Genomic DNA, 57,671 nt, shown 5'->3' with positions numbered 1-57,671 from the left:
TTGAATCAATTTCGTCTGCAAATTATGAGCAATGGTCATCTCTGCTTCTGCCTGTTGCATACACATTACCGATTGCTCATGATTGTCTGCTTCTGCTGCATCCAACGCTTCAAAAAGCATTCCTCGCGCATTGCCACTATGAACGATTAATTCAAAAATCACTGCTTCGATATTTTCCATGATATCACCTACTTCATTTAAAATCATTTTTTTCATGGTTAGAACTGATAAATAAACAACTCGCAAATAAGGAACATTGCTGCAAAGGTTACAATCGAAAAATAAGCATATCGTTTTATGGTAAATTTTTCTTTTCGGTCAACATATAACGCAATCGCTGGAAAGATAAGACTGATAGAAACCAAATTCCCTATAAATAAAAACGTCTCAGACTGTACATATGAATTGATTGCAATCAACAGGATGTTCACGCTAAAAACAGTTCCTAAATAAAATAATGCACCTTTGAACTGCATTCTTGTTTTTCTCATGCTTCGCCTTCCATTTCTTGCATTAATTGTTTATTGTCATAAATCTTGAAGAAGGGATAATAAACGACCGTAGCGATCAATATGTTAACAATGACCAATAGAATAGCTCGCCAATCTCCTCCGGTAGCCAAATACGCGCCGATTGGTGCCGGTAAAGTCCATGGTGGCTGCACAAACATCAAGTGCACCCAACCAGCTTTAAATACCAGCCAAGTAACCGTTGTCATCAAAATCGGTGCTAACACAAAAGGAACAAAGAATATCGGATTTAGCATGATTGGAAATCCAAAAATCACTGGCTCATTGATATTGAAGATGCTTGGAATCAGACAAGCTCGACTAATGGACTTGGTATACTTGGCTTTTCCAAAAAGAATCGCGCAAATAATCAAGCCAATTGTCGCGCCAGATCCTCCAATCCAAATGAACCATTGAAAGAATGTTTCTGGAGCAATATGGGTAGGGGTTTGATGGTTTGCAACTTTTTCGGCATTCTCAGTAAAAAATTGAAGCCAAATCGGACGTGCCACTGAGCCAACGATCGAGTCACCATGAATCCCAAAAAGCCAGAAAAAAGTAACCAAGAAAACTGGAACTAGGACCCCTAAGAAAGTGTCTCCTGCTTTTACTAAAGGTGAAAAAAGAGTTTGGATCACTTGTTCAATATTCACTTTAAAGACAACATTAATCGTTCCAATCACTATGATAATAATTGCTGCTGGAATTACGGCCTCAAAGGAGCGTGCGACAGAGCTAGGAACTTGTTCCGGCATTTTAAACATAATCTTTTTGGTTTTACAAAATCGTAAAACTTCAACCGCAAAAATGGCTAAAACCATACACGGGAAAATCCCCACTGATCCGAGTGATTCCATTGGCAACATCAATCCTTGATCGAACTGTACCGGCATAATACTTAATAGAAAAGCTGCCACCGATAATTGTGCTCCGGTCAAAGGATCTAACTGATAACTTTTCGCTAAATTGTATCCGATTCCAAAACAAATATACAGAGACATAATCCAAAATGTCATCCGATAGGGAATTAGAATTTCCGTAATGTGATCTGTTGCCCATTGGTGAATTGCCCAGTTTTCTGGAACAGGTGGAAAAGCAATGATCAGAAAGAAACTACCAACAATAATAAACGGAATCGCCGAAACAACCCCATCACGAAGCGCTCGAAGATGTCGTTGCTCAGAGATCTTCGACATTGGTAACGCAACCTTGTCCTCTAGCATTTCAAAGAAATGATTCATTTTTATCCTCCTTTTCTCAACTCAAACTTTCAATAATTTTCAAGAGATTCTTGCCACCTAACGGACTGTAATCTGTGGGTTTGATCAATTCAATAGGAATATGTGCTTCATCTGCGGACTGTTTAAACAAGCTAAAGCGATGCTTTACTTGTGGGGCTACAAAAATAATGTCCCAATCTTTTTCTTGGATAACTGAATCCGCCTCACCACTTCCTACTGCAGAACTTGTTAGAGCAATTCCTTTTTTTTCGGCTTCTTTGTCTAGCGCTTTTTCTACAATTGCACTAGACATCCCACCAGAACAGATAAATAGAACTTTTTTCATTTGATTTACTCTCCCTTCTTATTCTTTTCAATAAAAGAACGATACCAATAAAAGCTATCTTTCTTGTATCTACGATAATCTCCATTCCCCTCATTATCAGCATCAACATAAATGACACCATAGCGTTTATCCATCTCACAGCTGCCTGCGGATACAATATCAATGATCCCCCAAGCAATATACGCAATAACGTTGACCTGATCGATATCTCTAGCTTTAACTATTTCAGCAAAGTGCTCTTTGAAATAATCAATTCTGTAGGAATCATGAATTGTGCCATCTGCCTCGAGTTGATCTTTCGCACCGAAGCCATTTTCAGCGATTATAACTGGTTTTCTATAGCGGTCATAAACTTTATTTAATGTTGTTCGCATACCGATAGGATCAATTTGCCATCCCCAATCACTTGCTTTTAAGTAAGGATTTTTCGTTGTAACTACTAAATTCCCTGCAGTTTTTTCTGCTTCCTCGGTCGTTACCACACTGGAAGAATAATAAGAAAAAGAAACAAAGTCGCAAGTATATTCCTTCAGAATCTGGCGATCTTCTGCGGTTATATCTAGATCAACAGAATTTTTCTCAAAAAAAGAATGCATATAATAGGGGTATTCCCCTTGCATAAGCACATCACTGCAAAACCACTGATTAATCTGTTCCTCTTTCACTAATTTCAAATTATCTTCTGGTTTTGGTGTCAACGGATAATAGCAGAAACACGACACCATGGAACCAAAGATTCCAGGAATATCCATTTTTCGTGCCAGCTGAATCGTTTTTGCATTTGCAACAAATTGATAATGTAGTGCTTGAAATACATCTTGATAGATATAGTCACCATTGCTTGGTTTGATTAATCCTGTACCGTTATAGGGACTAAAAAAGCCGGCATTAATTTCATTAAATGGCAACCAAAAATCCACTTGATTTCCCCATCGAGACAAAACAAACTCTGCAAAAGAGAGGTAATGGTCAATCATTTCACGATTCTTCCACCCACCGATGCTTTCCACCAAATAAAGTGGCACCGCATAATGATTCATTGTCAAAAAAATTTTGATTCCTTTCTTCTTTAATTCCCGAAAAATCGAATCATAATATGCCACACCTTGTTCATTTGGTTGCTCTTCATTCCCCAGTGGAAATAATCGTGACCAGCTAATCGAGAAACGATATAAATCAATCCCTAACTCGCTTAGCAGCTGTAGATCTTCCTCCCAGTTTTCGTATCCTTTCGTCCCTTTTCTAAACGGATAAAATTGGGTAGTTTCTGATTCTTTTGCTTCATTGATCACCTCTTGAGTCAACAATCGCGTTTGGATTGTTGCATTATTACTTCGAGGAAGATAGGGACGGCAATCTTGTGTATCTATCCCTTTCCCATCCTTATATCCACCTTCATATTGACTAGCTGCGGTTGCACCGCCCCAGTAAAACGTTCTCAATAGTATTCACTGCCTTTCTCTTTGTGACAGCTTCATTATAGACCTTCTGATTATTTTTTTCAATATTTTATTAAATATTTTGATTATTTTTTTCAAAAAGAGATTTTTCATATGAAAGAAACATTCAAAATTAAAAAAAAACCGCTTCGCAAAAAGCGAAGCGATTTGACTAGTTGATTAATTTTCTACTTCTATCAGAACTTCTGTGCGACTATCTTTGATCAAAAATAATCCCGTGAACAATAGCAGTCCCGAAGCGACGGTCATGACTAAAAACGAAACATTCATGCCGTGGAGCAAAGCGGCGGAGCCAGTCAATGTATGACTGTTGCGGGCGACCGTATTCATGATCCCAACAAAAACAGCTGTGCCGATGGCGCCGGCGACCGTCCGCAGCGATGTCAGTAATGCGGTACCATGAGCAGTCAATTCTGGCGGGATATTTTTATTGCCCCAGGTAACAAATGGCATCAATAAACAGCCCGTGGCGGCACAGCGTAAAATATTCAGGCAGACCGCCATCCAAATTCCTGTGTGTATATGAATAAAAAACATACCGATATTACTTAAAACTAACGAACTGCCGCCAATGATCGTTATGATGCGGATACCGACTTTGTCATAGATACGGCCAGCGATAGGACTCAAAAAGGCAGAAACTAACGAACCTGGAAATACCACCAACCCTGAGATTGTTGCAGATTTTCCAAGAATGGATTGTACATACAAGGGCATCAGCATTGAAGAGCCCATTAAAACAAGATAGAGTAAAATACTCCCAAACACACTTAGCGCATACTCTTTCGTTTTGAGGACCCGCAGATCCAAGAAGGGCACTGCCGCTTTCATTTGGCGGTGGGCAAATAAGATGCCGCCAATCAAACCTACGAGCAATGCACCCAAGACAGGGAGACTGGCAAAGCCATAGGTTCCTAGATTCCCGAATCCTAATGTGAAGCCGCCAAAAGTCACAGCGCTGAGTAAAAAGGAGAGCAGATCAAATTTTTTCTTCGTTACATCCAAGACATCTTCAAAGACATTCAACGCCCAAATCAACGAAACAAAAACAATGGCACCGACAATATAAAAAATGGCATGCCAGTTCAATTTATCAACGATCATTCCAGCTAATGTAGGGGCGATCACTGGTGCGGCAGTGATCGATAACCCATACCAACCCATGATTGCACCAATTCGATCCATTGGATAGATCGTCAATAGAATCACTTGAGCCATTGAGATCAAAATACCATTACCAATGGCTTGGAGGATACGAGACATCATCATAATGGGGAAATTCGGTGCTAACGCACATAGAACCATCCCAATAAGAGCGATTACCAATGCGGAAAGATATAATTTTTTGGTAGGTACCCGATTCATCAAAAAAGCGGTCAACGGCATGACGATAGCCATGGCGAGGGAATAGCCGCTGGTCAGCCACTGTCCAGTGGTCACAGAAATTTGCAAGTCGGCCACGATGGCCGGTAATGCGGTGGTCAATGCGGTGGATAACATCGTTAGTGCGATACAAGTAAGAATCAGATTAATAAAAATAAAGGTTCTTTTACGGTTTGTCAGATTACTCGGTTGGTTCAATAGATTCCGCCTCCATGCGTTGGTAATAAGCTTCAATTTTTTCTAACCCGCGACCAAAGGCTTGTTTTTCTTCTTCTGTTAGATCGGTCAGCATATCTTGGTGTGCTTTGCTGCGTTTTTGTTTCATCGCAGCAGCTTCAGCTTTTCCTTCTTTCGTTAATGAGATCAACTGGATTCGTTTATCTTGCGGAGATGTTTCTTTTTTGATCCAGCCTTTTTTCTCCATTTTTTTTAAGAGCTCCCCTGCTGATGTTGAGCGGATCGCCAAATAGGCGGCTAAGTCTTTCTGATTCAGTGTGCCGCGCTCGTCCAAAACTAACAAACAGTTGAACTGACCCCGCCCAGGCATGAAGGGACCATATTTTCTTTCAGAATAACGACGATTCAATTTATACACTTCAAAAAACCGTTCAACGATCTTTTGCTCTGAGTAAGACATATGTATTGCTCCTTTTTTGTTCATTAAAACCAATTAAATAGGTACCTACTTAACAGACTGCTCTCTATTTTACATAGGTACCTATCTATTGTCAAGGTTACTTCTACATACAAAAAAAAGCATTTCTCTCCTTGGAGAGAAATGCTCAGTTATTTGTGCTCTTCAGCAGCATCAGATACTTCTTCAGACAATGTTCCCGCAGCTTTATTAGCATGAAACTCTGCTAGAAGTCTGCGAACTTCATCCGTCGACTTAGTCGTCATCAATTGTGCGCGCAAATCGCTCGCCCCAGGAAATCCTTTGACATAAATCTTAAAGAAGCGATGCAATCCGGCAATGGATCGGGGAACCATCGTAGCATAATGGTCTTGCAGGTCTAGCTGCAATTGCAGCAACCCTAATAATTCCTCCGATGAGTGTTCTTTTGGTTCTTTCTCAAAGGCATAGGGATTTTTGAAAATGCCCCGTCCAATCATGATTCCGTCTACGCCATACTGTTGGGCTAACGCTAGTCCTGCTTGACGATCTGGAATATCGCCATTGATAGTGATCAATGTTTGAGGTGCCACTCGATCACGAATCGCTAGAACTTCTGGGATCAGATCCCAATGGGCAGGGACTTTACTCATCTCTTTGCGGGTCCGCAAATGAACAGAAAGATTGGCAATGTCTTGCTGCAACAAGTGAGTGATCCAAGCTTCCATCTCAGCCATTTCTGTGTAGCCGATCCGTGTTTTGACGCTGACTGGCAACCCACCTGCTTTTGCCGCTTCAATCAACTCAGCCGCCACATCGGGACGCAAGATCAAGCCGCTGCCTTTGCCGCGACCGGCAACATTTGGGACAGGACAACCCATATTGATATCGATCCCTTTAAATCCCATTTCCGCCATTCCAATACTCATTTGCCGGAAAAATTCCGGCTTGTCTCCCCAAATATGGGCGACGATCGGTTGCTCGTCTTCTGTGAATGTCAGTCGACCACGAACACTCTCGATCCCATCTGGATGGCAGTAACTATCTGAATTGGTAAATTCCGTAAAGAAGACATCTGGCGCCCCTGCTGTCTGCACAACATGGCGGAACACTACATCTGTCACATCTTCCATTGGTGCTAAAATAAAAAAAGGCTTCGGTAACTCCGCCCAAAAATTTGTTGTCATGCTTTCCGCTCCATTTCTTAGTGACCGGATCACTTCTTTGATCCAACTTACAAAAACATAGTCATTATACTAGGAATAAGCAAAAGAAGCAAAAAGCGAGACCATCCGCACTCATGGTCTCGCTTCTTGTTTCATTACTCGATAGACGCCTAATGCACCGATTTCGCACAAAAAGATCAGTAACGCTAGTGGAAGATAGGTATGACTGCCCATGATACCTACTAGCGGCGTACAGATGATCCCGATGCTGTACATGCCGATCCCTAAGATCGAGGAAGCGACCCCAGCGTGTTCACCTTGCCGATCCATCGCTAATGTAGTTACCACCGAATTGACGATCCCTAATGTCGCCACGACCAGAAATAGCCCAATGATCGCTAATGCAATAGAATTTCTGATGCCACTCAGCATCACCAGTACACTGCCAATAAAACCGATCACCAATCCGCTGCCTAATTGCTGGACTAGGGACAATCGCCGCGATAAAATCCCCGAAAGCTCCGCAGTCACAATGATACCGATCCCGTTGATACCGTACAAGAGGCTATACATTTGATCACTGAGCCCATAGACATTTTGGAACATGAAAGAGGATCCTGAAATATAACTAAACAATGCACCATAAATAAATCCTTGGATAAGCACCAGTAACACAAAGATGCGATCAGACAATACTGCCCGCCAGCCAGATTCCATCTGATGGATGTGTTCTTGCGGCTGTAATGTTTCTTGATAGCCAAAGAGAATACCAAGCAATAGCAGGATGCCTAAACCACCCAAAAAAAGAAAAATCGTTTGCCAAGAAGCCACTGCCAAAATCGCACTGCCTAGCAGTGGGGAAATGATCGGGAAAATACCGTTCACTGCAATCAGCATCGCAAAAAACTTCGTCAGCCGTTCGCCGGTAAATAAATCTTTCGCAATCGCACGGGTCAAAACGATCCCTGCGGAACTGGCGATTCCTTGCAAGAGACGCAAAGCTAGGAATAACCAGATATTTCGCACGAAGGGAACAAGTAAACAGCAAAGAATCGCTACGGTTATCCCTATAGCAAGAGGTTTCTTGCGCCCAATCCGGTCACTAAGTGTTCCGATTGCTAATGGACCTAATGCTAAACCAATCAGACACATGGTCAAACTCATTTGTGTGAGAGAAGCACTGATTCCTAATTCTTCTTGAATGACTGGAAAAGCCGGTAAATAAGCATCCATTAGTAAAGGGCCATAGGCGCTCAATGTGCCAAGCAATAAGGACAGCCAAATGATCCTACCTTTTGATAACTCCATTTTTCCTTCTCCTTTCCTATCTAAAAAACCTGCCTCTAGAATACTAGCTGATTCCGTGGTGATTTTCAATGAGAATTTTTCTTAATTTCAGATATTTTTAAACAACTAAAACAATTCGATTGGATATGGCTTTTTTTTTGGTTCTAAGAAGCTTTAAAGACAATAGGGCGTTTCACCCTTCAATTCCTAACAGATCTCGAAAAAAGCTTATTGCCTTCTCCCTACCAAAAAACTAGTAGTAAGAAAACAATAAGCATTTCACATGAAGATAATTATTGAGTGATTTGAGCGATGAAAAGCCAGTGGCAGTATTTCAGCGATCATTTTTACTTACTCATCGTGTTGAATCTGGTACACTAACTGATCGAGCAATGGACCATAATCTACTTGCTGATAATCCGTCACATCAAATTCATAGAGCGTTCCCAAAGCAAATTCAGCGTACTTTCGTTCATTGATGATTCGTCGGAATTCTTCCTTTGTAATATGATTGGTTCCTAATGAACGGTCTTCTAAACTATCGCCATAATGATAGTGATCCATGATATAGCTCAAATGCCGTTCCGGCTCCCGATCTCGCTGGTAACGCCGTTCCCACAACACTTCGAAATCAGCCGTTAAGCGAATCGTGATTACTTCATAAGCATAAGTATCAGCAAGGTCTCGCAAGCGTCCTTTTTGCTTATCGCTAAATGGATACTCCGAAACAATGACTTTTTTCCCCGCTTCCATATATAACTCTAATGCGCGATAAAAGAACGGATAGACTTTCGTTCTTTCTTGCTCGGCCCGTTGAGATAAATCATCAAATCCCACAGAATCCGCATAATATTCTTTGATTTCGTCAATGGTGATCGTATACATGTCGGGCAACCGTTGCTTCAGTAGCTGCAGGAGATATGTCTTGCCAGTTCCTGGGCTGCCAGCTAAAAGAATAAGATACTTTTTCATTTTACTTTTCTCAATGACGTTGGGCTTTCCACATTCATGAACAAGCCGATTTTATGTTTCACTGTTTCTTTGATGGCTTCGTTTGCCGGAATGACATTGTGTCTTAAAGACTTGTTGATTTCTGTTTCACCAAAGGTCGTTTTAGCAGCTTTCGTCCACTGTACCAACAGCTCGGTCCCAACATTGAATTTGCGGATGCCATTGTTGATCAATGCCGGATAATCTTCTTCTTTGACTCCGGTTCCCCCATGGATCACTAGTGGAACATCTACTCGTGCATCAATTTCTTTTAGCAAGGGAATATTGACTTCCGTTTTTGATTTGAATTGTCCATGGTTCGTCCCAATAGCAATTGCTAATGCATCCACTCCGGTCTCTTTGACAAAGACCAACGCATCTTCTGGTTTTGTATAAACTTTGTCATCTTCAGCCACATGGATCCCTTCTTCTGTCCCACCAATCGTTCCCAACTCGCCTTCTACCGAGACGCCATGCGCATGGGCATATTCCACCACCGCTTTTGTCTTCAAAATGTTTTCTTTGAAGGGTAAATGAGAACCGTCATACATCACAGAGGTATAGCCGCTGTCGATCGCTTCTTTGATATCATCAAAATCCCGTGCATGATCCAAATGCAAGACCGCATCGACCATTTCCTCCTCCGCGATAGCTTTCATCACATGGACCAATACATTCATCCCAATGTATTTAGCAGTATCGACACTCGTCTGAATAATGATTGGTGCTCCCATTTCTTTGGCCGCGCGCAGCATCGCAGGAAGCATCTCTAAATTGTGGGTATTAAAAGCCCCCACCGTAAAATTCAATTCTTCCGCTGTTTTCGTGACTTCTTTTAACGTTGTGTACATAATCAAATCCACCTTATCTTATTATTTATTACCGGTAATCGTGACTTGTTTCGCGATTTGCCGCATCTCATCCATTTTCCCCATATAATAATCGATCCCTTGATCATCACCGGCTCGGGCTGCTTCGGCTCGTTTCTTATTGTACAAATGCATCAATTTCTTATACCCATCGCCAATACTTTTTTGATTCGCTAAACTCTGCTCTAAAAGTTGGATCGCTTGATCGCATTCATTCAAAGCTGCATAGTTAAGACCAGCTTGTTCTAAAAGTGCTGCTAATTTTCGTGAGTCTTGGCTCACGGCTATTTCTTGATTCAATTGATCGATCTCTCTTTGAAGCTGCTCCACTGTCTCAGGTGCTAATTCAGTTATTTCTTTTGCTTCCTTCTTCTTGTTAAAAAAACCAAACATCACGTTTCCCTACTTTCCGATTAAAAGGCTTTTAGGATTGGGCTTAAAATCCAGGCATACAAGAGTGCAGCAACCACAGTGTCGACATCCGTCGCAGTTGCATTGACAAAGCCCATTGAATTGAAGATCGTTACGAGTAATGCTGGCAATAAGGTGATGAAGAATCCGTGAGCGATACCGCCGATGATGGCACCGCGTCTACCGCCAACCGCATTTCCAAAAATACCAGCTGTCCCGCCGGCAAAGAAATTTGTCAACATCCCCGGCAAAATCATTGCTAGTCCAAACATTGGCAATGTAAACATCGCAATTACCGTTCCAATAGTCGTTGTGATAAATCCTAAGATGACAGCATTTGGACTATAAGGGAAGAACACTGGACAATCCAGTGCTGGAATCGCATCAGGAACCAGCTTCATCGCGATCCCTCGGAATGCCGGAACAATCTCCCCTAACAATAAACGGACGCCCGCCAACAATACATAGACCCCTACGACAAATTGAATCGCTTGAAGGAAAGCAAACATGATATAGTTTTGCCCACCAGATAGTTCAGAAGCAAAGGATTCCCCTGCGAATAAAACAGTCACAATATAAAGGGGAACCATTACGACCATCACAGATAAGTACGTATCTTGGAGAAATTCAAAATGGGAAGGTAGTTTGATGTCTTCAATCGATTTCTTGTTTTCGCCTCTTTCCCCAAAAAGCTTAGCGACGCCTGCTTCAAATAAATAGCCGATGGTGCAGAAGTGTCCTAATGCGATATCATCAGATCCGGTTACTTTGCGGATGATCGGTTGTGCGATCGCTGGCATAGCCACGGCGAAGACTGCGCCGACAAAGCCACCAACTAAAATCAGGACAATCCCGCGTAAGCCAGCGAAATAGCCAAATACCGTGGTCATCGTAGCCATCCACAGAATGGCTTGTCCCGTCAAGAAAATGTATTTCCATTTTGTAAATCGTGCCAGCAAAATATTAAAGACAAAAATAGCTAAGAAAGTTAATGCAATATCTCTGCCTAGACCAAGTTCATTCATTGCTTGCCCATTGATTGCTTCAATGGAAGGGATAATGCCTTGCATTTGAAACCCTTCGGTAAATATTTGACCAAAATAAGTCAAACTACCGACAATAATGCTGGAACCCGCACTTAATACTTGGAAGCCTAGAAGAGTTTTCAATGTCCCCGAAATGATTTGTCCGGTTGACTTCTTTTGCAAAATCAGCCCTAACATCGCAATCAATGCAATCGTGATTGAGGCTTGTGTCAAAATATTCTCGATAATAAAATTGATAACGCCCATCTTTTCCCCCTCTTTCCTTTCTTAAATAACGCCCTTTGCTTGTAACACCGGTGTTAGCTTCTCTTCGATCTCTGCTTTAGAAACAATATTCTTCAAATACACCATGGCAGTCTGTGGATCAATGGAGAATTTCTCGAATTGGGTTCGGAAATTTTCTGCCGTGATGATAACATCCGGTTTCATGGAAACTGCGGATGAAATATCACAATGATCCAGTTTGGCTGTCACTCCTAGCTTGGTCAAAACATCTTCTGCTGACATCTGCGCTGCAAAACTGCTGCCTAATCCTGCCCCACATACAAATAAAATATTCAGTTTGTTCATCTGTCTTCTCCCCTTTTTTTATCCTCACTTAAAAAAGTAATTGTTTAAATTGATCAATGGTTGTACATGCAATCAGCTGATTGAGTTTTGCTTCATCATTGATCAGTTCAATCAGTTCTTTCATGATCGCTAGATGTGAATAGGAATCCACCGCGGCTAAACAAAAAATTATTTTCACTGGGTCCATTTCCGGATTGCCAAAATGGATCGGCTGATTCATGGTCACTACACTAACACCTAATGTATTGACACCATCTTCGGGTCGCGCATGGGCCAAAGCCAAGTGCTTCCCGATGACGATATAAGGCCCGTATTCTTCTACTGCATGGATCATTGCCTGAACATAGTGTTTCTCAATGATGTCCTCTTTGATCAATGGCTTGGCGGCAACTTCAATAGCTTCTTGCCAAGACGCGGCCTGGGCCTGTATCAGAATGTGATTGTCTGTCAGAATATCTTTTAACATTGGCTGGATCTCCCTTTTGTTGATTTCTAAATGATTGTTTTCAAATAATGTTTCTAATTTGGAATAGATCCTGCGATCGACTCGGCCGCCGCTTTCTGCTACCAGGTCCAAAACCTTGGTAAACAGAACTGTCGGTTCATTGTCGCTAGGTTCTAGCCGCTGATAGGTTTGATGCCGATCCAAGAATTCTGAAATGATTGACCGATTGGCATCCGTTAAGATCGGATCGACCACCAGCAGCGGTTTATTGCTATAGGGCAAATGAAATGTGCTGAAAATCAGATCAACATCCAATTTGTCAACGAGAGCAACTTCCTTTGAACTTAATACAGCCACGACTTCGATCTGGGGAAACTTTTCTTTCAAGTTCTCCGCCAATAGATTTCCGGTCGCCATCCCATGATTACAGACCACTACCGACTTGTAGATCGACGCTAGATCACGCTTGATCACACTGGCAATCGTTGAAAAGTGAATCACCAGAAAAGCGATCTCATCCTCAATGACTGTTGCTCCAATCACTTCGGCGATCGTTGGCATAAACAAAGTGACTGCTCGATAAATGGGTCCATAGTTCAAACGGATATTTTCTTTCAGAGGATTCATGACTTGGATCTTATTCTTTATCCTTACGATCAATGCAGCCATGTGCTTATAAAGATTTTCACATAATGTTTCTTCTTTTAAATGAAAAGGAATATGCGTTTCTTGCTCCACGAATTGAATCAGTTGAATGGTCAATAGTTGTGCTTGCACCCATTCAAGAGAATTGGATATATCTCTTGCGTTGAAAGTCTCAATCGTGAAACGAATATAGTTGCGCTCTACTTGAGGGACTGCTGTCAATTGAAATTCTTTGATGACCTGTTCAACAAAGTCGGAAAAACCGTCCTCTTGGTAATCGATGGTTTTCCAATTTACTGCCGAAATCAGCTCGTGCCTTTTTATTCGCTGAATCCAAATCCAAGTAAACAACAAAATCTGGTTTTTATAGATATCATCTTCTTGCTTGACGATTTTTTCTGAATAGATTTTCTCCAGTCGCAGACTTTCTTCTCGGGGGAAATAATGATGGAAGATCGCCCGTGCTGGCGTAGTTTTTTCTTCTCTATTTTCAGAAAAATCGACTCTACCCAAATTTTGATTAACGAAATCATAGATCATTGTCCGAATGGCTCTTTCTGGTCCTTTATACAGCAGTCCTTGTTTGCCATAACTGACGATCTCGATCCCATACCTTAATAAATCTGCTCTTAAGCGACGCATGTCCTCATCCATCGTACTTTTAGAAATTTGAAAACGTGCTTCTTTGCGATTCAGAAAAACCGCTGTTTTCTCATAAGCGATCGATAAGACTAAATCGAAGGTCCGCTCTTGACGATTCAGCAAGTCTGCTTGTAAATGGTCTAACTGCGTTCTCACCTTTTGTTGTTGGCTGACTGTCAGATCTAAGAGGAAGCCTTGATTACGAATAGTTGCAACCTCAGGTAGCTGCTGCTGCCTCAACCACGTATTGACCTCCAAGACTTCTTGACGGATGGTCCGTTGACTCACATTGTATTCTGCAGCCAATTGTTCCGCTTTGAGCGGGTAGTGAGAAGAAATGAATTTTTGGATCAGTTCAACTGTTCTAGTTTTCATGATGGTTATTCCTTTCTGAATTCAGTATATGTTTCCGCTTACAAATAAAAAAGTAGACATTCCTTCCACTTGAACTGGCAGATACCTGCACCTCATCTGGTGGGATTGAATGATTAAATCATTTCTCTTGTTACTACCACAGCAACTGCTTTTTGTGAAGAGTCTGCTTGATAAAAGAAACAACAGCGAATAAAAAAACAAAAAAAGGAGGCTCTCATACATCGAGAGGCCTCCCTTTATAGCACTATTCAAAAAACTTACTCTTGTAAAATTGACTTTCCTAAAGAAAAGAGTTGTTCTGATTCAGTCAATGGTTATCTCGTTATTCACGAATCTCTTTATAGCTTACATTGTATTCTTTCCTATTCCGGAACCATTTGTCCAGTTCCGTGACTAGCAAAATAACGGCCCCGGAAAGCAGTGCGATCCCCCAACCGGTCAGTGATAGATTCGCCGTATGGAAAGCTTTTTGCATAAATGGCACATAGGTCAAGACAACTTGTAAAGCCACCATCACACCGATGATCAAAAAGGCTTTCGGATTGGTAAAGGACGCCTTCGAGAAAGCAGACTCGCTCGTACGAATATTGAACAAGTAAAAGATCTTACTTAACACAACAATGTTGACCATCATGGTACTCGCAACCGCTTGGTCGACGTCTTGTGTCAACAACCATTCATAGGCTAAAATGCTGATGACTGCCATCAACACTGAGACATAAGCCATTTGCCAAATATCATGAGTATTCAATAATCTGTTCCCAGTTTTTCGAGGTTTCCGCTGCATGATTCCTTTTTCTGCCGGTTCAAAAATAAAGGCAAACTGGATCGTGATTGCCGAAACCATATTGATCCACAACAGCTGAGTGGCTTGCAAAGGCATGTCATTTTGCATCAAGATCGTAAAAGCAATGATCAAGCCTTCCGCAAATGAGGTAGGCAGCAGAAATAAAATGCTCTTTTTGATATTATCATAGATTCTTCGTCCCTCTTGGATCGCCGAAGCCATGGTGCCAAAGTTGTCATCAGTCAAAATCATATCTGCAGAATCTTTGGCGACGTCTGTTCCGCTGATTCCCATTGCTACCCCAATATCGGCCCGCTTTAAGGCAGGTGCATCGTTGACCCCATCCCCGGTCATAGCTGTCACTTTCCCTTTGGCTTGCAAGGCTTTGATAATTTCCAGCTTATTTTTAGGTGTTGTTCGAGCAAACACTTGATTCCTGATGACTGCGTCTTGAAAATCACGCTCTGCCATTTGGTCCAGTTCAGAGCCAGTCACTACATTGATTTCTTTGGCCAATCCTAACTTTTCACCGATTGCTTTTGCTGTTAAAGGATGATCCCCGGTGATCATTTTGACTTGGACCCCAGCTTGCTTCATCTCCTGCAAAGAAGCGATGACTTCTTCTCGAGGCGGATCGATGATACCGGCGATGCCCAAAAGCTGCACACCTTCAGCAAAGACCGTTTCATCCAGTGAATCGACCGTCTGCTGGTCTGTTAGCGAACGATACCCCACTGCAACCACCCGTTTTCCTTCTGAAGACAACCCTTGGACCTTAGCAGACCAACTTTTTTCATTAAAGTTCTGGTCGTAGACCTTCGCCATGGCAAACAGCTTGTCTGGTGAACCTTTAACAAATAATAGGCGTTCCCCTGCCTGATTTTGTACCAGCTTTGCCATGTAGCGGTAGTCGGAATCAAAAGGCAGCATAGCGATTTCTTGATAGCCAGGGGTTTCGGGATAGGCAAATTTTTTGTAATAAAGGGTCAAGAAAGAGCCATCGGTTGGTTCGCCATTGATCCCCCAATGGTTCTCTTCTTCCACTAGCACAGTGTCATTCGCTTCAAATCCTGCTTCTAGGAATAAGGCTAGCTCCTGTTCATCTGCTTCGGTAACAGGAGAAAGCGGGAGAATCTCCCCTTTCGGCTGATAGCCGTCGCCAGTGATCTGGTATTGCTGATGTGCTAAAACGATGTCCTTAACGGTCATCTCGTTTTTGGTCAAAGTTCCTGTCTTATCCGTAGCGATCACATCGACAGAACCTAATGTTTCAACAGCCGGCAATGTTTTGATGATGGTCTGCTTGTTTTTGGCCATTTCGCTGACCCCCATTGCTAAAACAACGGAAGTCGTTGCTGGTAAGCCTTCCGGGATCGAACCTACGATCATTGTCACAACGGCTAAAGAAAGTACAGAAAGAGCATAGGTTTCTAAAAACAGACTGACCACAAACAGGACAATCGCGACCCCCATGATCACATAGGTGATACCCTTACCTAACCCATCTATTTCTTTCATCAAAGGAGTCTTGCGTTCTTCTGTGCGGTTCACTTCAAAAGAGATTTTGCCGATCTCTGTTGTTTGACCTGTAGCAATAACGATTCCTTTCCCGCTACCAGAGGTAACCGATGTCGACGCAAAAGCAATGTTGCTTTGTTCTGCTAAAGCGATAGCATCTTCTAGCAATGGCATGCTCGTTTTCTCAACCGAATCAGGTTCGCCTGTCAGCGGAGATTCCTGTATTCGTAGATTGTCTGCTTCAATGATCCGTAGATCCGCTGGTACATTGTCACCAGCTTCCAAGAAAACCACGTCACCGGGAACCACTTCTGCTGCTGCAATATCTTGGCGAGTGCCTTCCCGATAGACCGTCGCTTGTGTAGACAGCATTTGCTTGATGTGTTCCAGTGCGTCCGAGGCATTGGCTTCTTGATAATAGCCAATCAATGCATTGACCAAGACAACCGTTCCGATAATGATTGCATCCGAAAGGTGTCCCATGAGTAATGTCAATAGTGCAGAGAAGATCAAAATATAAATGATCATATTGTTGAATTGCCGCAACAACAATTTCCATTTAGGGGTCTTTTTTGTTGTTAGCTGATTCAAACCAACTTCTGACAAACGTTGCGCTGCTTCCTTTTTAGTTAATCCTGTCCTATCCTTAAGTCCATATTTTTCCATTGTTTCTTCAATAGTAAGTTGATAGTTCTTTGTCTGCATTTTTTGCCTTCCTTTTTTAATTGAATTTTTTCCAACACAAATAAGCCCTCCATTCAGTGAGACACACTAAACAAAGCGCTGCTTCTTGTCCTATTCAATCAAAAAGTAAGGCAAATCAAAATAGATTTTCTGCTCACCGTCACTCGAGTCACTAGACATTCCTTTACCACCCCCTTTAAATTAGAATCAATAATAGCGTATTCATTTTTTTTAGTCAAGTCTGCAACTCCAACTCAGTTTGCCAATTAAAGCAGAACAACTATGAGGAGCACAGAAGTGAAACTGCATGGTTCGAATCGAAAAGGACGAGTGCCCCTGCCCTTTTGTTACCCATTCAGTAAGAAACAAATCAAAGGGGATAAACCAAAAGATGCTGCGGTCCTTTGGGTCCCATTTTCTCTTCACCACTATCTACAAAACCCATTGAATAATACAGTTTTTTTGCTGCACTATTTTTTTTATTGACTGCAAGAACAATTTGTTTAGTTGCTGGAAAATGAATTTTTACAAAATTAGGCAATAATCGCAATGCTTCTTTTGCATATCCTCTCCTTAGATATCTCGCATCAGTAGAGAAACTCCGCAACAAAAGAGCGTCATTTTCATCCGTATAGTCTGCTTTTTGGGGTCCTGCATCCAAAACAAAAAAAGTCACCAATTTCTGTTGGGAAAAAGCCAAGATCGAATGATGCTGTCGATTCTTTTGGGAGATTGCAATATTTTCTTGTGGCGTCCCTGTGAAATAGGTCATTTCGTCAGTCAGAAAATAATTGACAACATCTTCTTTGTATTCATCTCGATATTTCATTAGTTCCATCTTTTATACACACCTCTTCTGGTCTAAAACAATAGCCCATTCATTTGTAGGTCATTTTATCAAGTATTGCTTGAAATTACGAATAAAGTCATATACCTGATCGTTACACAGGTATATGACTTACAGACAGGTCCAAAATCAGGCTTCTTATTGTTCAATCGCCGAATGATTCATTAAACGATTGATATGGACACCTAGAAAAACGATCTCATTCTCAGGGATTTTCGTTTGATATTCATTATCTACATACGCCTTTACCTTTGTTGCAATCTCCATAGCATTTGGGTAAAGGGCCCACATTTGCCGATACAGTCCTTCGTCTTTTTCTTGCAATAATCCTTCTGTAAAGAAACGATCTACAAAAAAACGGACATGTGTGATAAAGCGGCTATAATGAATCGAATTTGTATTCACATCTTGCTGGATCGAATAGCGGACAAGGTTTACGATAATCCCAATCAATTTCGCTTTCTTCAACCCATCCTGATTATCCGCAGACGCAGATTGGGCATTGATCAAATGAAAAGCAATATTTGATGCTTCTTCTTCTGGAAGAAAGATTTGATACTTTTCACGTAACAAAAGTAACGCTTGTTCTGCAACTGCGTATTCTTTTGCATAATAGTTTTTGATTTCCCAATACAAACGATTGGTGATACTTAACCCCTTCTCTTGGCGTTCAACAGCAAAATGCAAGTGATCCGACAACGTTAAATAGATCGTAGAGTTTAGCGGATTGGGCATTAACTGTTGGGCCAATTGAACGATTTCTTTCGTCATCTCAAAAAACCTAATGGGTATCTCATCAATTAATTCAGCAAACTGCAGAGATCTCGTTTCATCAATTGGGAGAAATACTTGATCAATTTGAGAATCCGTTATCTGCTCTCCGGCTTTTTTCCCAAATCCAATGCCTTTTCCAAGTGCAATCATTTCTTGGCCTTCATTGTCAACAAGTACAACACTTGAATTTAAGACTTTCTTGATATAAATCATGCACTATCGCTCCTTCGTCATTCTCCTGCTAGGATTGCGCCATTAGTCTCAATCACTTTTTTGTACCAGTCAAAAGAGTCTTTTTTGGATCGATCATAAGTGCCATGTCCTTCATCATCTGCATCCACATAAATAAAGCCATATCGTTTTGACAGTTGGGAGGTACCAGCACTAACTAAATCGATTGGTGCCCAGCTTGTATAACCAATCAGATCTACGCCCTCATCAATCGCTTCTTTCATTTGTTTAAAATGCGCTTCGAAATAGTCCCTACGATACGGATCATGAACGTTCCCCTCTTCAAGGATATCTTTTGCTCCCATTCCATTTTCGACGATCATCAATGGAATTTGGTAGCGATCATATAACTCGATCAGCGAAATCTTTAGTCCTTTAGGATCAATCTGCCAGCCCCATTCAGTGGATGGTAATTTAGGATTTTTCACCCCTAGTACAGTATTTCCTGGTGTTCGTTCTGCTTGCGGATTCCCAGATTCCGCCATAGACATATAATAGCTGAAAGAAAGAAAATCCACTGTATAATCTTTTAGTATTTGAGGATCTTCCGGTGCCATTTCAATCTTGATGCCACGTTTTTCCAAGTCTCGCAAAATTAAGCGAGGGTATTCTCCTTTTACTTGAACATCTGCATAAAAATTATTCTCTAGGTTCTTCTTCAATGTCAATTCCACGTCTAGTGGATCACAGGTTAACGGATAAGTCATTAATTTTGTTATCATACAGCCTATTTTGTTTTGAGGATTTTTTTCGTGTGCAACTTTTGTAACTAGTGAACTAGCGACAAATTGATGATGCAAGGCTTGATAGATCTCTTGATGCTCTTTCCCCGGAGTACATTGTTCAGGAATAATTCCAGCTGTTGTAAAGGGATGACGATGAATGCTGTCGATCTCATTAAAGGTCAGCCAGTATTCTACGTATTCCCCAAATTCCTCAAAGCAGACTGTGGCAAATCGGACAAAGTCAGCGATAACTTTGCGTTCAACCCAACCATTATATTTCAAACTCAACGCGACTGGCATTTCATAATGAGAAAGTGTCACGATCGGTTTGATTCCTAAACGCTGCATTTCTTGAAAGACATTTCGATAAAAAGCAATGCCCGACTCATTTGGCTCCAGTTCTTCTCCTGTTGGAAATAATCTCGTCCATGCAATCGATAAGCGTAGTACTTTGAAACCCATCTCAGCAAATAACGCCAAATCTTCTTTGTAACGATGATAAAAATCGATTCCCCGACGTTTAGGATAAATCGTGTCTGTTGGATCAGCGATTGCTTCTTTCACGGCGTTTACCGTCACATGCATATGGGCTGCAAAATTTTTGGTGTCGACATCTGGTTTATACGTGGCGATATCTGCTACAGACAACCCTTTCCCGTCTAAATTCCACCCACCTTCCACTTGATTGGCAGCAATCGCTCCGCCCCATAAAAAATTCTCTGGAAATGTTGATTGACTCATAGTTGTATTCTCCTTCACGTTTTTTGATTATGCTGCTTGAATTTTACGAAACAAATGGAGAGATGGATAAAACACCCTCGCTTTTAGACATATTTTCTGTTTGTTCAATTGGTTTGATAATGAAATTTTCTTTGTTAGTCACAACGCAGATAACAGTCGGGTCATACCCTGCTTGTTTGATGGCTTCTAAATCGAATTGAAGCAATGGTTGTCCTTTTTTGACATAATCCCCCGCACTGACAAGCGGTGTGAAATATTTTCCTTCTAATTGCACCGTGTCGATCCCTATATGGAATAGGATTTCAGCACCATTCTGGGTCTTTAAGCCAATCGCATGGTTGGTTTCAAACAACATAGTAACTTCTCCATCCTCTGGTGCTGTTAGTTCGCCAGATGTGGGGATAATACCGAATCCCTCACCAATCATTCCGCTGGAAAAGACATCGTCTTTTATTTCGGCTAGCTTAACAACTTGTCCCGCAACAGGCTGACTGAGAACTTCTGATTGAGGGTCTTCTTTTCCTTCAACGGCCTCCATGACTTTATCTTTAAAAAGAAACAGGACTAAAACAAAAGCCGCAAGAAAAGAGACTGCTAAAGTGACTAATGCCCAAACTAAATTCATACTATTTGATTCATCAACGAACATGGTGATACTAGCAAGACCCGGACCCACTAATGCAAACGCTTTGATTGTAAAGATGCCAGCAACTGCTCCACCAACCAAACTAGAAGCCATCACCCCATATAATACCCGTTTGTTTAAAATCGTTACCCCATACAATGCTGGCTCTGTAATGCCAAACAGTGCAGAAATTCCAGCAGAAATAGCTGTTGAGCGAAGCTTTTGATCTTTTGTCCGCAGACTGACAGCAAAACATGCCCCAGCTTCAGCAATATTATGGGCAAGTGAAGCCGGTAAATAAAGCAATTCTGCCCCCATCTCGCTCATGGAAGAGACCGCATAAGGGATCATTGCTTTGTGCATACCGGTCACAACCATCAATGGTAACACAGCTGCTAAGATACCTGTTGCAACCCAGCCTAGATGAGTATAAAGCCAAATAATCGCTGCAGAGAAAACTGTACCTACCTCAAATCCTAAAGGTCCTAAAATCAATAGCGCCACTGGAACTGTGATTACTAGACTCATCATCGGAACAAAGAAGATGCGAATCGGTTTTGGAGAAAAACGAGTAAATAGTTTTTCGACTTGCGAATAAAACAAAACCGTTAAAATTGCAGGAAAAACTTGTGATGCATAGGCAATATTCTGTAATCCGATCCCCAAAAAGGTTGCTCCATCTGTCAGCAACGCTGTTATTTCAGGCAAAATCAGCGCCCCGACTGCTGAAACAGCCACTAATTGATTTACTTTTAATTTATTTGCCGTGGTCATAGCGACTAAAATCGGTAAAAAGTAAAGGGGGGCTCCACCTATAAGATTTAAAATTTGATACGTTTGGCTTTGATTATCAAGCACTCCTGTAACAGAAGCGAGTAACAGTAGTGATTTTAAAACACCACCTCCGGCAACCGCCGGTATAAGTGGCTGAAAAATGGAAATAACAAAATCCAACAGGACAGCTCCCCAAGACTGCTTTGTTGCACTTCCGCTGTCCGCATTGTCTAACTGATGCCCCAACAGTGACATCACTTCGTCATAAACTTCCACAACATCATTGCCAATGATAACTTGACACTGGACATTCTGCCGGACTCCGATGACACCCTCCACTTTTTCTAGTGCTTCTTTTTGAACTAGAGCATGATCTTTCAGGGTAAACCGTAACCTCGTTGAACAATGTTCCAAATGAGAGATGTTTTCTTTTCCGCCAATCAATTGGATGATGGCAGTTGCCGTTTCCTTTACATTCATTGTTTTTTTCTCCTTTAGATTATTTTTCTCTTCGTTGGCCAAACAAAGAAAAAAGCAGACAACACCTATTAAAACAACCAAATGAATCAGAACGATTCACTCATTGCTTTATATAGGTCCTGCCTGCTTAACCAGTCACATGCCTGTTTATTAATTGCATAATACCACGAAGAAATTGGAAACGCAACCACTATTTTTGATCCATAAGTTTGCCACCACAGCCAAATGTAAAACTCTAGGAATCAGGTAAGTACAAATTTTTAACATTCAAAAAAGGCATTTCCCAAAAGGAAAATGCCGATAAATCAGTGACGTTTGTTACATTGAAAGTTTGCCTTCTAAAACTTTCGCGTCTTTGCTGCGAAAAGCTTTGGTCAATTCACTAACAATCAGTGGGACTAATGAGAGCAGAATCACGATCACCCATTCAATTCCTGTCAAACTTTGAACTTTGAAAATTTCTTGCAAGAATGGAATGAACAAGACCGCCAACTGCAAAGCTAAGCTGACTAGAAAGGCTTTATTCATCGCACTGTTGGAGAAGACACCAATGCTGAAAATAGAACGTGTTTCGCTGCGGACAGCAAACGCACGAGTCAATTCCCCAAAGACGAGTGTAGCAAATGCCATCGTATTTGCTGTGCCGTCAGCAACGGTTGGATCTGACAAGACGTATTCCCCTAACCAATAAGCTGCCAACGTGATTGCTCCTACCAAAACGCCGTAAAAGATCATACTTGCAGCAAAGCCATCAGCAAAAATGCTTTTCCGGGAATCGCGAGGTTTTTGTTTCATCACGCCTGGCTCAACTGGTTCCATTCCTAAAGCCAATGCAGGTAGTGAATCAGTGACTAGGTTCAACCAGAGGAGTTGGATCGCAACTAATGGCATCTGATGGAAATTCAATGCAGTTGCAACGAAAATCGTGATGATTTCACCGATATTACAACTCAATAAATACTGAATCGATTTCTTGATATTGGAGAAGATCCCTCTTCCTTGTTCGACCGCATGGACGATCGTGGTAAAGTTATCATCCGTCAAGATCATATCCGCTGCCCCTTTAGCCACATCCGTCCCGGTGATTCCCATCGCACAACCAATATCGGCTACTTTCAAGGCAGGCGCATCATTGACACCATCACCTGTCATGGCGACGACCATGCCTTTTGCCTGCCAAGCCTTAACGATCCGCATTTTATGTTCAGGCGAAACTCGCGCATAGACAGAATACTTTTCTACTTCTTCTTCCAATATCTCTTGCGGCATCATGTCCAGTTCTGAACCTGTCATGGCTAGATCTCCAGAGCGGAAAATATTCAATTCTTTGGCGATTGCAACCGCAGTCAATTTGTGGTCACCAGTGATCATGACGGGGCGAATCCCTGCATCGTAACATTGAGCCACCGCTTCTTTGACTTCTTGACGGGGAGGATCGATCATTCCGACTAACCCGACAAATGTCAAATGGTTCTCGATGTCTTCTGAAGTCAGCTCTTCGGGCACTTCAGTAATGTCTTTATATGCAACACCTAGAACGCGCAAGGCATTTGATGCCATATCAGCATTTTTAGCAGCAATTTTTTGAGCTTCTGCTTCATCAATCCTACAGCGATTCAGCAAAACATCAGGTGCTCCTTTGACCATGACGCGATAGCCTTGTTCGGTTTTATGGATCGTGCTCATCAATTTGCGTTCCGAATCAAAAGGAATCTCAGCCACACGAGGCATGTTTGCTTCTAACTCATTTTTGTCTAATTTTTCTTCGTACGCTTTGCTGACAAATGCGGTTTCTGTCGGGTCGCCGGTCACTTGGAACTCACTGCCATTGACCGTTAACTTAGAATCATTACACAATGCTCCGATGGCCAATAGTTGCTGCGGGGTTGCCGATCCATGAACGAAGGTTTCAACTACGGTCATTTTGTTTTGCGTCAATGTACCCGTTTTGTCACTGCAGATCACTGAAGCAGCCCCCAAAGTTTCGACTGCAGGTAGCTTCTTCACGATGGCATGACGTTTCACCAATCGTTGGACACCTAATGCCAGAACAATCGTAACGATGGCCGCCAGTCCTTCGGGAATAGCCGCTACCCCAAGGGAAACAGCCATCATGAAGATTTCAAGAATTGGCCGACTGTATAAAAGACCTACGATAAACATCAGGACACAGATCCCTAAACAGATAATCGATAACAATTTTGAGATTTCTGCCATTTTTCGTTGTAGCGGTGTCGTATTGTCATCTTCAGAGATCAACATGTTCGCGATACGACCAACTTCCGTTTTCATCCCGGTACTAGTAACGACACAAGTTGCACGCCCATTAGTGATCACTGTGGAGGAAATCAGCATGTTCTTGCGATCAGCTAAAACAGTATCTTCAGGCAATGCTTCTAGTGCTTTTTTGTTCACAGGAACTGATTCACCTGTCATGGCAGATTCATCTGCTTTTAGATTGGCTGCTGACAAGATCCGCACATCCGCTGGTACTAAATCGCCAGCTTCTAATTCAATGATGTCTCCCGGAACAAGAGTAGCTGTTTCAATATGTTCCAGTTTCCCATTGCGAATCACTTTAGCCAACGGGGCTGACATTTTTTGTAATGCTTCCAAGGATTTATTGGCATTGTTTTCTTGTGAGATCGAAATGATGGCATTGATCACGACGATCAACAAAATAATGACGGAATCGATCCAGTCTTCAAAACCGCTGGAAACATAAGAAAGAAAAGCAGCGATCAATAGTACGATAATCATTGGATCTTCTAATTGCCCGATCACTTTTTTCAATAAACTTTCTTTCTTTTTCACTTCTAATTCATTTCTTCCGAAAGACTGCAGCCTTTTTTCAACTTCTTGACTGGATAGCCCTGCAGCTGCATTGGTATCCAACGAGCGTAAGACTTCTTCTTTCGATTTGGTAAACCATAAATCCACTGTGTTCATCTCCTAATGTTAGTTTCATCGTTCATTCGGTTTTACCAATCTGGCTTCCTTTATCAAAAAATGTCATAGCAGAAAGAAATTCCGTTCTACTATGACTGATATTCAATAAGGAGCAGATCGCAAAGGATGCTTTTATTTTCTTAAGATATGAATGGCAAATCCGCCAAACTCGCCGGCAAGATAAATATTTTTCAATTTGTTTTCTTCATCATAGGCAGCTGTATCCATATTAAAGGAGAGTCCTTTGGCTTTTAGCTCCTCTACTGCACTTTCCAAGTTGGAAGTCCGCATAGCGATATGTCCATTTTTTCCTAAGAAAGGTGCTTTCATACATTCGAAGTAGTCACCGGCAAATTCTGATTTCTGTCCATGTCGTGGCGTCAGATTAAAGATCATGCTCAGTTGGGTGGCAAGTTCTTGTGCTTCGGTTTCATTTTCCATGTTGATACCAATATGTTCTAATTCAAAGTGATTTTCCATTGTCTTACACCTCTTTCATACTTGTTGAACAGTTGATTCCAGTTATTATTATTACATCGGGAACATCAAAATCGATCCCACGGTTAGAAATACGAGACGGATAAAGTATTGAGGAATCGTAAATTTCCAAAATTGTGCGGCTGTGTATTTCCCAGTTCCTAAAATCATTGCTGGCATCCCATCAATTGGCAGGAAGTGACCACACCAACCTGAGATCACGATGGCGCAAGCTGCGGCTGTAGGATCTAAGCCTAAACTTCTGCAAGTAGCGATCGCTAGCGGCGTAAATACATAGACTGTACCAATGGTCGATCCTGTTAATGTAGCCAACAGACTGGTCAAAATACAGAATGCAAAGATCATCACAAAAGGATTCACGTTGGTTCCCAACATTCCCGCAACCGAAGTCCCAACTAAATTGGTCAATCCTGTACTTCCTAATGCGTCTGCCACACCAATGACCCCGGCTGACATCAAGATGATCGGTGCACTGATGGCATCACGGATTTCTTTAAAGTCTAAGACACCAATCAATAAGATCACCGCAACAGATAAACCAGCCATCGCATAGCCGGCATCGCCGATTTTACTTTGTAGCAACATACCGATGACCGCAAAGATAAATACACCATAAGTCGTCAATTCTTTCCATCTCGGCAGACGGGAAGCAGTAACATTTCCGTTAGTGACATCCACATCTTTGCAGTCTTCAGAAGTAGGATGATCCGGAAGAAATTTGTATTGAATGATACAATTGACTAAAAAGCCAATGGATAAAAATAAGTTAACAATTGCAAATTTAAAAACAGAAACCTCTGCCATGATCCCAGCAGAATTCAAAACAGCGATCACGATCCCATACTGCAATGCGGTATTGAAAGGAATCAACGGATGATTGGTCGCAAATCCCGCAGTCATAATCACTTTTGATGGGGGTAATTTTTTTGAATAAGGCAGTGTAGATAATAACCCAAGTGTCAGTACATAATACGCAGTTGAACCCGTTCCGAACAAACTACATCCTAACATCACTACCAGAATGATCAGAATATAAGACTTGAAGCCACCTTTGTTTGCCATCGAGAACATGGCTTTTTTGAAAACGACGATAAAACTTGTCTTCTCAAGGGCAGCGATAATGGCCATGAACTCAGCTAACATGACGATGGTCGAATTCGAGAAACCGGCAAAAGCCCCTTTAATATCCGTAATACCAAAAATGACTAGCAACAAACAGGCAAATAATGGCGCCGCTCCAAAGGGAATTTTTTCAATCATTACTAAAACAATCATTACTACGGTAATTGCTAATGCAATCATCATTTGAATAGTCATAGTGTCCTCCTACTTCTAGTCATACGCATGTGCAGGAGAGGTGACGTAAATTAGGTGGCGAATGAACGCAGATCCGCTCCTTCGCTGCTGTCACAAGGAGAGGGACAAGACCACTCTTCCTGTGAGCACTTTATCTAGCTGATTCGCTAACTCATTTTAAAGCCAACACGCTAGCGAACTTGAGCTATTCCTCCCTTACGCCACACCTCTCAGACTGCTTTTGCCTACACAAAACAAATGCTTGTGGACTTCTTAACGCATGCCTTTCGCTTTGTCTTCCTCTAATACTTTTTTCAATGCTTCGATTCCTTCAGCTGGAATTTGGTTGAATGGTGCCCGGCATTTTCCTACGTTGTTGCCAAGTAACGCTGCGGCTGTTTTAACAATGGTATTGGGATTGCCATATTTGAAACAGTTGCGGAAGTTTTGAATCCGTTCATTGGCTGTCTTCGCTTCTTCGATCTTGCTTTCTACGAAAAGGTCATAGATAGATGCCATTGTTTTCGGATAAACATTGGCACAACCCGCAATACCGCCAGTACCTCCTGCTAATAGCGTCCAGATAATCAATTGGTCATTGCCTGATAATGTGTAGAATTTCCCGTTCGTTTTTGCCTTTCCTGCTTCGATATAGCCTAAAATATTGGCAAAGTTGCCGCTAGAATCTTTTGCACCAATGATATTTTCGATTTGTGCCAGACGAGCGACAGTCGCTGGTGCAATAGCATTCCCTGTTCGAGCAGGAATATTGTAAAGCACGATCGGCATATCAACTGCTTCGGCAATCGTTTTGTAGTGCGTATAGATTTCTTCTTGGCTCGCTGCTGCAAAACTCGGTGCAATGATCGATAAGACATCTGCGCCAGCTGCCTGTGCCATTTTACTTTGGGCGATTGTTTCTTTTGTAGAGATGGCTCCTGAACCAGCATAGATCGGTACCCGGCCTGCAGTTTGATCAACAACGACTTCTAAGACAAGCTTTTTCTCTTCTGCAGACAAGATATAGCCTTCCCCATTTGTACCAAAAGGAAAAATCCCGTGGACCCCATTGTCGATCATGCGATCTACTTGGTTGCGCAGTTCATCAAAGTTGATACTTTCGTCTTCATACATTGGGGTCAAAATAGGGCTGATGATGCCTTTTAATTCGATTGGTTTCATAGTAATGTCTCTCCTCTTTTATAGAACACGTATGGAATACGGTTTCATTTTCATTAAATTGACGGATGCCCGCGCTGCCGCTTTTTTCAGGGGACCAAGCGCGATATTGGGCTGTCTTTCCGTCAATGTTACCGACGTTTGTTTACTTCTCGACACCTTCACCGGAGGTTGGATTATACACACCTACGGATTCCCGTTTTTCGCCAAACAGATCAGCAACGGTGAAACGAACATACTTCACACAAAGACGATTGCGGTAGGCATAGACCAGATGTAAATTCCCCTGGCTATCCTGGTAAAGGGTTGGGTATTCATGTTGTGAATTGTTGGTTTTGTTTTCCGCACCGATATAGCCTTCTGCAGCTTCAAAAATTCGTCCGATCGGCCATGTCTTGCCAAAATCTTCACTTACAGAGACAGCGACTGGATTCCGCAATCCCGGCCAAGCAACTTGTCCAAAAGCAGCATTTGGTGCGGCATTGACATTGTATGCCAATGCGATTTCACCGGAGTTCAGTTTGATCGCACTGATACTAGCATTGTTATTAGGTAAAACAGTTGCTGTCGGCACAGACCAACGATCGCCAAAATCAAAGGATTCACTGCTGTAGACGAAATCTGCGAAGCGGCTTCTCATGAAGGCAACTAAATGACCAGGCTCGACTTCCACGACATTGGCATGGACCCGACCGTTGCTATCTGGCATCCGAACAGCACGCCAAGTCTGTCCTTGATCATCCGATACTTGGAACTCTGTCGGGTCATTCGTCAACCCATCAGCTGAATCTTCACACAGCCACGTGCTATACAGCCAACGGCCATTACTTAAGATTTGGATTCCTTGACGGCCAAAAGTGCCTTCTTTATCAAAGAGAACTTCTGGTTTTCCCCATGTTTTTCCTTCATCAGCTGATTTTTGAACCATGATGATTGAAGTGAACTGCATGTTGTCTTTTCCTTCTTGGCGGCTGACTTGGGATGTGTAGATCAGCCAAATCTTGCCATCTGGCGCCCGGAAAAAGGACGGATTCTGTTCACTACGGTCTATGCCTTCTGAAACAGTAACGGGAACCGACCACTTCTGTGTTTCTGGGTCTAATTTTGAGACGACGATCGAGATGTCGCCGCTTCCCTCAAAGCTTCCTGCAAACCACCCACACAACATCCCGCCATCTGCTGTTTCGATCAAAGCGGGTGCGTGAGCTGTGTTGTTGCCACCGGTAGGAATCAAACCAAAATCAACATTCAAGAATGTATCTCGGTACATGACACCGTTCGGCTCTGATTGTCGCACTTGTTCTAAATGAGTCAACGTGTTTCTCCCCCTAACCAAATTTTTATGTTGTGCTGCATTTGTGCTTATTTTGAATGTTCTGCCAACCGAATAGCGTAATCGATGGCATTTTCTAAACTGGCTTCACTAGCCGTCCAGTTACCTGCTTGATCAAAGGCCGTTCCATGGTCGACAGAAGTCCGAATGATCGGAAGGTTCAACGTAATGTTGACGCCTTGCACTGCTTTCCAGTTTTGTGCTTCTTGATCGTAGACAAAGCCTAAAAGTTTCAAAGGAATGTGGCCTTGATCGTGGTACATGGCGACGACGATGTCATACATGCCCCCATTGGCTTTTGAAAAAAGAGTATCTGCAGGCAATGAACCAAACACATTGATTCCTTCCGCTTTGGCTGCTTCTACAGCAGGATTGATTTCATCGATTTCTTCACGGCCGAACAATCCATTTTCGCCACAGTGTGGATTCAAGCCAGCAACTGCAACGCGAGGATTTTCGATCCCTAGATCTTTGCAAGCCTGATCTGCGATACGAATCACATCGAGGACACGTTCTTTCGTGGCCCGGTCACACGCTTCCCGTAATGACACATGGGTCGAGACATGTACGACTCGCAAGTTGCCATCTGCCAACATCATGGTATATTTATCGGTACCGGTTAGGTCGGCATAGATTTCTGTATGTCCCGCATAATGATGACCGGCAGCATTCATGGCTTCTTTGTTCAATGGATTCGTTACCGTTGCATCGATCTCTTTGGCTAAAGCTAACTCGATGACTTTCTTCACATATTGAAACGCTGCGTCACCACCGACATGAGAAACTTCACCAATGTGAAAAGTTGCCATGTCTACGATCTTTAAGTCGATCAGGTCGATCGTTCCAAATGCATAACGCCCATCCTTGGGCTGGCTGATCACATTCACTTCCAAAGCTAATTCAGGATGTTTTGCTAAATAGTAATCAACAACACTTTTGTCTCCAACTAATAATGGGCGGCACTTGTCATAGAGTGCCGGTTTGGCAAAAGCTTTAAGGGAGATTTCAGGTCCGATCCCTGCAGGATCTCCCATTGTGATGCCGACAATTTTTTTCATGACACGCTTCATCCTTTCTGAGTTCAAATTATAAAATTTGCAGATAGATGGCCCGAGCATCTTCTGGTGTGACTTCTCGTTTGTTGTTGACCAGTAGACGTGTTACTTCCATGCCCGCTGCTACTAAACCATCCAAGTCTTCTTCTGGTACATTGAATGTTTTCAAACTCGTTGGAATTTCCAAAACTTTGACGATTTCGTCTAACTGGCTGATCATATACGCTGATTTTTCGTCAACCGACCAGTCTTGATGTCCCTCTTTGATGACACGATCATAAGCAACAGCGAGTAAGTCTTTGATTGCTGGTTCATTAAATTTCATCACTGGTGTCAACAAAATCGCATTGGAGACACCATGAGCAATATGGTATTTACCGCCTAGCGGATAGGAAAGGGCATGAACGGCTGTCGTGCCTGATGCTGTGATTGCTACCCCTGCATAAAATGAACCAAGCAACATGTTCCGTTTTGCTGTTAATGCTTCTGGATTTGTGCAGGCTTCGATAATGTTGTTCATGATCAAATCCAATGCTTCCAGCGCAAAAGTATCACTGATTGGATTAGCTTTGGCAGATGTGAAACATTCAATCGCATGACACAATGCATCTACACCTGTGGCTGCTGCGATTGGTTTTGGCAAGTTTTTGATCATCCGTCCATCTAATAAAACGAAGTCGGCGATCATTTCAGGATTGACGATCCCGATCTTCAAGTCTCTTTCTGGAACACCCACGATAGCATTAGGAGTTGCTTCAGCTCCAGTTCCAGCAGTGGAAGGAATCATCAAACTAGGTACTTGTTTTTTTGCCAATAATGGATTATCTAATAAATCTTTGACTGTGTAGTCATCCGTTGCTAAGATCGAAGCCAATTTCGCCACGTCCATGACCGATCCACCACCGACGGCAATCACTAAGTCAGCAGCTTCTTTCTTAAAGGCATCGATCACTGCTTGTGCTTCGTGATAGTTTGGTTCCGCTGGAATATCAGCAAGAACCGTGTAATCGATTCCTGCTTTTTCAATGATTTGAATAGGCAGATTGACCAAACCTAAATCTAGAAGTCCCTTATCTGTGAAAATAACGATTTTATGAACACCACTGCTAATGATTTCTTTTAACTGCTCAAGCGCATGTTCGCCTGCCTGAATATTTTTTGGCATTTTTAAACTGTAGTCTGTTAGCATAATAAATCCTCCTTAATCATTTAATACCATCTAATTTCTTCAAGTAATTCTTCTGTCCCAAAACCACCTGATTTCGTAAGAACTTGCATCTTTTGGTTATTCCATTCGATGGCAGATAAAACAACGCCCGGTTTGATCTCAGTCAACGGCTTGATTCCGGTCACACCCAAGACTTTCATTGATTGGAACAAGGTATCCCCGCCGGTAAAGAGAAAGGTATTCTCTTGATGTTGTGACCAAAGGGCTTTGGTCAACATGCCTAATGCCTCCCCTATTCTAAACCGACAAGCTTCAGCAGATAAGCCCATTTCTTCGCTATAAGCCACAATTTCAGCTGTTGTTTGTTCGCTATAGGTTTCAAAAATGACTAATGGCTGTTTTTCCATCAACTGAAGATAACTAACAATCTCTGTTTGTCCTGCGGTTGTTTGCCAATAGGTAGGATGCAACAGTTGTTGCGCTGTTAATGAAATCCGCGGATAGTCTTGCTCAACATACTCAATTTGTTTCTTTGTGATCGGGTTGACGCTTCCACAGACAACCACTACTGGCTTTTGTAATTTGTAAGCTACTTCTTTGCCGTTGGGGAACAACTGTTGTGCGAGAACCTTTGCGAACCCTGCACACCCGACCGTCATACCCAAAAGATCGTTCTCTACTAGGCGTTTTGCGTGGACCTGTAACATATCATCTGTCTGTGCATCAAAAACCATTACACCTGTTTCCGGCAACGACTGGTCTTTGACTAGCATTGCCTTGATCCCTGCTTCCGACTGCAGCCGCTGCATCACATTGCTTTCGGTCACAGGTTCATACGGATCATTTGCAAAAACACTTTCTGATACCAAGACATCTTCTATATATAAATGACCATCGATCACTACCCGATTCATTTCTGGATATGCGGGTAAAAAAGGAAGGGCCGCTTGTTCGCTCATATCGAGAATCGCTTTGATCTCCGCGCTGATGTTTCCTCTTAATGCTGAATCTACTTTTTTATAAATAAATGGAACCTGGGCAACTTTTGCATCTTCCAAAATCGTTTTTGTCTTCTCATATGCTTGATCAAAAGTTAGGTGCCGACTCTCGGTATTGAGAACCAACACTTCGATCTCCTGCGGAAGTGTGTTATATTGGACGACTGTTTCCGTTGAGACTAACGTTTGAATGCCTTGTCTCGAAAACTGGACCCCAGTATCCAGTGCTCCTGTAAAGTCGTCTGCAATAACTAACAACTTTAACATCTACTCACCACCTCGTACTTCATGATTTGATTATAGGGACAAAAATCAAGCGTTTACATTCTAAAAAAACGAAAAATCGTTTAATTTAGAAACGATTTCTTAAACAAGGGATATTTTTTACATTTTACATGCTATTATTGTTCATATATGAAACAACTATCGATTGATGGAGGGAAAAGGGATGAAACGAAAGATTTTAGGTATTGCACCTTATGAAGAATTAAATCATTCCATGCATATGATCGGCGAACAATATCCGGAAGTGGAAACGACCATCTTCACCGCTGATCTGGTCGAAGGACAAAATCTTGCTGCTAAACTGTATACTGATGGCTATGACGCGATCATTTCTCGGGGAGGAACCGCTAAACTGATTCGCAAAGTTGTATCTTTACCGGTCATTGATGTCTCATTATCCATTTATGATGTTCTAAGTTCGATTCGGCTAGCAGAAAATTATACTCAAAATTTTGCGATCGTCGGCTATCCCAGCATCACCGAAAAAGCCCATTTGCTCTGTGATCTTTTAGGATACAAAATTGAGATCCACACCATCGATGAGACCATTGATGCCAATGAGATCCTTGATGCATTAACAGAAAAAAACTATGAATTGATCTTATGTGATGCCATCACCAACCGCATCGCTCTTTTGAAATCTCTAAACACGATTTTGATCACTTCAGGATTGGAAAGCATCAAAAGTGCTTATGAAGATGCTTTGTCGATCATTGATCACGTCCAGCAAGTCAAACACAAAAAAGAGATCCTCGAAAAAGGGATCTTGAGTCAGCAGCAAGACTTGCTGCTTTATGATGATACGTATACCATTGAATTTTCTACATTAGAACCAGATTTTGCAGAAGAGATCCTCAAAGTTCTTCAGGCCAAACCAGAAAAGAAAGAAATCCAGCACTACTCACAAACACAAAATAAGTATGTTTCCTTATTAATCAAACCGTATACTGTCGATCAGCAGCATTACTACAGCTGCGCTGTTCAAGAGAATAGCGCACCACCCGTAACCAACAAACTAGATATCACTTATCAGAAAAAAACAGAAGTCGCTGATAGTTTTTCAAAAAAGTTATTGTTTTCGCAATTTATACCTGAACGCGTCAAGCATGAAGTGAAAAAATACGAAGATTACTATTCTTCTTATCTTGTCTTCGGGGAGAGTGGCACTGCCAAAAAAAATATTGCTTACCAAATTTATCTAAATCAGACCAAAAATACCAACTACCTGATCTCGATCAATTGCAAACTCGTCACAGATAAACTTTGGAAATTTCTAGTCAATGCCACCAATGGTCCCTTTGTCGACAGCCATAACACCATTTTCTTTGAGAATGTTGAGCAATTGAACGCAGCAGCAATCGAACGCATTGTCTCATTGATCAAAACCACCAATGTGCGGAACCATAATCAGCTGATCTTTACCTATGACAACAATAAAGCAGCGGATCAAACGACTTTCAACCGACTGGCAAGCCAATTAAACTGCGCGAAAATCTATGCACCAGCGATTCGGGAACGAAAAAATGAATTAAGTATCATCACGACATTGCTTTTGAATAAAATGAACATTGCCTGCAACAAAGAAATCATGGGCTTCGAGCCGAAAGCCCTCGAATCATTCATAGCTTTTGACTGGCCTGGCAATTTCGACCAGCTGCAATACTGCATCAAAGAATTGGTGGTCAATGCCCGCACCCATTATATTACCGAACACCAAGTCACAGAATTGCTGAACAAAGAACGACTGGTTCAAAATTTTACCCATCTCAAGGATCATTTTACTGCCAAAAATCCTTTACATCACCCCACGTTGTTTGACTACACCAAAGAAATCATTTTGAGCGTGTTAGAACAAAATGAAGGTAACCAGACCAAGACAGCGAATCAGTTAGGAATCAGCAGAACCACCCTCTGGCGCTACCTGAAAGAAGAGCAGTTGTAGTGAGAGACCACAAAAACGAAAAATCCCTTGCTAGCACTTCTGAAAGAATAGTCGAAAGTGTAAGCAGGGATTTTGCCCTGTTCATTACTTCTGATTCTCTAAAAACGCTTTTCACTCATAACTAGCCATGATCTTTTTGATACAGTCTAAATAATCCTTCCGCAATATCTCTGGGGAAATAATTTCTACGTGTTCACCGAAGCCGAGAAAATAATTGGTCATAAACCGCAATTCTGTCTGATCGAATTTCCCTTCGATCCACGTTCCCGTTTCTCTTTGGCAAAGAGACATATTGGAAAATGGATGCTTCAAAAAATATTCTTTCCCTGTTTCACTGACCTTAGCCTTGAAGGGAATGTTTCGATAGGTTTGCATTTGCTTCTGGTACGAATCCAGCAACTCCTCTTTTGCATACAAGGTTTGATAGGGTGTTTCCACCACGATCGATGCCATAAAATCGCAACGGTAGGTCCGCCATGCTTCTTTTGTTAAATCGAATGCCGTACAATACCAGTAGCCATCCATTAGAATCAGTCGAGTCGGCAACAGCCGTTTTTGTTGCAAACCGTAGCGTGTATACTCCACTGTGATGATCGCATTTGTCAAAATACATTCAAACAACTGTTCCAAATTTTCAGTCGTGGCGATTTGACTGATTCCTTCATACTGCACACAATCCAACATAGTCGCGATTTGCTGCTGTTTCTCCTTTGGGAAGGTATGCAACAATTTTTCTTGTAGCTGGCCATAAGTAGCGCCAAATGGTGAATCGGTCAATAATTTCAATAGTTGTAAGGAATAAAAAATGGCGAAGACCTCTTTTTCGCTAAAGTAAATGGGCGGCAACAACGTATTTTGCAAGACCTGATAACCACCATAGCGTCCATTCTCGACATATAGTGGCACTCCTAGTGCTTCAAGTTCTTGAATATCACGAAGTGCTGTGCTCTTTGAAATAGCAAAAGTCTCCATCAATTCCTTTAAATGAAAGACTTTCTTTTCATTGATATAAAACATTTCTTGTTGGATTCTTTCTGTTTTTTTCATATTCTCCTCCAAAGGTGTCATGAAATGAAACCATTAACTGTTACAGTTAGTTTATCATAGAGAAAAGGAGAATTGATTATGGCATCCATCGATGTAGCACTTTTTTGACCTTAGAAGGAAAAGGAACAGAAGCACTGGCTTTTTATCAGGATATTTTTGATGGAAAACTATTATTTAAAATGACGTTCCAAGAATTTAAAACCCAATTGGCTCCCGATACTGTGATTGAAACTGGCACCGAGCATTGGCTTTCCCACGCAGTACTGCAAATAGGCCAGACGCAAATGCAGTTGACAGATCAACCCATTGATCCTAGGATTCCTTGCCAGCAAGGAAATACCTTGTCATTGAGTGTCATTACGGATACGATCGAAAAAGCACAAACCATTTACGAGAAAATGAGCCAACACCAATTGAGCAAGATCTATCAGTCTCCTATTCAAAATGAATTTGCGGACTTCTATGCCATCTTGCAAGATCCGTTTGGTCTGGTCATTCAAATCACCAAAGAAAAAACACTTTCTGATGAGTAGGAGGAAAATCAATGCGTCAGTATCAAACAAAAGCAGAATTGATCCAAACCATTCAAGACACGTTTCAAAAATACATTACCGAATTTGAAGAGATTCCAGAAGAATGGAGACACCAGCACCATGATGAGGTAGATAAAAGTCCCTCTGAAAATTTGTCTTATCAACTAGGGTGGCTCCATCTTCTATTAGACTGGGAAGCCCAAGAAAAAAACGGCGTTGCTGTGCAAACACCAGCAGCAGGCTATAAGTGGAATCAGTTAGGTGCACTTTATGATCAATTTTATCAGCGCTATGGGCAGCTTTCCCTAAAAGAACAACAACAGCAGTTGACCCAACTGGTGGAGGAACTATGCCAATGGATCAGCACACTATCAGATACCGAACTGTTTGAGCCCGGACAGAGAAAGTGGGCCACAACCAAAGCACAATGGCCCCTGTATAAATGGATCCACATTAATTCAGTGGCGCCATTCACTAATTTCCGAACAAAAATCAGAAAATGGAAACGATTGGTGATGGCCTAAAATGCGGCAATCAGAGAAATTGATGACTGCATTATTGAAGATGCACCATATAGCTGGCCCCACTAAGATTCAAACGGAGAGACAAAACAGCGTGTATGAAGGTATGACTTTCGTTGTTGGAAACACGACTTTTCGTAGCCGTCTGGCGAAGAAAACACCAAAGAAAAAGGCTATTTCACTGCATTGTGGGAGCAACCTCGTGAAAAGAATCAAGCTTATTCATTAAGCGGCTATCCAGACAAACTAATGATTACTGTCCTTGATGGCAAGCAAAAAGGTCAATTTGTCTTCCCATCTTCTGTTCTTGTCGCCAACGGCATCATCAAAACAGAAACAACCGCAGGGAAGATGGCTTTTCGCGTGTATCCACCATGGGTGCAGGACTTAAATCCTACCGCATCCCGAACACAAAACTGGCAAACGCCTTATTTCCTCGATTTATCTGAACCTCTCAAGCAGACTGAAACCCTAGAAAAGTTTTACTTTCAATGAAAAAAGGCTTAGAAGATGTCTGCGCTTCTGAGCTTTTTTCTCTCATCCCGTCTCTAATTTCCTTTATTAGCAAAAATCTCATTTTCCCTTTGACAGATTCCAAACTATTTTGTACACTAGATAAAACAATTTAAATATTCTGAAAATTTAGAAAAAGGAAGTGATTGAATGACTGTTAGTAGAAGAGAGGCAATTATTTTATTATTATAGTCGGGACTGTTTGAGTATTTTATTCAAAGAGTCCCTATTCACATTGCACCAGAAGAACAGAGAATCTTCTTGGGTGGAATGTTTTTTTATACCCTTTTTAAAGCTTTGCTTGTTGAAAACTTTTGCTGGTAGCTGTGCTGGTTTTCTATTGATTCCTCTGATCCGCAGCATCTCAGGTGTTGGAAACGGTGATAGGATTGCTAGTCCCTTTACGTCAAGATGGAAGGAAAGTCTTAATGAATACAATAAATTCGATTGCCAAATTTGTGAATAAATACCTGATTTATCTCATGGTCCTTTTGATGCTGATCTCCTACCTGTTTCCCCAACCATTTTTGTGGATACCTACGCGCACAACAACGTTACTAAGCATCATCATGTTTTGTATGGGAATGACGTTAAATGTCACTGCTTTTAAAATGGTGGTGATTCAGCCAAAAGCTTTTATTTTAGGTTTATTGATCCAATTTACCATCAGCCCGCTTGTTGCTTATGGCTTGGCACAGCTTTTCGGATTATCCTCCGGACTGATCATCGGTTTTGTCTTGCTGGGTTCTGTTTCAGGAGGAACCGCCAGCAACGTGATGACCTTCATCGGCAAGGGAGATGTCGCATTGACGGTCTCTTTGACCACTGTCTCCACGCTAATGGCAACGGTGGTGACCCCTTTTCTTGTCTATTTTTTAGCTGGACAGTATACAGAAATCTCATTTTTCGCCATGCTTTTGTCGGTTTTGCAGATGGTACTACTGCCGATTCTTTTAGGGATCATCGTCCATAAGCTTATTGCCAACTATATCGATGCGTGGATGCAGGCTTTTGTCTTAGTCTCTTCCGTCAGCATCCTTTTGATCGTTGCAGGAACCGTGGCGAAAAATGGGGCAGTGATCGTTCAGTCTGGAATAATCGTCATCTTCCTTGTCTTGCTGCATAATCTTATCGGTTACGGTGCAGGCTACGGGATTAGCCGCCTACTAGGTGTCAGTGACCAACAGGCCAAGTCGATCATGTTTCAATTAGGAATGAAAAATACCGGATTAGCCATCTCCTTAGCGAATGCCCATTTCGCCACGATCGCTGCTGCCGTTACTCCAGCTGCTGTTGGCATGATCATTCATCAAATCACAGGACCAATATTAGCGAATATCGTCGCAAAGAAAGAAGGAAAACAATATGAGTCAAAGTATCTTTTTGCCAAATTATACGATCGGAACAGACGCTTACGAAAAAGTAAATGATATCGTTAAAAGTTATGGGACAAAAGCTGTTCTGATTGGTGGAAAAACAGCACTAGCGAAAGCAGAGCACAAAATCAAGTCTGCCTTGACACAAGACGTATTCGTCATTGACAGCCTATGGTATGGTGGAAATTCTACCTATGAAAATGTTTCACGCTTACTGCAGGAAGAAAGTGTCCAAGCAGCGGAGATCTTATTTGCCGTCGGTGGCGGGCGTGTGTGTGATACCGTCAAAGTCGTGGGTGAGAAATTAGCCAAGCCCGTCTTCACATTTCCGACGATTGGCTCAAATTGTTCTCCCGTTACAGCCGTATGTGTGATCTACACCGAAGCAGGCGAAATGCATGGCTTGTTCTTTCCTTCAAAACCGCCGGTCCATGCCTTTATTGATACAGCCATTATCGCCGCAGCGCCGGATAGTTACCTGTGGGCCGGCATCGGTGACGCCTTATCGAAAGAAATCGAAGCCACTTTTTCTTCCAGAGGGGATCAATTGGATCATACCGATGCCTTAGGCATTCAGATCAGCAAAATGTGCACGGAGCGCTTATTGACCTACGGCACGCAAGCGTTGAAAGACAGTGCCGCCAATCGCCCCTCGGATGCCATCCAACAAGTCGTCTCAGATATCATCGTGACCACCGGGTTAGTATCTGTCTTAGTCATCAATGACTACAATTCTGCCATGGCCCATTCGTTCTATTATGGTACGACTGTTCTGGAAAAAATGGAGAATTATCTGCATGGGGCTTCTGTCAGCTACGGCGTTCTAGCATTGTTGATGATGGATCAGCAAACCGAACTCTTTCAACGAGTCTATGCTTTTATGAAAGAAAACAAGCTGCCCGTCTGTTTGGCTGACATGCACCTCAATGCCCAATCGGACTTGGAAGCCATCTTAGATAAAGCCATGACCACCAACGACATTGTTCATGTACCCTATCCCATCACTCGCGAGATGTTCCAGCAAGCCATTCTTGCTGTAGAAGCCTATCATGCCAAACAAGAAAAGCAGCAGTACACTACTATTGGATAAATACCACGAATAAACCAAGAATCTTTCTACCAACAAAGTAAGCAAAAAAGAGCAGCTCGAGTTGATTCGCGCTGCTCTTTTTCTATTACGGCTTATCAATTAACTAAGGAATTCATTTTCAACTAATCGTGGTCTTATCGGCTGAACAATCGTTGCGCCATTCTACTACCTTTTGGAAATAGTCATTTGTTATGAGAGAGAAACGACTGACCAATTACTTTGGCGGATGATCGCCGATAGTGATAGCATCTCTCCTTTCTCAATGAGTCGTTTTGTCCAGTGATTGGATCACTTCTCTAAGTTGGCTGCAGGATTGGGCAAATTTTTGCTTCTCGGCTGGGTCGATATTCAGCTCAATGATTTCCCGCACCCCTCCTTGGTCAACCACCGAAGGGACACCTGTAAATAGATCCTTTTCGCCGTATTCCCCATCGAGATAGGCAGAGACAGGCAATACTGCTTGCTCATTGTTCAAGATTGCTCGAACGATTCTGGCAACACTCATACCGATACCATAGAAGGTGGCTTTTTTACGATTGATGATCTCATAAGCGCTATTTTTCACCCGATCAGAAATGGTTGTCAAATCTTCGACAGTCAATCGATGGTTTTTGACGATAAACTCTAGCAACGGTTTTCCCCCTACTGTCGTATGTGACCAGACTGCTACTTCAGAGTCCCCATGCTCGCCAATAATGTAGCCATGGATACTTCTTGGGTCAATCTCTAATTTTTGCGCCAATTCTTTACGGAATCTGGTGGTATCTAGCGTTGTCCCAGTTCCAACGACGCGGTTGCTTGGCAGACCCGATGCTTGCCAAGCAACGTGTGTCAATACATCCACAGGGTTAGAAGCAATGACTAAAATCCCATCAAAACCTGACCCCATCACTTCTCTTACAACACTAGTCATGATCCCCGCGTTGACATCGATTAGTTCCAACCGTGTTTGTCCTGGTTTTTGGTTGACACCTGCCGTGATCACCACGATATCTGCATCCTGGCAATCAGTATAGTCGCCAGCCCAAACTTTGATGTTTTCCTGGGCCCATGACATCCCATCCAATAAATCAAGGGCTTCTCCTTCCGCCTTTTCACGATCCACATCGATCAAAACCAATTCATTGATCAGCCCTTGGTTGATCATTGAGTAAGCAATACTTGTTCCTACAAATCCAGTTCCAACGACAACTACTTTTCTACTTGTATTTCTCATATGAACCCACATCCTTTTTTATTATTTAGAAACAATATGACTTTCATTTATCCCGCAATAACAACAATTTTCTTACTCGAACTTACAAAGACACGTCCATTAATACCTTAACATTCATGATCTGCGATCAAACTCTTTGTCTGACTATACAAATGAACGAAGTATTTCAGCAATACATAGCAAACCATTGCGATAGCTAATACTGTTTCAACTATACTCAATAACTCAGTCACTCCAAATAAAATTGGGCGATCCATAAAGAATTGAGAAGACTTGAACATTGCTGTTGCTGAAATGACTAATGGGAATGTGAAGGCTGCATAACTTGGATAAAAGCCAACTTCCAGCATTTTTTTCATGTAAAATACCACGCAGAAATAAATTGCTTGGGACAATACCAGCATCAAAGCTACAAATAAAGCCGATCCTTCTTTAAAGACTGACAGATAGCCAGCTAAACAAAGGGAGCCAGGGGCGGTCAAAATTGTGATCAAAGGTACTGCTGAAGCTTCTGTCATCTTTTGGAACATAATTCGTTTTAGAATCACTGGTAGTAGAGCAAAATATAGAACCAGTGCAATCCATACAACGATTTCCCCCAGTTCTTTGATAAAGACTGCTGATGTATTTGGAATCACTCCAATGCCGACAAAAGTAATAAACCAGCTTGGATACACATATTCCAACGTAATGTCGACAGGTAAAATATGAACGACAACAAAATAAGTCATGAGACCCAAATGCAACCCGATTGATGTCAGCCATAGCAAGTCATTCATCAGTAAATTAGGAAATACTCGCTCCAACACTACCGAGATCACCATCAAAGACATGGTAAAAGTAGGTGCAACAGAAGCGATGATCGGATTTTTCAAATCCGCTAATGTGTGTTTAAATGTGAAAAACAGCTTAAGAAGGAACAATCCCATAATCAAAATACCAATCAAACAAAAGATATTGCCGATTGCTTCGAACCCTTCGGCAAACAATAAATTTCCTAACGAAACCGTTCCTAAAATCAACCCACAAATAGGTATCGGAATTGCATTCAAAAAATTTTTTAGTGCTTGATTCATTGATCCATCCTTTCTGAACGATTAAAAATTTCTATCGTACTTGTGTTATCTTTTGTAGTCATCTATAATATAACCACAAATTAACTATTTGTAAAATAACGATTTTATATATCCGTTATAAATTATATTAATAGAAAAAGGTGGGATTCTTTTGTTTGAACTATTAAAAACATTCGTTGTCGTTTATGAAACTAGGAATTTTAGTGTTGCCGCCAAACAAATGTTTAAGACCCAGCCAACCATCTCCGTCCAAATTCAAAAATTGGAGACCGAGTTAGGGTTCAAACTCTTTGAACGCAAAGGAAAACAATTGATTCTACCCACGAAACAAGCAGAATTCTTGTACCCTAAAGTGGTGGATTCGTTAAATTCGTTAGCTAGTGTCTTTGCACAAGCTAAAAATGCCAAAAATTTCAAGACGGACTGCGTATTGGCTTGCTCCAATACAACTGGTGTTCACCTACTCCCAACGATCATGGGCCAGCTGATCGAACACTTTCCATTCATTGCTTTCGAAATCAAAATCATGAATTCTCAGGAAGTCATTGATGCCGTGGAAGCCAACAAAGCCCATATCGGACTGATCGAAAAAGCCATCGTCTCTCCTTTGATCCAAAAAGAGTTCGTCTATAAAGACGAACTTGTTCTAGCAGGAGATATTGATTCCGATTTCTGGATCCTCAGAGAGAATGATTCCGGAATGTACTATATCAATGAAACGTATCTTTACTCGAATCATTTGAACCCGCAGATCATTAAAGCCAACAATAGCGAAATGATTCTAGCACTACTGGAGAATAACATCGGCAAGTCGATCATTTCCAAACTTGCCCTCACAGACACATTGAATTGGCAAGAACTAGCCCCAGAATACCGTTACCGAGACCTGTTTATTATCCAGAACGTCCAAAGCCCCTACCCAGAAACAGCCGCAGTTTATGATGTGATCAAAGACTTACTGATTCAGCTGTCGGAAGAGGCAGATGCATAAGAAAACAACACAAAAAGCAGCTCACCTACTGATGAGCTGCTTTTTATTCCTATCTCAAAATTATCTGAAAAAATGTTTTTATTAGGGTGATTAGCAAGGTTGTCAATTATAGATTTCAGCTACAAAACTTAACGCTTTTTTGTCTCTTAAGCATTGGATAATCCCCGGTACACCCTACCAAACAGCAAGAGATAATGAAGCGTTTCAATGATCTGTAAAAATAGCAAGAAGATTTCCTGAATGATTAACCAAATACATTGCCGTCAAATTAACTAACACTTATTTGCTCATTTTATCTTGTTCTTACTTTACCTATTGGAAGAACTTGCATGTCTTTTATGACTAATTGGAACAGTTCTTGTGTCGATTTTTATTACTGGAAAAGCACGCTTTCTTTATCTGCTCTTGCCTACCAACACTTGCCATCGTTCATTCGTCTTCAACCAAGAAAAGGTTTCTTCATCACTAAACATGCGGAATAAATTCTCGTAAAGTTCGTTAACGAAGTTGCTGTCGATTTCCTTAAATGTCATGTGTTCATACAACGTTGAATGGGTGAAATCGTTGATTTTAGCAACACTGGCGAGGATTTTCTCCATTGTTTCTATCGTTCGATCCGCATCCTTTTCTGCAATAGCTAAGTCAAGATCACTGGATACCTCGTGATATTCCCCCATTTCAAATAATTTTGCCAATTCTGACTGTTTCTTCACTAGCAGATGCGCCTTTGCTTTATTCTCATCCTTCATCGCCAAAAGATATAATTGTTGGAATACCATACTCATCCTTTGATAACCAGAAAACAGCAGCTCCTCATAAGCTTGATAGGCTTCTGCCACTCGTCCGGTCTTTCTGTAAAGATAGGCTTGTTTGCTTTTTTTCTCTGGGTTCTGATTGGAAAAATAATGGAGATAGCTTTCTGCTTTCTCGTACGCTTCTTTTCGTACGTAAAATCCAAACAAAGAATCGGCTGCTCGATTTCTGGTATCTTCATCCCGACTTTCTAACGCCCGTTCGTACCAACGATGAATGTGCTTCTGGTATGTTTCTTTAGCGGGAACAGCTTGTTCCAATAGCTGTACATCTAAAAGCAGTGCTACTTGGCCAATCAATTGTTCACAATTTGGGTAGGTATCCAAAATTTCTTTGGCCCAGCGAAATACATCTTCAAAAGGTTGTTTTTTGAGCTTATGATCCAGTTCACGAATGATCTGATTGATTTCGGTTATCGTGAGTTCTTTTTCAAATGAGAATAACGTATCAAGACTAATGTCTAGTAAGCGTGCAATTGGCGCTAGCAACAAGATATCTGGATGTGAATGCCCCTTTTCCCACTTATTTACTGCTGGCGCTGTCACACCAAGGCGCTTGGCTAGCTCTTCTTGTGTCAATCCTTTCTTCTTCCGATACTGGCGAATCACTTCCCTCATCTCCATCGCTGTGGTCTCCTTTTCGGTTGATAGTGGTAACTGCTTTGATCATAACAAGAATCGGAACACGCAACAATTGATTAAATGATTCTATTTTCTAAAAAAAATTAACCAGTGGTTAGGTTACAAAGAGCAATCAAAGCGGACATAGAAAACTTGTCTCTTAGTTGTTTTTGTAGCAATCTTGACGCAAAAAAGACACCCATCTCTGAGTGTCTTACCAATGACTGATTCCCCATCTAGTAAACAGTCTTTATGCTTCACTTATTTGACGATTTTCTTGACCATGTCGAATAATGTTTTCACATCTTCTGGTCGAGTATCGCCAGTTTCTTTGTCAATAATCGAACTGTAAATATGCGGAATCACTTTTTTAACGCCTGCATCAATGGCGATTTGCAGAATTTCTTCGAAGTTTTCCAGATCAATTCCTCCGGTTGGTTCTAAATAAAAATCATATTTGGCGCAAGCTTCCGCAACTGCTTTGAATTCTTCTTTGTGCGCTAACCCTTTCATTGGGAAGTATTTAATGGAGCTTCCACCCATATCTTGCAGCATTTTAATGGCGGTCTCGATGGGAACCTCTGCCGCCGGTGCCTGTGAACTTAAAGGTCCAGTGGCAATATTGACGTACCCTACCTTGCCTGTTGGTGAAACCAATCCATTGATGACTGTATCGTTTTGTCCCAATAAAGCACGGGAAGTTCCTACACCAGTGAATACTTGGTTGACATGTTCCGGTTGTAAAGTACCAGATAGACGGGAAACCATCTGACTTTGGTTGGGATCTCCGGCGCCCAACCCAACGGACAATGCATTATCCGTTGCCGCTTGATATTTTTTCATGTCTTCGATCGCTGCTTCATCGCTAGTATAGTTTTTGGATAACACACCTAGTACGACATGTCCTGCTGCTGCTTCATAACAAGCTTTCGCATTTTCAACTGAATGAGCCAATACATTTAAACATACGCGATCTTTATAATAATTTGGAATAACTGACAATTTAAAAGCCTCCTACATGATTTCTTTTAAGCGTTTAATGATTTTTTCCATTTCGTTTTGGTTGACCGAGCGAATATCAAACTCAATAATTCCGTTATTTGCTTGATATTCCCGTGTGTAGACTGCTGGGTTTTGTGCCTTTAGTTCTTCAATGACTTCTTTCGCAGATTTCTTGCCAGCAACCGTGACACTTGCACGATAAATATCTCTCCCGGCGCCATCTTGAACGATTTTCGCTGATAAATCAGGAAGTTGATTGATCGCTGCCACGAAAGGTGCCAATCGTTGTTTCATGGACTCACCGGATTCACTGCCATTTTGCAGGTAATCTTCTACTGCTTGTGTAAAGCCTAAAATATTGTCTTTGCCGATTTTCATTGCCCGACCGATCCCTTTAGACTGTAGACGAATCCATTGAATGTATTCCTTTTTCCCTATGACCAGACCGGCACTCGGACCTTCGATTGCTTTGGCGCCAGAATAGATAACAAGGTCGGCACCCATTTCGCTGTATTTGAACAAGTCTTCTTCCGCGGCTGCGTCAACGATCAATGGCAAGTGATGGGCTTTGGCAACTTCTACCATCTCCGACACCGTTAGCATACTTTTCTGCACGGTATGATGGCTTTTAATATATAGAAGTGCGGCTGTTTCTTCCGTGATCATCCTAGCGACATGCGCCGGTGTACACATATTTGCATATCCCGCTTCGACGACTTGTCCACCCCCTTGAGCAACCATTACTTCAACCGGTGTGCCGTAGTCTACATTGTGACCCTTAGGTACGACGATCTCCCGTCTCGTGATTTTTTTGGTGTAGGGATGATAAACATGGTACAGGTCGCCTTGACCAATCAAAGCCGCGACAGATTGGGCAATCCCTGCTGAAGCAGAAGAAACAATCTGCGCATCTTCCACCTTCAATAACTGAGAAAGGTAGGCGCCAGTTTTCACAGTCAGATCACTCATTTCAAAAAAATGTTCACCGCCAAATCGTTGTGCGGCTAGCACATTTTCAGATACTTTCGAGACACCGAGTATCGTCATTTTTCCCGAGGCATTGATGACTTCCTTTAAAGCAAACTTTTCATAGCTAATTGTCATAAATGACGCCTCCAATAATTGTTTGGACTGGAACAATTTGTTCTTTCGCTATCCGTGTAACCCCATTGGAATCTTTCAGTTCTTTTTCATTTTCGACAATCTCAAAGATCGTCAAATCGGCATCAAAACCAACAGTCAATTGACCTTTCTTCGCCAAGTGGAAGTTTTTGGCAGGAACTGAGGTGACTTTCTCAATAATCTCTTCCCACGAGTAGCCTACTACTCTCATTTTTTCCAGCGTAGTAGCCAGATCAAAGACTGGACCATTCGTACGATTGCGGATATAAATATCTGTACTGATCGAGTTGGCTTTGAGACCTGCTTTTAAGGCAGTTTCAGCAACGTGGAAATTAAAGCTGTCTGTTCCATGACCGATATCAAAGACAACGCCTTTTTTATACGCATCCCAAACAAAGTCTTTGATTTGATCCGTGGCTTGGTCTAAAATGCCGTTCGGTTTTCCATTAAAACAATGGGTCAATACGTCGCCTTTTTCCATTCTTGTCAATACTTCTTCTAATTCAGGAGGCGCCGAACCAATATGAACCATCAATGGCAAGTCATTGTTTTCTGATTGGATTTTTTTGGCTAACTCTAGTGGCGTGATGCCATTCTCGCCGACAACTGTTTTGCTCATTCTTGCCTTGATCCCTACAATAAATTCCGGAAGCTCTGCTAATGCAGCTCTGACTAGATCTTCTTGGATTTTTGTCAGGTCAGCAAGTTCATCTTGTTCCACGATCCCCCATTTAGAAATGTTCATTAGTGCGTACACATTGGTTTTGACCGATTTCGTCAGTTGATAAAAATCGCGAATATTTTCTGCGCCCGTAGTCCCTGCATCAATAACCGTTGTTACTCCCTTTTGGACCCCTATTTGATCCGGATAATCATAATAAAGATTCATCTTTTCATAACAGTGAACGTGGTCATCGATCCAACCGGCAGAGAGATAGGAATTGCCGGATAGATCAATCACTTCTCGTGCTGGCTCATTGATTTCGGCAGCAACTGCTTTGATTACGCCTTTTTCCAACGCAACTTCCACTTTCCTGCCGTCGATTAATTTGCCATTTTTGATTAAAGTATCAAACATTTCATTGCCTTCTTTCTATTGAATTACCGCTGGGAAGATCGCACCTAAGATCATTGCGCCTAGAATAGCACCACCGGCAATTGGTTTTTTCCAAGCATAAAAAGCCAACGCGCCTAATGTCGCCCCAATACCAATGGGAATAGAGGCCGCACAAGCACTCAAAATGATCAATGGGCCCAAAAATCGGCCGGAGGAATTGCCGGCGCCCATCATGACATCCGCACCAAAAGTTGAATTTGACTGATTGATGGTGAATTTGCGGATCAACACGATAATGCCGCCAACGATCAGACCCAAGACCAACCCAGTCAATAACGAGAGGGCAAAATTATCGATTGGTGCTGTTATCTTCATGCTTAGGAGAATGGCTGGAACGCCAATCCCGATCCCAGTCAAAATCGAACCGCCTAAGTCCAAGATCCCTACCAAAGAGCCTTCTAAGATCCGAGCAAATAAGAAACTCGCCCCAAAAGCTGCCGCAGCCCCATAGGAACCGCCATCCAAGCCGGCTTTTAGCATCGCAACGATCGAAACTTCATTGAATGCACCGACGCCATACACGACATACATATGGGTTCCTGAGAATACAGCCGCTGACATGATTCCTACGATCAATGGGAAAGACCAGTCTGCAAACCAAAAACTCTTTTGCCGTTTTGCTTCTACTGCTTTTACCTGTTCTTCTGTCTCCATGATTTCCCTCCTATTTCACACTAAAGATGTTGTGCAAGTTATCAAGCCAATGAGGTACTTGAAGTTGGAAACTCTTGATCATTTCCATATCAAATCCACGGAAAAATCCGCTGAAAACAAAGAGTAAAACAATCGCAATCATCATACTCTTCGTGACCCGATTCCAACCACTCTCATCGACGCCTTTACCGATTAAGATTCCTAGAACAACGCCAGGAACCGCATTGCCCATGATCAGTTGCGCAATCCCGCCAAAAAGCGTCCCCCAGAAACCTGTTCGTTTCCCTGCATCTAAAGCCGCCAACCAGAAGATCACTGGCATCACGGTATTGATCAGAATCGTCGCTGCCGGTACCAACACGGAAACAGCGGTTACTTGTAACGCCTCTGGAATCGCTGCAGCTGTCGTATTCAAGAAAGCGACTACTAACGCGCCAATAACAGCGCCAATGATCCCCATTTTTTTCGGATCATGCATTGTCTGGCTGACATCTTTGTTTTTGGCTAAGAGAGCCGCAGCTGCCCAGTTAGGCACGATGCGGTGGGTCACATCTTGCGTGAAAGCTCCAGCGCCAACTGAAGAAGCCCAAGCATTAAAGAAAAAACCTAATCCAAAGGAAAAATGGGAGGCAGCATCCCCCATGCAGGCATTCATCTCCCCTAATGTTCTAAAAGCTCCTAATCCTTGCGTACTGGGTGCATGAAACATACGAGCTGCTCCAACAGATGCAGAGAAACCGAGTAAGCCCCCGATGATGATCGATTTAGTTAAAATAATGACAAAATCCACGTTATTCCCTCCTCCTTATGATTCAAATCAAACTTTTTTCGTTACAAACGGTAAAACAATCCCATTGGGGTCTTCTGTTAGGTGTTGAGTGAATGGTACGTCTGCCAAACGTATTTCTGTCACAGTTACCGTGACAGAAAGTTCGACTTCATAATTCACTCGTTGCCGGGGAAAAAAGAAGAATAGAAAGCGTTCTGTGTATTTGTTTTCGACCGCCTTCAACACCTCCACATTGATTGGTTCGATGCGCAATAATACTTTCGCCGATGCCATTAGTTTGTTTTGGATCTCTGCGAGTGCTGATGCAAAGGCATGTTGCTTAGTTTCTCCTTTACCGGAGACGATGACTTTTTGCTGAGTTGTCTTTTGAACGCTCATCTCGTATGCCCTCTTTCTATTTTCCGTGCTTTTTGATAAATTCTTCCGTCAACCGTTTCCCTAATTCCTCTTGATCCATAAAACCGAAACCTAGCACGGTTTTCCCATCTTTGATGGCGGTGATCCCTTCTTCAATCGAACGCATCCCATGACGTTCTGGATACCCATATTTATTTGCGGCTGTTAAGGCTCCAGCCCCACCGCTCCCGCAAAAAGAAATTCCCATATCGGCATTCTCTTGTTGCATGACATCACCTAAACGCATATCTGCGCCCATTCCCGGAACAACAACTGCCTTGCCGCCAGCTGCTTCTACACCTTTAGCTACGTTTTGTCCTTTTCCCATACGATCTGCAATAACTACTGTAATCATGATTGTTTCCTCCCAAATATTAATTATTTTTTGCTGTTTCAAAATGAATCGATAAAACATAGATCTCATCTTCACTTAAATGACCAATCGTTCGAACGACCTCGTCGGAAATCGCAATGGCTTCTTTGGATACTTCTCGGAACAATTCCCGATCAACAGCGGGAATCTTTTCTCCTTTTTGAGAGCGTTTCAGCATCTCATTCAAGTGATTGATCAGAATCGTCCACTGAAGTTCAGTAGGTTCAATGGCATATTCCGCAAGTCGCTCTTCGACTAAAGCAATCACTTGTTTTAATTTTTCCTGGTTTTGACTTTCCTCGATCATAGTTATCGCTTCTGCTGACAGTTTCACTAGCTTGACGCTCCTTCTTTTATATATGAAAATAATGCGCTGATTTCTGATTTGTTGATGCCTAAATTATTTTCAGCAAAAATTGCTTCAATTTCTCCTACCAACGCTTCTCGGTTCAAAATGATTTGGTCGACTTGGCTGCCTTCTGCTAAATATTGCTGATCAAAGGTGATGCGATGGACCATCAAGAAAACATGAAGCAAAAAGGCTTCTCGGTATTCTTGGATAAATTCAGACTCTAATGTGACAAGTAACTGTTCATAGATCGTATATGCCTTTAAAATCAGTTCCTTGCTGAAGTCTTCCAGAGTCCCCTTATTGATAGGTGCTTCATTGAGAACTAATTTGTGCCGCCTATCCTGACTTGTTGAAGCGAGGATTTTTTTGATCATCTGCTGGATGTTTTGCAGATCCTGCTCAGTCGGCAGTGGATGGACTTTGATGAAAGGCCGATCAATGCCATTGATCGGAAAAATACTAATGACTAGATCCGGATCCTTCGCGGCAATCACCTCTTGTGCATTTAAGACTGAAGCAAAAGCCACAATAGTAATATTGTTCAATTCTTCGTTGATCTTTTGCTTAATTAAACTCGTCACACCTAAACCCGTTGAACAAACGTAAACCGCTCGAACACTTCGCAAGTCTTCTTCTCTTTCGTAGGAAACCAGAAAGTGCAACGCAATGTAGGCAACAAAAGAATCATTGATCAAGAGTTTCTCGTTTATTTCTTGGAGTGCTGCTTGATTGATAGCAGCAAACAATTCAGGATATTTCTGTTTGATGTCCTCTTTAAACGGATTGTACTCATTGACAAAATTTTTCCTTCTTGAGAGACGCATAGACAAATGGGCGTAGAGATTCGTCAATAATTGAGGGTCTTGATAAAACGGAAAATTGATTTTCTTGCTTACCTTATAAATTATATTCTCTACCAATTTCATGACATCTTGCTGATGGATCGTATCAAAGGTATCACTATAAATATAGTCATACTCATCTTCAAACAAGGGCAATTGATAGTAATCAAACACCTGCTGCATCACACGATACGAAAGATCATGTTTGTCTATTTCGTGTTCCCGGATCAATTGGTACCGTCCAATCGTGGATTCTTTGCGCAAGCGAACAGTGGCAATCGCTACACGGATCAGGATATTTAGTAGTTCCGCATAATTTAGTTTTTCCAGATTTTCAGATTCTAGTAAGTACCTCATCCGAATGATGACTTGATTAAAGACCTCCTGCAACGGTGTTGCCTTCGCAGAATACATTTCGAAGCATTCCGTTTCTCTGCCATTTAGCAATAAAGCCATTAATTTATAAATGTCATAGTCTGTAAACTCTTTTTGCAAAATCTCCTCGATCGTTAATCGTACTAGGCGTTCCTTGCCAGTGATCCAAAATCCCTTTCGTGTCTGGCGATTCAGAACTAAGCCTTCTTTGAGATAATGGTATTCCAACTCATCCAAATCATTCATGATCGTATCTTTACTTACTTCTAGCGCATTGGCCAGCTTTAGAGCCGTGATCGCTTCCTTGGTAACAAGAAGCATGATTAACAGGCGATTGATCCGTAAGCCTTGATCGGCAAACAGCTCCAGACGATTGACATCCATCAATTCGCTTTTTAGTTTGATTCGATCAGAATCACTCACACTTAGCCAAATACCCTGGCTCCGTTTGCTGTGCAGTTCTTGATTCCGCTCAATCAACCAATCACGGATATCCTCCAGATCATATTTGATCGTTCGTACACTGACACTTTCTTTTTCAGCTAACTGTTTGATCGTTACCGGTTCTGTCATTTCTAACAAGTAAATCAAAAGTTGGCTTTCTCTTTTGGTAAGCTGCTGCATCGTTCTCGCTCCTTACACCGCTAAATATAAGCGTTTTCTTAACTAGTCACAATATGAAATGTTTGCACTTAACTTAGTGCAAATGATCGTAATTTAACAACTCATCAACTTATTCACAAGCTTATCCCCCCTCAAAACCGCAACGTGGACCCATTAATTATTGCACTAAGTCGTCCCTTTACAACATCTCGATGCCATTTTTTCTGCTTTTTTTATTTTATGACACTAATCCAACTGACAGATACCCTTCACCTCAATGTATCAGAAATCGATTCCCCGCATGACATCATTGAACAGCAAAAAACACTTTCCAACTTTTGGAAAGTGCCAGGAAATAGGATATGAACGTGTTCGTTTTCTCGACTGATTGTTATTTAATCAGGTGATTATGCATCAATGAAACCGTTAGACATATCCATCTTGATTAACTTTGAACAGCTATTTATTGAATCAGGAGAAGAAACAGTTCAAGATCAATACACTTGAGAACCAATGAAAACCCACTAATGCTATGCCATTTGTCATTAAAACTACTTCCATTTGTACTCGCCTACTTCATTTCAAACTCTTTGCCGAATTTTATTAGATACATTTTTTCTAAAGTGTCCTCTAACAAATACAACTTCCTAGGGGAGATAAATGCATTCTTCCAGTCCCAATTCACCAAATCATACTTTCCAATGTCAGCCATCGCTCTTACTTCTTCAATCGATAAGTTCAATTCTTTTCTTAGTTCATCGATTTTTTGGATTTGTTTTTTTCTTCTGAGAGCCGTTGGTACGTTTATCGAAGAAATGACCACCATAAACCCTAAAAAAGAGGTCCATTCATAATAAAAGTCAAATACATTACATACAAATAACAGAAACAAGCCTAACAAGAAAAAAATAATCGAATACAACCAATCGATCTTTTCATTAGCTACCATCTTTTTCACGTTGATAGCCTCCCTCCTAATTACCTTCAAGACAAACAATAAAAAAAGAAAGCAACTCGCTTGATTTCAGCCGCTCCCAGCTATATTTTACTATGGTTCTGATTGACTGTTCGTTAAATATTTTTCACTATTCTTCTATTTTTTTCAACCTTAACCGCAACACAAGATACATCATACCTCCAAAAAAGCAACCTCCGAGAATGGAAGCAATGATCCTGTCTGGTGAAACGATGTACGGAAGGAAATCTTCTTCATCCAACATCATACTAAGTACTCCATTCAATAAGTGAATCGCAATTGCAAAGTAGATACCTAGTCCAATTCCTTTAAGAATCGTCTTCTTCTTTTCTTTTGCCATCTCTTTGGCTTATACTTCGTTTTCTGTCAATTTTAAGCGTGCCGTGGCAAACAGAACATAACCGCAAACGATAAAGACTGTAAAGAATATATTACAGCCAATAAAAATCCATAACGCCAGCTCTGGTTTCTTAGATGCAAAAACCGTTACCAGTAAATTAGCAACCAGCGTATACCCAAACATCAGCATAAACGCATTATTGCCAATATGTTCTACTTGGCTTTTTTTGTATTCATCTAAGACACCAGAAATACCATAAAACCGCTTGATTATTTTTACTGCCAATCCTTCTTTAGCCTTCATCACTTTCAACCTCCCAAAACAAAGAATTTAAATCCGTTTGCAGTACTTTAGCAAGCTTAATACATAAATCAAGAGAAGGATTATACTTATTATTTTCAATCAAATTGATCGTTTGTCTTGCCACCCCAATCTCTTTAGCTAAAGCATTCTGAGATAAATTTATCTTCTGTCGAAATTCTCGGACTCTATTCATTCTTTTCTCCTATTTAGTCATATATATGTGACACAAGCGTACTACTTATCTCTTTTTCTGTCAAATATATATGACATATTACCAAGCTAGTGTAAACTCCCAGCAATCGATCTCACAAGCTTTGTAGAGAGTATAAAATTTATAATCCATATCAGCAAATCTAGGCTAGAAGTACGTAAAAAAGACCCTTCCAATGGAACAGACCATCATTACCTAAGATAACTATTCTAGTAGAATGGAATAAGCTTTGCATGTTCCACATTCTGTAACCAGCATCTTTCGTTGAGGAGACGATACGCTAAAAACTTCTTTCTTAATCCTCTCATCATAGAACTCTTCTTTTTTCTCGAATCACTTTTTGCTATACTAATTGAACATATCGAAATTTTTATTGTTTATGGAGGAACCATGCAAAAATTTATTGGAAACAAAGCTTTTTACAGGACTGTTTTAACGATCGCCATTCCGATCATGATCCAAAATGCCATCACTAATTTTGTCGGTTTATTAGACAATTTAATGGTAGGACAAATCGGAACGGCCCAAATGTCTGGCGTGGCGATCGTTAACCAACTAATTTTCGTTTTTAACTTAAGTATCTTTGGCATTGTTTCTGCCGGTAGTATTTTTGGTACCCAATTTTATGGGAAAAAGGATTATCAAGGGATGCGAGATGCCTTTCGTTTCAAGCTAGCGGGCAATCTTTTGATTTGTTTGTTGGCGATGGGGCTGCTGTTTTTTTGCCAAGATTTTTTGATTCGCTTATATTTACACGGTACCGGTGACAGTGCAGAACTGACACTTGCTTTGACGTCTGCCAAAGAATTTCTAGTCATTCTTTTGTTTAGTCTGCCGTTTTTTGCTATTTCTCAAGCTTATGCCAGTTCTTTACGCGAAATGGGCAAAACCATGGTACCGATGTTTGCCAGCAGTATCGCTGTCGTCACGAACACAGCATTGAATTTCTTATTGATTTTTGGTTTGTTTTTCTTCCCCACTTTAGGGGTGCGAGGTGCCGCGATCTCCACATTGATTGCCCGCATCGTCGAATGTGCTATCACGATGTATTGGGTACATCGCCATGAGGAAGAGAATCCGTTTGCCATTCGGGTCTACCATCAATTCCATGTCCCTTTGCATTTGGTGAAACAGATTCTGCGTAAAGGATCGCCATTGATGGCAAATGAAATCCTTTGGGCGATCGGGCAGACAATGATTATTCAAGCTTATTCTGTTCGAGGACTATCAGTGATTGCTTCCTTGAACATCTCATCCACCGTCTCCAATTTGTTCAATATTGTCTACATGGCACTCGGCGGTGCCGTTGCGGTCATGGTAGGGCAACTTCTTGGAGCCGCTAAATTTGAAGAAGCCAAAGACAGCGCCCGGAAGCTGCTTTTCTTTTCCGTCATGAGTTGTCTTGTACTTGGTCTTTTGATGATCCTAGTCGCACCATTCTTTCCAGAAATTTATCAAACCGAACCCGAAGTCAAACATCTGGCGAGTCAATTCATCAAAGTCGCCGCACTGTGTATGCCTATGTACGCCTTTAATCATGCCAGCTATTTTATTTTACGTTCAGGTGGGCAAACCTTGATCACCTTCTTATTTGACAGTGTCTTTACCTGGGTGATCGTCTTGCCTCTAGCCTTTGTATTAAGCACTCACACCAGTCTTTCGATTGTCTTAGTCTACTTGTTCTGCCAACTAGCAGAGCTGATCAAGAGTGGGATTGGGTATCGTTTGATTCGATCCGATCTTTGGGTGAAGAATATTGTGCATTGAGGAAAAGTTTCAACATAGGGGATGAAAAAGATGGATAGTCTGGTGGAAATGAGTGATTTTTTATCCTAAAAATAAATAAGACATTCCTAAAACCGATTATGATTTTGGGAACGTCTTATTTATTAAGATTATATTTATTCTTTTGACCATTGAAAATATAGACATTTCATACAAAAACTGTTTTCAAAAAATGGTAGCTTTACTAAAAATGACTCCGCAAAATGATCATAGTAATTTTTTGCTATTATTGAAATAATTTTTTTCCAGTCCAACTTGAAATTTCGTAACTTTGTAAAGTTTTTGGAATCTTACTGTAATTCAAATAAGTAGCATTTTCGTACCAACCATCTGCCACTACAATAAAGTTTGCTTGTGCCCCATTCATAGTGCCCGATAATGCCCCTTGGGTAAATACCGTATGTCCTCCAATACTTCCGTTAGGTTTATAGTAAAAATAAGTAAATGCTACTGGATAACTCTGTGCAATTTTCGTTTGGATATCCGAAAACGAAGGAGACACTTTTCTCTGATATGTTAAACTAACACTTTTATCTTTTGCGTATTTTACTAGTGCTGGTCCAATTTGGTCAGGTTGTGTCCCTCCATAAGAGATTCCATTATTGGTTGAAGATACGGTAGTTCCTGAATAGTTCCACAATGAATTGTATGCCACCTTTAATTCCGAATCATTTCCAGAATTAAAGAATCTATAGGAAGAACTTATAGTTGCTAATGCATGTACTGCACAAGCGTATTTCCCAGTGGCTTTTTCAGATCTACTCTGGGATAGCGCATTAAACATTGCTAAATAATGTGCACTTGTCAAGTGTAAATTACTTGGATAATTACTAAATACCGCGCTTGCATGGTCATACTTTGTAGAACGAGAATTATATCTAGAAAAGTGTTCTATTTCCATTTCAGCAACAGGCTGTACTTCTTCTACATACTTTTCAAATTCATTTAGTGAAAAGTTCTCACCGTTGGTACTGATGACTGAATCTTTGTCTTCTACAACTAAATTATATTCAGTGGGAAAAGTCTCAATTAAATAAGATTCCTCAGTATTATCAACTTTCATTTGTGATTTATCTGCTAAAAATCATATAAACTTTTTGATCCAAGTTCTATAGAAAATTGAGCAATATAAGTACCTTCCATTCTTAAATCAATTATAACGTAACCGTGTGTCACACCCTCTTTAATAAAATCTACACTATAAGAAATAATTTTTTCTTCTGTATCATAAATGGGAATTATAGAAGAAACAACCAAATCTTCAGTTCCTTTAAATTCTTTTGCAAAGTTTAAAGCTAAATTGGCTAAGCTTTCAACAGTTATTTCAACAGCAGACTGTTCAGAATAATTTTCACTGATGTCTGCTTCTGAAATGGAAACTTCTTTTGCATTAGTACTCTTCTCTGTATATAGAAACACAAAACAACTTGTTACCATTACCCATAAAATTCTACTGATTTTCTTCATTTTTAACTACTCTCTTTGTTTGCCAACCAGCGCAACCATAGAACACAATGTATTATTCATTCCACTTAAAACCATATTCTATGACCAACATTTTTTCACTTCATTTACCTAGCATTTACAAATTTTATGACAGTTTAAAACATTCAGTAGAGCTTAATTGCTTCGAGAGTGTAAAATATTTTGTGTAAATAGAAAAAAGGAAGTCCCTTCTGTAGAATAGAGTTACCACAACACATTCACAGAAGAGAGGACTTCCCTATGAACGATTTTACTACAGAAATTCTAAAGACTCTAGCGAACA

The 57,671-nt window shown here is 41.4% G+C and carries 55 protein-coding genes (1 of these 55 running past the window's edge); 8 read left to right on the top strand and 47 right to left on the bottom strand.

The window, feature by feature from the left end:
• The 28 genes from DVW06_RS13580 to DVW06_RS13445 all read right to left on the bottom strand — a co-directional run.
• A protein-coding gene (locus DVW06_RS13580) for a PTS lactose/cellobiose transporter subunit IIA (RefSeq protein ID WP_021150693.1) crosses the window boundary here: on the bottom strand, window positions 1–216 show its 5' portion. It extends 141 nt beyond the left edge of the window; 216 of the gene's 357 nt are visible here — the first part of the coding sequence; the start codon lies at window positions 214–216; its stop codon lies beyond the left edge, outside the window.
• 2 nt (window positions 217–218) lie between these two features.
• Window positions 219–491: a hypothetical protein gene (locus tag DVW06_RS13575; RefSeq protein WP_005469895.1), complete on the bottom strand. Its 273-nt coding sequence runs from the start codon at window positions 489–491 to the stop codon at window positions 219–221.
• Window positions 488–1,750, bottom strand: a complete 1,263-nt coding sequence (locus DVW06_RS13570) for a PTS sugar transporter subunit IIC (RefSeq protein WP_003129288.1) — start codon at window positions 1,748–1,750, stop codon at window positions 488–490. The genes DVW06_RS13575 and DVW06_RS13570 overlap by 4 nt, the downstream gene beginning before the upstream one ends.
• A gap of 16 nt (window positions 1,751–1,766) precedes the next feature.
• Window positions 1,767–2,075, bottom strand: coding sequence for a PTS sugar transporter subunit IIB (locus DVW06_RS13565; protein WP_003129287.1), 309 nt, complete (start codon window positions 2,073–2,075; stop codon window positions 1,767–1,769).
• Between the two features lie 5 nt (window positions 2,076–2,080).
• Window positions 2,081–3,517: a glycoside hydrolase family 1 protein gene (locus DVW06_RS13560; protein ID WP_003129286.1), complete on the bottom strand. Its 1,437-nt coding sequence runs from the start codon at window positions 3,515–3,517 to the stop codon at window positions 2,081–2,083.
• 177 nt (window positions 3,518–3,694) lie between these two features.
• Entirely contained in the window at window positions 3,695–5,116 is a 1,422-nt protein-coding gene (locus DVW06_RS13555) for an MDR family MFS transporter (protein WP_174784184.1), read from the bottom strand.
• Window positions 5,100–5,555, bottom strand: coding sequence for a MarR family winged helix-turn-helix transcriptional regulator (locus DVW06_RS13550; RefSeq protein WP_029486225.1), 456 nt, complete (start codon window positions 5,553–5,555; stop codon window positions 5,100–5,102). The genes DVW06_RS13555 and DVW06_RS13550 overlap by 17 nt, the downstream gene beginning before the upstream one ends.
• Window positions 5,556–5,704: 149 nt before the next feature.
• The gene (locus DVW06_RS13545; RefSeq protein WP_005469887.1) at window positions 5,705–6,718 is read right to left on the bottom strand and encodes a tRNA dihydrouridine synthase; all 1,014 of its coding nucleotides are present in this window, start codon (window positions 6,716–6,718) and stop codon (window positions 5,705–5,707) included.
• A 111-nt stretch (window positions 6,719–6,829) separates the two neighbouring features.
• Window positions 6,830–8,005 carry a multidrug effflux MFS transporter gene (locus DVW06_RS13540; protein WP_113849046.1) on the bottom strand — a complete coding sequence of 392 codons (1,176 nt, stop codon included), beginning with the start codon at window positions 8,003–8,005 and terminating at the stop codon, window positions 6,830–6,832.
• 330 nt (window positions 8,006–8,335) lie between these two features.
• The gene (locus DVW06_RS13535) at window positions 8,336–8,956 is read right to left on the bottom strand and encodes an AAA family ATPase (RefSeq protein WP_113849045.1); all 621 of its coding nucleotides are present in this window, start codon (window positions 8,954–8,956) and stop codon (window positions 8,336–8,338) included.
• Complete coding sequence (locus DVW06_RS13530; RefSeq protein WP_081131127.1) at window positions 8,953–9,825, bottom strand: class II fructose-bisphosphate aldolase; 873 nt, start codon at window positions 9,823–9,825, stop codon at window positions 8,953–8,955. Before DVW06_RS13530 ends, DVW06_RS13535 begins: the two co-directional genes overlap by 4 nt.
• 21 nt (window positions 9,826–9,846) lie before the next feature.
• Window positions 9,847–10,236: a hypothetical protein gene (locus tag DVW06_RS13525; RefSeq protein ID WP_081131128.1), complete on the bottom strand. Its 390-nt coding sequence runs from the start codon at window positions 10,234–10,236 to the stop codon at window positions 9,847–9,849.
• A gap of 20 nt (window positions 10,237–10,256) precedes the next feature.
• Window positions 10,257–11,546 (bottom strand): PTS sugar transporter subunit IIC, encoded by a 1,290-nt coding sequence (locus DVW06_RS13520; RefSeq protein ID WP_103300480.1) that lies wholly within the window; start codon window positions 11,544–11,546, stop codon window positions 10,257–10,259.
• Between the two features lie 21 nt (window positions 11,547–11,567).
• A complete protein-coding gene (locus DVW06_RS13515) occupies window positions 11,568–11,870 on the bottom strand; it encodes a PTS sugar transporter subunit IIB (RefSeq protein ID WP_081131130.1) in 303 nt (100 codons plus the stop codon).
• 28 nt (window positions 11,871–11,898) lie between these two features.
• Window positions 11,899–13,977 carry a BglG family transcription antiterminator gene (locus DVW06_RS13510; protein WP_137264758.1) on the bottom strand — a complete coding sequence of 693 codons (2,079 nt, stop codon included), beginning with the start codon at window positions 13,975–13,977 and terminating at the stop codon, window positions 11,899–11,901.
• A gap of 322 nt (window positions 13,978–14,299) precedes the next feature.
• The gene (locus DVW06_RS13505; protein ID WP_137264757.1) at window positions 14,300–16,987 is read right to left on the bottom strand and encodes an HAD-IC family P-type ATPase; all 2,688 of its coding nucleotides are present in this window, start codon (window positions 16,985–16,987) and stop codon (window positions 14,300–14,302) included.
• A gap of 349 nt (window positions 16,988–17,336) precedes the next feature.
• Window positions 17,337–17,804: a GNAT family N-acetyltransferase gene (locus tag DVW06_RS13500; protein WP_081131133.1), complete on the bottom strand. Its 468-nt coding sequence runs from the start codon at window positions 17,802–17,804 to the stop codon at window positions 17,337–17,339.
• 147 nt (window positions 17,805–17,951) lie between these two features.
• A complete protein-coding gene (locus DVW06_RS13495; RefSeq protein ID WP_005469876.1) occupies window positions 17,952–18,800 on the bottom strand; it encodes a PRD domain-containing protein in 849 nt (282 codons plus the stop codon).
• Window positions 18,801–18,817: 17 nt separating this feature from the next.
• A complete protein-coding gene (locus tag DVW06_RS13490) occupies window positions 18,818–20,284 on the bottom strand; it encodes a glycoside hydrolase family 1 protein (RefSeq protein WP_096711082.1) in 1,467 nt (488 codons plus the stop codon).
• A gap of 43 nt (window positions 20,285–20,327) precedes the next feature.
• On the bottom strand, window positions 20,328–22,163 hold the full coding sequence (locus DVW06_RS13485; RefSeq protein ID WP_005469873.1) for a beta-glucoside-specific PTS transporter subunit IIABC: 1,836 nt from the start codon (window positions 22,161–22,163) through the stop codon (window positions 20,328–20,330).
• A gap of 318 nt (window positions 22,164–22,481) precedes the next feature.
• Window positions 22,482–25,112 carry a calcium-translocating P-type ATPase, PMCA-type gene (locus DVW06_RS13480; RefSeq protein ID WP_096711083.1) on the bottom strand — a complete coding sequence of 877 codons (2,631 nt, stop codon included), beginning with the start codon at window positions 25,110–25,112 and terminating at the stop codon, window positions 22,482–22,484.
• Window positions 25,113–25,244: 132 nt separating this feature from the next.
• A complete protein-coding gene (locus tag DVW06_RS13475) occupies window positions 25,245–25,592 on the bottom strand; it encodes a 2-dehydro-3-deoxy-phosphogluconate aldolase (protein WP_029486217.1) in 348 nt (115 codons plus the stop codon).
• A gap of 51 nt (window positions 25,593–25,643) precedes the next feature.
• A complete protein-coding gene (locus DVW06_RS13470) occupies window positions 25,644–26,927 on the bottom strand; it encodes an SLC13 family permease (protein WP_081131137.1) in 1,284 nt (427 codons plus the stop codon).
• 252 nt (window positions 26,928–27,179) lie between these two features.
• Complete coding sequence (gene dapA / locus DVW06_RS13465) at window positions 27,180–28,088, bottom strand: 4-hydroxy-tetrahydrodipicolinate synthase (protein ID WP_137264756.1); 909 nt, start codon at window positions 28,086–28,088, stop codon at window positions 27,180–27,182.
• Between the two features lie 142 nt (window positions 28,089–28,230).
• Window positions 28,231–29,355: a sialidase family protein gene (locus DVW06_RS13460; protein ID WP_096711094.1), complete on the bottom strand. Its 1,125-nt coding sequence runs from the start codon at window positions 29,353–29,355 to the stop codon at window positions 28,231–28,233.
• A 92-nt stretch (window positions 29,356–29,447) separates the two neighbouring features.
• Window positions 29,448–30,476, bottom strand: a complete 1,029-nt coding sequence (gene pdxA / locus DVW06_RS13455; RefSeq protein WP_096711084.1) for a 4-hydroxythreonine-4-phosphate dehydrogenase PdxA — start codon at window positions 30,474–30,476, stop codon at window positions 29,448–29,450.
• Window positions 30,477–30,504: 28 nt separating this feature from the next.
• Window positions 30,505–31,662, bottom strand: a complete 1,158-nt coding sequence (locus DVW06_RS13450; RefSeq protein WP_029486204.1) for an iron-containing alcohol dehydrogenase — start codon at window positions 31,660–31,662, stop codon at window positions 30,505–30,507.
• Between the two features lie 20 nt (window positions 31,663–31,682).
• Entirely contained in the window at window positions 31,683–32,906 is a 1,224-nt protein-coding gene (locus DVW06_RS13445) for a four-carbon acid sugar kinase family protein (RefSeq protein ID WP_137264755.1), read from the bottom strand.
• A gap of 181 nt (window positions 32,907–33,087) precedes the next feature.
• Between DVW06_RS13445 and DVW06_RS13440 the strand changes: the two genes are divergently transcribed.
• Entirely contained in the window at window positions 33,088–34,866 is a 1,779-nt protein-coding gene (locus tag DVW06_RS13440) for a sigma-54-dependent transcriptional regulator (RefSeq protein WP_096711086.1), read from the top strand.
• A gap of 111 nt (window positions 34,867–34,977) precedes the next feature.
• Here DVW06_RS13440 and DVW06_RS13435 read toward each other — a convergent pair whose 3' ends face one another.
• Complete coding sequence (locus DVW06_RS13435) at window positions 34,978–35,913, bottom strand: helix-turn-helix transcriptional regulator (protein WP_021150724.1); 936 nt, start codon at window positions 35,911–35,913, stop codon at window positions 34,978–34,980.
• Window positions 35,914–36,017: 104 nt separating this feature from the next.
• On the opposite strand from DVW06_RS13435, the gene DVW06_RS13430 reads away from it, so the two are divergent.
• From DVW06_RS13430 to DVW06_RS13410, 5 genes are all read left to right on the top strand, one after another.
• Window positions 36,018–36,446 (top strand): VOC family protein, encoded by a 429-nt coding sequence (locus tag DVW06_RS13430; RefSeq protein ID WP_238696190.1) that lies wholly within the window; start codon window positions 36,018–36,020, stop codon window positions 36,444–36,446.
• An 11-nt stretch (window positions 36,447–36,457) separates the two neighbouring features.
• Entirely contained in the window at window positions 36,458–36,970 is a 513-nt protein-coding gene (locus DVW06_RS13425; protein ID WP_003128966.1) for a ClbS/DfsB family four-helix bundle protein, read from the top strand.
• Window positions 36,971–37,153: 183 nt separating this feature from the next.
• Complete coding sequence (locus tag DVW06_RS13420; RefSeq protein ID WP_238696189.1) at window positions 37,154–37,462, top strand: MepB family protein; 309 nt, start codon at window positions 37,154–37,156, stop codon at window positions 37,460–37,462.
• A 446-nt stretch (window positions 37,463–37,908) separates the two neighbouring features.
• The gene (locus tag DVW06_RS13415; RefSeq protein WP_081131143.1) at window positions 37,909–38,910 is read left to right on the top strand and encodes a bile acid:sodium symporter family protein; all 1,002 of its coding nucleotides are present in this window, start codon (window positions 37,909–37,911) and stop codon (window positions 38,908–38,910) included.
• Entirely contained in the window at window positions 38,846–39,946 is a 1,101-nt protein-coding gene (locus DVW06_RS13410; protein WP_003128958.1) for an iron-containing alcohol dehydrogenase family protein, read from the top strand. Before DVW06_RS13415 ends, DVW06_RS13410 begins: the two co-directional genes overlap by 65 nt.
• 259 nt (window positions 39,947–40,205) lie before the next feature.
• Here the strand turns inward: DVW06_RS13410 and DVW06_RS13405 are convergent, their stop codons facing one another.
• Window positions 40,206–41,162, bottom strand: a complete 957-nt coding sequence (locus tag DVW06_RS13405) for an L-lactate dehydrogenase (RefSeq protein ID WP_003128957.1) — start codon at window positions 41,160–41,162, stop codon at window positions 40,206–40,208.
• A gap of 107 nt (window positions 41,163–41,269) precedes the next feature.
• On the bottom strand, window positions 41,270–42,238 hold the full coding sequence (locus DVW06_RS13400; RefSeq protein ID WP_005469843.1) for a TDT family transporter: 969 nt from the start codon (window positions 42,236–42,238) through the stop codon (window positions 41,270–41,272).
• 151 nt (window positions 42,239–42,389) lie between these two features.
• Between DVW06_RS13400 and DVW06_RS13395 the strand changes: the two genes are divergently transcribed.
• Window positions 42,390–43,229, top strand: coding sequence for a LysR family transcriptional regulator (locus DVW06_RS13395; protein ID WP_021150732.1), 840 nt, complete (start codon window positions 42,390–42,392; stop codon window positions 43,227–43,229).
• A 395-nt stretch (window positions 43,230–43,624) separates the two neighbouring features.
• Here the strand turns inward: DVW06_RS13395 and DVW06_RS13390 are convergent, their stop codons facing one another.
• The 14 genes from DVW06_RS13390 to DVW06_RS13330 all read right to left on the bottom strand — a co-directional run bounded on the left by DVW06_RS13390 (window position 43,625) and on the right by DVW06_RS13330 (window position 54,100).
• A complete protein-coding gene (locus tag DVW06_RS13390) occupies window positions 43,625–44,665 on the bottom strand; it encodes a helix-turn-helix transcriptional regulator (protein WP_137264754.1) in 1,041 nt (346 codons plus the stop codon).
• Between the two features lie 258 nt (window positions 44,666–44,923).
• Entirely contained in the window at window positions 44,924–45,664 is a 741-nt protein-coding gene (dagF, locus tag DVW06_RS13385; protein ID WP_137264753.1) for a 2-dehydro-3-deoxy-phosphogluconate aldolase, read from the bottom strand.
• Between the two features lie 12 nt (window positions 45,665–45,676).
• Window positions 45,677–46,768, bottom strand: a complete 1,092-nt coding sequence (locus DVW06_RS13380) for a DgaE family pyridoxal phosphate-dependent ammonia lyase (protein ID WP_021150735.1) — start codon at window positions 46,766–46,768, stop codon at window positions 45,677–45,679.
• Window positions 46,758–47,864 carry an amidohydrolase/deacetylase family metallohydrolase gene (locus DVW06_RS13375; protein ID WP_137264752.1) on the bottom strand — a complete coding sequence of 369 codons (1,107 nt, stop codon included), beginning with the start codon at window positions 47,862–47,864 and terminating at the stop codon, window positions 46,758–46,760. Before DVW06_RS13375 ends, DVW06_RS13380 begins: the two co-directional genes overlap by 11 nt.
• A gap of 15 nt (window positions 47,865–47,879) precedes the next feature.
• Window positions 47,880–48,557 carry a DUF4310 family protein gene (locus DVW06_RS13370; RefSeq protein WP_003128946.1) on the bottom strand — a complete coding sequence of 226 codons (678 nt, stop codon included), beginning with the start codon at window positions 48,555–48,557 and terminating at the stop codon, window positions 47,880–47,882.
• A 10-nt stretch (window positions 48,558–48,567) separates the two neighbouring features.
• Window positions 48,568–49,347 (bottom strand): DUF4311 domain-containing protein, encoded by a 780-nt coding sequence (locus tag DVW06_RS13365; protein WP_003128944.1) that lies wholly within the window; start codon window positions 49,345–49,347, stop codon window positions 48,568–48,570.
• A gap of 27 nt (window positions 49,348–49,374) precedes the next feature.
• Window positions 49,375–49,725, bottom strand: a complete 351-nt coding sequence (locus DVW06_RS13360; protein ID WP_086268926.1) for a DUF4312 family protein — start codon at window positions 49,723–49,725, stop codon at window positions 49,375–49,377.
• Between the two features lie 16 nt (window positions 49,726–49,741).
• Window positions 49,742–50,098, bottom strand: a complete 357-nt coding sequence (locus DVW06_RS13355) for a glycine-rich SFCGS family protein (RefSeq protein ID WP_005469834.1) — start codon at window positions 50,096–50,098, stop codon at window positions 49,742–49,744.
• Between the two features lie 19 nt (window positions 50,099–50,117).
• Entirely contained in the window at window positions 50,118–50,450 is a 333-nt protein-coding gene (locus DVW06_RS13350) for a PRD domain-containing protein (RefSeq protein ID WP_060815333.1), read from the bottom strand.
• Complete coding sequence (locus DVW06_RS13345) at window positions 50,450–52,309, bottom strand: BglG family transcription antiterminator (protein ID WP_137264751.1); 1,860 nt, start codon at window positions 52,307–52,309, stop codon at window positions 50,450–50,452. Before DVW06_RS13345 ends, DVW06_RS13350 begins: the two co-directional genes overlap by 1 nt.
• A gap of 550 nt (window positions 52,310–52,859) precedes the next feature.
• Complete coding sequence (locus DVW06_RS13340; protein ID WP_156234098.1) at window positions 52,860–53,237, bottom strand: hypothetical protein; 378 nt, start codon at window positions 53,235–53,237, stop codon at window positions 52,860–52,862.
• Between the two features lie 136 nt (window positions 53,238–53,373).
• Complete coding sequence (locus tag DVW06_RS17560) at window positions 53,374–53,604, bottom strand: hypothetical protein (protein ID WP_238696188.1); 231 nt, start codon at window positions 53,602–53,604, stop codon at window positions 53,374–53,376.
• A 9-nt stretch (window positions 53,605–53,613) separates the two neighbouring features.
• Entirely contained in the window at window positions 53,614–53,907 is a 294-nt protein-coding gene (locus DVW06_RS17555; protein WP_238696187.1) for a DUF3278 domain-containing protein, read from the bottom strand.
• Window positions 53,897–54,100 (bottom strand): helix-turn-helix transcriptional regulator, encoded by a 204-nt coding sequence (locus tag DVW06_RS13330; RefSeq protein ID WP_137264750.1) that lies wholly within the window; start codon window positions 54,098–54,100, stop codon window positions 53,897–53,899. Before DVW06_RS13330 ends, DVW06_RS17555 begins: the two co-directional genes overlap by 11 nt.
• A gap of 408 nt (window positions 54,101–54,508) precedes the next feature.
• Here DVW06_RS13330 and DVW06_RS13325 point away from each other — a divergent pair, with 408 nt between their 5' ends.
• On the top strand, window positions 54,509–55,885 hold the full coding sequence (locus tag DVW06_RS13325) for an MATE family efflux transporter (protein WP_021150745.1): 1,377 nt from the start codon (window positions 54,509–54,511) through the stop codon (window positions 55,883–55,885).
• A 244-nt stretch (window positions 55,886–56,129) separates the two neighbouring features.
• Here DVW06_RS13325 and DVW06_RS13320 read toward each other — a convergent pair whose 3' ends face one another.
• A complete protein-coding gene (locus tag DVW06_RS13320) occupies window positions 56,130–56,966 on the bottom strand; it encodes a hypothetical protein (RefSeq protein ID WP_131731953.1) in 837 nt (278 codons plus the stop codon).
• Between the two features lie 14 nt (window positions 56,967–56,980).
• Window positions 56,981–57,370, bottom strand: a complete 390-nt coding sequence (locus DVW06_RS13315) for a hypothetical protein (protein WP_096711141.1) — start codon at window positions 57,368–57,370, stop codon at window positions 56,981–56,983.
• Window positions 57,371–57,671 lie beyond the last annotated feature (301 nt).

This window comes from Enterococcus sp. ARL09-542 (assembly GCF_005234805.1).
GTDB lineage: Bacteria > Bacillota > Bacilli > Lactobacillales > Enterococcaceae > Enterococcus_D > Enterococcus_D gallinarum.
The sequence above is the reverse complement of the archived record's forward strand: the minus strand, read 5'-3'. Positions and strand labels throughout refer to the sequence as shown.

What these genes read in the sequence shown, in the direction of transcription:
- DVW06_RS13540 (WP_113849046.1), bottom strand. Translation starts at nt 8,005, where the DNA reads ATGGAGTTATCAAAAGGTAGGATCATTTGGCTGTCCTTATTGCTTGGC.
- DVW06_RS13435 (WP_021150724.1), bottom strand. Translation starts at nt 35,913, where the DNA reads ATGAAAAAAACAGAAAGAATCCAACAAGAAATGTTTTATATCAATGAA.
- DVW06_RS13505 (WP_137264757.1), bottom strand. Translation starts at nt 16,987, where the DNA reads ATGCAGACAAAGAACTATCAACTTACTATTGAAGAAACAATGGAAAAA.
- DVW06_RS13495 (WP_005469876.1), bottom strand. Translation starts at nt 18,800, where the DNA reads ATGATTTATATCAAGAAAGTCTTAAATTCAAGTGTTGTACTTGTTGAC.
- DVW06_RS13445 (WP_137264755.1), bottom strand. Translation starts at nt 32,906, where the DNA reads ATGTTAAAGTTGTTAGTTATTGCAGACGACTTTACAGGAGCACTGGAT.
- DVW06_RS13355 (WP_005469834.1), bottom strand. Translation starts at nt 50,098, where the DNA reads ATGATTACAGTAGTTATTGCAGATCGTATGGGAAAAGGACAAAACGTA.
- DVW06_RS13515 (WP_081131130.1), bottom strand. Translation starts at nt 11,870, where the DNA reads ATGAACAAACTGAATATTTTATTTGTATGTGGGGCAGGATTAGGCAGC.
- DVW06_RS13530 (WP_081131127.1), bottom strand. Translation starts at nt 9,825, where the DNA reads ATGTACACAACGTTAAAAGAAGTCACGAAAACAGCGGAAGAATTGAAT.
- DVW06_RS13485 (WP_005469873.1), bottom strand. Translation starts at nt 22,163, where the DNA reads ATGAATGTAAAGGAAACGGCAACTGCCATCATCCAATTGATTGGCGGA.
- pdxA (WP_096711084.1), bottom strand. Translation starts at nt 30,476, where the DNA reads ATGAAAAAAATTGTCGGCATCACAATGGGAGATCCTGCAGGGATCGGA.
- DVW06_RS13325 (WP_021150745.1), top strand. Translation starts at nt 54,509, where the DNA reads ATGCAAAAATTTATTGGAAACAAAGCTTTTTACAGGACTGTTTTAACG.
- DVW06_RS13570 (WP_003129288.1), bottom strand. Translation starts at nt 1,750, where the DNA reads ATGAATCATTTCTTTGAAATGCTAGAGGACAAGGTTGCGTTACCAATG.
- DVW06_RS13460 (WP_096711094.1), bottom strand. Translation starts at nt 29,355, where the DNA reads ATGTACCGAGATACATTCTTGAATGTTGATTTTGGTTTGATTCCTACC.
- DVW06_RS17555 (WP_238696187.1), bottom strand. Translation starts at nt 53,907, where the DNA reads ATGAAGGCTAAAGAAGGATTGGCAGTAAAAATAATCAAGCGGTTTTAT.
- DVW06_RS13510 (WP_137264758.1), bottom strand. Translation starts at nt 13,977, where the DNA reads ATGAAAACTAGAACAGTTGAACTGATCCAAAAATTCATTTCTTCTCAC.
- DVW06_RS13415 (WP_081131143.1), top strand. Translation starts at nt 37,909, where the DNA reads ATGAATACAATAAATTCGATTGCCAAATTTGTGAATAAATACCTGATT.
- DVW06_RS13450 (WP_029486204.1), bottom strand. Translation starts at nt 31,662, where the DNA reads ATGCTAACAGACTACAGTTTAAAAATGCCAAAAAATATTCAGGCAGGC.
- DVW06_RS13380 (WP_021150735.1), bottom strand. Translation starts at nt 46,768, where the DNA reads ATGACAATTAGCTATGAAAAGTTTGCTTTAAAGGAAGTCATCAATGCC.
- DVW06_RS13440 (WP_096711086.1), top strand. Translation starts at nt 33,088, where the DNA reads ATGAAACGAAAGATTTTAGGTATTGCACCTTATGAAGAATTAAATCAT.
- DVW06_RS13565 (WP_003129287.1), bottom strand. Translation starts at nt 2,075, where the DNA reads ATGAAAAAAGTTCTATTTATCTGTTCTGGTGGGATGTCTAGTGCAATT.
- DVW06_RS13520 (WP_103300480.1), bottom strand. Translation starts at nt 11,546, where the DNA reads ATGGGCGTTATCAATTTTATTATCGAGAATATTTTGACACAAGCCTCA.
- DVW06_RS13475 (WP_029486217.1), bottom strand. Translation starts at nt 25,592, where the DNA reads ATGGAAAATCACTTTGAATTAGAACATATTGGTATCAACATGGAAAAT.
- DVW06_RS13320 (WP_131731953.1), bottom strand. Translation starts at nt 56,966, where the DNA reads ATGAAAGTTGATAATACTGAGGAATCTTATTTAATTGAGACTTTTCCC.
- dapA (WP_137264756.1), bottom strand. Translation starts at nt 28,088, where the DNA reads ATGAAACCAATCGAATTAAAAGGCATCATCAGCCCTATTTTGACCCCA.
- DVW06_RS13330 (WP_137264750.1), bottom strand. Translation starts at nt 54,100, where the DNA reads ATGAATAGAGTCCGAGAATTTCGACAGAAGATAAATTTATCTCAGAAT.
- DVW06_RS17560 (WP_238696188.1), bottom strand. Translation starts at nt 53,604, where the DNA reads ATGGCAAAAGAAAAGAAGAAGACGATTCTTAAAGGAATTGGACTAGGT.
- DVW06_RS13360 (WP_086268926.1), bottom strand. Translation starts at nt 49,725, where the DNA reads ATGAGCGTTCAAAAGACAACTCAGCAAAAAGTCATCGTCTCCGGTAAA.
- DVW06_RS13315 (WP_096711141.1), bottom strand. Translation starts at nt 57,370, where the DNA reads ATGAAGAAAATCAGTAGAATTTTATGGGTAATGGTAACAAGTTGTTTT.
- DVW06_RS13535 (WP_113849045.1), bottom strand. Translation starts at nt 8,956, where the DNA reads ATGAAAAAGTATCTTATTCTTTTAGCTGGCAGCCCAGGAACTGGCAAG.
- DVW06_RS13575 (WP_005469895.1), bottom strand. Translation starts at nt 491, where the DNA reads ATGAGAAAAACAAGAATGCAGTTCAAAGGTGCATTATTTTATTTAGGA.
- DVW06_RS13410 (WP_003128958.1), top strand. Translation starts at nt 38,846, where the DNA reads ATGAGTCAAAGTATCTTTTTGCCAAATTATACGATCGGAACAGACGCT.
- DVW06_RS13470 (WP_081131137.1), bottom strand. Translation starts at nt 26,927, where the DNA reads ATGACTATTCAAATGATGATTGCATTAGCAATTACCGTAGTAATGATT.
- DVW06_RS13500 (WP_081131133.1), bottom strand. Translation starts at nt 17,804, where the DNA reads ATGGAACTAATGAAATATCGAGATGAATACAAAGAAGATGTTGTCAAT.
- DVW06_RS13405 (WP_003128957.1), bottom strand. Translation starts at nt 41,162, where the DNA reads ATGAGAAATACAAGTAGAAAAGTAGTTGTCGTTGGAACTGGATTTGTA.
- DVW06_RS13480 (WP_096711083.1), bottom strand. Translation starts at nt 25,112, where the DNA reads ATGAACACAGTGGATTTATGGTTTACCAAATCGAAAGAAGAAGTCTTA.
- DVW06_RS13425 (WP_003128966.1), top strand. Translation starts at nt 36,458, where the DNA reads ATGCGTCAGTATCAAACAAAAGCAGAATTGATCCAAACCATTCAAGAC.
- DVW06_RS13545 (WP_005469887.1), bottom strand. Translation starts at nt 6,718, where the DNA reads ATGACAACAAATTTTTGGGCGGAGTTACCGAAGCCTTTTTTTATTTTA.
- DVW06_RS13490 (WP_096711082.1), bottom strand. Translation starts at nt 20,284, where the DNA reads ATGAGTCAATCAACATTTCCAGAGAATTTTTTATGGGGCGGAGCGATT.
- DVW06_RS13375 (WP_137264752.1), bottom strand. Translation starts at nt 47,864, where the DNA reads ATGTTTGATACTTTAATCAAAAATGGCAAATTAATCGACGGCAGGAAA.
- DVW06_RS13525 (WP_081131128.1), bottom strand. Translation starts at nt 10,236, where the DNA reads ATGTTTGGTTTTTTTAACAAGAAGAAGGAAGCAAAAGAAATAACTGAA.
- DVW06_RS13340 (WP_156234098.1), bottom strand. Translation starts at nt 53,237, where the DNA reads ATGGTAGCTAATGAAAAGATCGATTGGTTGTATTCGATTATTTTTTTC.
- DVW06_RS13390 (WP_137264754.1), bottom strand. Translation starts at nt 44,665, where the DNA reads ATGGAGATGAGGGAAGTGATTCGCCAGTATCGGAAGAAGAAAGGATTG.
- DVW06_RS13400 (WP_005469843.1), bottom strand. Translation starts at nt 42,238, where the DNA reads ATGAATCAAGCACTAAAAAATTTTTTGAATGCAATTCCGATACCTATT.
- DVW06_RS13370 (WP_003128946.1), bottom strand. Translation starts at nt 48,557, where the DNA reads ATGGAGACAGAAGAACAGGTAAAAGCAGTAGAAGCAAAACGGCAAAAG.
- DVW06_RS13550 (WP_029486225.1), bottom strand. Translation starts at nt 5,555, where the DNA reads ATGTCTTACTCAGAGCAAAAGATCGTTGAACGGTTTTTTGAAGTGTAT.
- DVW06_RS13345 (WP_137264751.1), bottom strand. Translation starts at nt 52,309, where the DNA reads ATGCAGCAGCTTACCAAAAGAGAAAGCCAACTTTTGATTTACTTGTTA.